Source organism: Streptomyces sp. RLA123, from assembly GCF_056270165.1.
Window position 1 is genome coordinate 2,411,077 of sequence record NZ_JBWDOR010000003.1, and the last position, 57,671, is coordinate 2,468,747.

Consider the following 57,671-nt stretch of genomic DNA (forward strand, 5'->3'; position numbering starts at 1 on the left):
GAAGGCGGAGAACGACAGCGCCCGCTCCCGCTCCGGCTCGCTCAGCAGCCGGGCGCTGTGCACCCAGTCGACCATCGGCTCGCCCGTGTCCGCCACCCGCCGAAGCAGTGCCAGCACCGCCTCGGCGTCCGCGGGGATCAGTTCCTCCTCGACGCGTCGGCTGAACACCGTCGCCGTGTCGCCCTCCTCCGGCACCTGGCCCAGTTGGTGCAGGGCGAGATTGAGGCGGGTTGTCGTCAGATCCATGCTGTGGATCGCCAGCCCCACCCGCTGCTGCCGGAAGAGGGCCCTGACCAGTGCCTCGTCCTCCTGGCGGCGGACGGCGAGCGCCAGGGGCGTGATGTTCACGACGAGTCCCCCGCCGCCGGGCGCCGTCATGGACTGCGACTCCAGGCACACCATGACCGTCGTGCCGTCCCTGCGGCGCAGCTCCAGATCGCCGTGCGACCCCGTCAGGGGCCACAAGCCGGCGTCGACGAGCAGGTCCGCGACCGGGCGGCCGCACAATTTCTCGGGCGTCAGGCCGAGGAGTTCGCGCACCGCCTCGCTGCACATGACGACGTTGCCGTGCGCGTCGACCACGAACACGGCGCCGCCGTCATGCGGCGCGTCGAGATTGCGGAGGTCGGTGTGGTGCGTGCTCACCCATGCGCCCGCTTTCCTGGACTTCCCTCCCATTCAAACCCCCGCATGCCGCCGGGCGCATTGCCACCGGGCGGCAGGGGGGCTCGAGCGGCGGTCCGGTCGGTCGGGGCCGGCGTCGCACCGGCAAGTGCGACAGAGCCGGCCAGCGGGGTCGCCGGCCGTCGCGACCCGTCTGCGCTCCGGGGCGGCGCGCCGGGCGAGCAGGGCGGTGTCCCCCGCGAGAGCCTGCGGACGGAAGGTGACCCGCAGCCGGTCGTCGGGCGGCCCCGGCGCGGCGTCGAGGCTCTCCAGGGCGACGAGGACCGCTTCGGAGCGGTGACGGAGGGCGACAGCCGATGGTTCCGCGAGAGGCGTGGCCGGCGCGGCACGGGGACGGGGAGCCGCGGGGACTGCCCGTGCATCCCGTCGGCGAGGCGGCGGCAGAGGTCGCCGGTGCACCCAGCCGCACACTTCCGGCGCGTTCGCCGGAGGGTGTGACCGGCAGTGCGCCGGCGCCTGTACGGCCCTCGATGCGTCCGCTCCCCGCCCGGTGAGGGAACCCGTGAGGTGTCCGCGGCCCGGTGGATCGCGTGGCCGCAGCCGGGAAAGACCGGCCCGCCCCGAGCCAGGCAACCAGTCCCCGGAGCCAGGCTTGCCGCCGGTGTATCCGCCGTCGCCGCTCCTCTCCCCGCGATTTCCGGGGCACATTGACCACGCGGTTCGTACGGAACGTCAACCTCCGGCACCTGGTGTCCCGCGCCAGGGGGCGCGTGGTCGCACGGCAGGGTGCTCCAAGGGCGCAGCCGTATGCAGAGAGCGCACGGAGGCCTACTGTGCGCACATGCCAGCAACCCCGCTAGAGCGCGCCGAGTACTTCGTGTGGCTGACCGCACGGGTGCTCGAGCAGCGCAGGTTCGCGTACCACTTCAGGAACGGGCCGGCGGACGCGGTGGAGTCCGCGCTGACCGCGTACCGCAACGACGACGAGGGATTTGGCCACGCTCTGGAGCCGGATCTGCGCGGTCCGGTGAGCCAGCCGCTGCACGTCGCCCGTGCCCTGCGCGTGCTCGACGAGATCGGCAGGTGCGGCAGTCAGCGCGCCGAGCGGATCTGCCGCTACCTGACCGCCGCCTCCACCCCCGAGGGCGCACTGCCGGCCGTGCATCCCTCCGTGCGCGGTTATCCCGCCGCCCCCTGGCTGCCGGTGGCGGACGATCCGCCGGGCGACCTGCTGACCACGGCGCCGGTGGTCGGGACGCTGCACCGCAACGGGGTGTGGCACGCCTGGCTGTTCAGGGCGACGGACTTCTGCTGGGAGGCGATCGACGCGCTGGACAAGACGCATCCGTACGAGGTCGTCGCGGCCCTGGCGTTCCTCGACCACGCGCCGGACCGGATGCGGGCCCGCGAGGCCGCCGCGCGGCTGGGGCGCCTGGTGCGCGAGCAGCGCCTCGTCGCGCTCGACCCGCGGCGCGTGGGGGAGGTGCCCGTCCCGTCCGGCTACGCGCCGGGCGAGCACCACTTCGCGTACGACTACGCGGCCGGCCCGGACTCCCTCGCCCGTCAGTGGTTCTCCGACGCCGAGACGGACGCGGCACTGGACTTCCTCGCGGCGCAGCAGCAGGAGGACGGCGGCTGGCCGATCCGGTGGCAGGAATGGGCGCCCGGGACCGCGCTGGAGTGGCGGCCGGTCGTCACCGTCGACGCGCTGCGCACGCTGCGGGCCTACGGGCGGTCCCTCGACGGCTGAAGGGCACGCGGCCCCCTCAGCCCGCCGCGGCGGCGTCGCGCAGCAGGAGCGCGGCCAGCGCCAGGGCCGTGCCGTGGGGCGTGGCGAGGTCCAGGCCCGTCAGTTCGGTGATGCGGGCCAGCCGGTTGTCGACGGTGTTGGGGTGCAGGCCCAGCTGCCGGGCCGTGCTCCGGCGCTCCTGCCGGCTGCCCAGATACGTGCGCAGGGTCTCCACCAGGTCCGGGCGCCCGGTGATCGGGTCGAGCAGCGCGGCGATCCGTTCGCCGCTGCCGTCGCGGTGCGCCAGGTGGTACTCGAGCAGCACGTCGTCGAGCCGGTGCAGTCCCGCGGCGAGTCCGCCCGCCCGGGCCACCCGCAGGATCTCCGAGGCCGTGCGGGCCGCCCCGGCGATCGCGCCCGGATCCGCGGCGGGCACGGCGGCCACCCGTATCTCCGGGGAGCAGGCGTGTCTCAGCCGCGCCACCAGGTCCTCGTCGGTGCCGTGCGGCACCGCGTGGCCGGGCACGACCGCGTGACCGCCGCTGGTGTCCAGCACGGCGGGCACGTCTGTGCCGTAGGTGCGGTCGAGCGCGGCCTGCACACGGCGCAGTTCCCGCCGCACCGCCAAAGGGGCGCGGACCGGGCCGTCACCTGGCGGCAGCCGCAACGCCAGCACCAGGGCGCCGTCCGCCAGCCCCAGCCGGGCCGCCGGGAAGCGGTCGGCGGGCAGCGAGCCGTCGAGCAGCGCCCGCACCAGGAAGCGGTCGCGTTCGCGCTCCTCGGCGGCCAGGGCGGCGCGTTCGTCGACGTAGGTCTCGGACACCGCCCCGACCAGATACTCCTGGGCGGCGAGGAGGAAGCCCGCCAGCTCGATCAGCGCCTCCTCTTCACCGGGGCGCGCGGCGGCACGCAGCGACCGCCACAGGGCGTGCGTGCCGTGCAGTTGGCCGCGGAGCAGGAGGTGCAACGGCAGCCCGTCGTCGGCGTGCTGGGCGGCACGTTCCCGCAGCAGGCGCGTGTCGCCGCGGTCGCCCCGCACCGCGCGCCGGATCAGCCAGCGCAGCCCGTGCCGCGCGGCCGCCGCGATGCGGGGGTCCTTCGCCTCCGGCGTGAGGTCCGCGGGCGCGGGAGGTCCGGTCAGGGCGGCTTCGGTGATCCGGCGGGCGAGATCGCCCGCCTTGGACTCGCAGCGCGCGGCGAGAGCGCGGGCCGCATCGGAGAGGACCGGCAGGGCGTCGGCCGCCATCGTCCCCACCCCCACTTCGGCAACGGTTTTGACGGGTCACCCTAACCCGTCACCCCGTGACGGCCCGCAGCGATCCCGTCACCACGACCGCCACCGCCACGACCACGAGGAAGGGCGCGCGGAGCAGCAACGCCAACGCGGCCGCCGCCAGTCCGGCGCCCCGCGCGTCCAGCACCAGGGCGCGTCCGTCGCCGAAGGTCTGCAGTGCCGTCAGCGCCGCCAGCAACGCGATGGGCAGCAGCGCGGCCAGCCGCCGCACCAGGGGGCGTTCCAGGAAGCCGGCCGGGATGGACAGGCCGAGCAGTTTCATGGCGTAGCAGCCGAAAGCGGTGGCCGCGACGGCGATCCAGGTACTCAACGGTCTTTCCCCTTGCGGCGGGTGGCGGCCAGGACGAGGGGCGCGGCAACCGCCGCGACCAGGACCGGCACCCCGGCGGGCAGCAACGGCAGGCAGACCAGGGCGAGAAGAACGGCGACGGCCGCCGTGGCCCGCTCGCGGCGTCCCCGCAGCATGGGCGCGAGCAGTGCCAGGAAGACCGCGGGACCAGCCGCGTCCAGGCCCCAGTCGGCCGGGTCCCCGAGCGCCGCGGCGCCCAAGGCGCCGCCGAGGGTGGTCAGGTTCCACAACGCGTACAGACTGGCGCCGGTGACGGTGAATCCGATGCGGGCGCTCGCCCGGTCGGGCTGCGCGAGCGCCACGGCCGAGGTCTCGTCGATCACCCACTGCGCCGCGAAGGGACGCAGTGCGCGCGGGAGCCCGAGCAGTCCGGACAGGCGCAGCCCGTAGAAGGCGTTGCGTATGCCGAGGAAGAGCGCCCCTCCCGCGGCCGCGTAGGCGCCGCTGCCGGCGCCCAGGGCCCCGACCAGCGCGAACTGCGACGCACCGGTGAAGACCAGCAGGCTGAGCGCGCACGTCTCCAGCAGGCTCAGTCCGGCTCCCGCCGAGGTCACGCCGAAGGCGAATCCGGAGAGCCCCACCGCGACGCCCACGCCCAGTGCGTCGCGCACCACGGCCGAACGCGGCCGTGCAGGACGCGCTCGCTCACCGGCGTCCCCGGTCCTTCCGGTCTCCCCTGTGCTCGGGGCGCTCCGGGGGAGCTCTGCGTTCTCTGCGTTCTCTGCGTTCTCGGCGTTCTCGGCGTCCATGGGTGCTGCGGTCACCCGTCCGACGTTAGGCGGCACCCTGGGGGCCGTCTTGTACGTTATTGCGCTCCCGCCGGTAGGCGCCGGGCGGTACGCCGACGATGCGGGTGAAGTGCCGGTTCAGGTGCGGCTGGTCGGTGAAGCCGACGGCCACGGCCGCCTCCGCCGGCGCCGCCCCGGCATCCAGGAGACGGCGTGCCCGGCGCACCCGTGCGTCGGTCAGCCAGGCGTGCGGCGGCATCCCGTACAGCTCGCGGAAGGCGCGCAGCAGGGAGAAGGGGCTCGTGTCCAGGACCGCCGCGAGCTCCGCCAGAGGCGGCGGATCGGCCATCCGCCCCTCCAGGAGGTCCCGGGCACGCCGGGCATTGCGCGCCCCGGCCGTCAGCGGCGCCCGCGCCGCCATCGTGCCCCCGTGGTCGCGCAGCAGGCGCGCGATCACCAGCCGCATCAGGGTGTCGGCGGCGAGGGCGTTGTGGACCTCGGCCGCGCGAAGCACTTCCGTGACCAGGCGCACCGCCTGTGGGTCGTCCGCCACCGCCGTCGCGAAGCGGGCCGTTCCCCGGATCGCCGTCGTCTCGGCGGCCACGGCGGCCACCACGTCCGCCCCGGGATAGATCACGCTGTACGACCAGCCCTCCGGCACGCCCGCGTGGCCCGTGTGCACCTCGCCCGGGTTGATCAGCGCCATCGCCCCGGGGCCGGCCCGCTCGACCGTGCCGAGGTGGTGGAAGGCCTCGACGCCTCCGGTGATGCCCGCGAGCACGAACGCCTCGTGCGTGTGCCGCACGAACGTCTTGCGCACGTACCGCGCCCGCAGCAGATCGACGTCCGGCAATCCCGGATGCCGCCAGTGCCGCGCCCGCTCCTCCCCTGCCATGCGCCCATTCTGCGCCGCCCGGGTCCCTCCCGGCCGCCGTCGCCCCCGGCGGCCCCGCACCCCGGACCGGGCCCGCCCGCCCGTCACCACAGCCATGTGCGCCACCTGCGTCGCATGCATCACATCCGTCACATCCGTCACGGACGCCGTCCGTACGGAACCTGCCCTGCGGGCCCGGGTTCGGGCGGACGGGGGCGCGTTGTCAGTGGTGCGAGGCAGGATGGAAGGCATGTCGCGACGGAACAGCGGGGGCGCACCGGAGGAGGCGGACACGGCCGGGGCGCTCGACGGATTCTCACCGGCCACGCGGGCGTGGTTCACGGGGGCCTTCCACGCGCCCACGACCGCCCAGGCGGGGGCGTGGCGGGCGATCTCCGGCGGCTCCGACGTCCTCGTGGTGGCCCCGACGGGCTCCGGGAAGACCCTCGCGGCGTTCCTGGCGGCGCTCGACGGGCTGGCGTCGACACCGCCGCCCGCCGACCCCAAGCGCCGTTGCCGCGTGCTGTACGTCTCGCCGCTGAAGGCCCTCGCCGTCGATGTCGAGCGCAATCTGCGCAGCCCGCTGACGGGACTGCGGCACGAGGCGGTGCGCCTGGGGCTGCCGGAGCCCGAGGTGCGGGTCGGCATCCGGTCGGGCGACACCCCGGCCGCCGAGCGGCGGGCGCTGGCGACACGGCCGCCGGACATCCTCATCACGACGCCCGAGTCGCTGTTCCTCATGGTGACCTCCTCGACGCGGGACGCGCTGCGCGGCGTGGAGACCGTGATCCTCGACGAGGTGCACGCCGTGGCGGGCACGAAGCGCGGCGCGCATCTGGCGCTGTCCCTGGAGCGGCTGGACGAGCTTCTGGAGCGCCCCGCCCGCCGCATCGGCCTGTCCGCGACCGTGCGCCCGGTGGACGAGGTGGCGCGGTTCCTGTCGCCGCAGCGCAAGGTGACGGTCGTACAGCCGCCCTCCCAGAAGGAGTTCGACCTGTCCGTGGTCGTGCCGGTCGAGGACCTGGGCGAGCTGGGCGGTTCCCCCGCATCGGAGACCGACGACCCTCGGCCGTCGATCTGGCCCCATGTGGAGGAGCGGATCGCCGACCTGGTGCAGAGCCACCGGTCCACCATCGTCTTCGCCAACTCCCGGCGCCTGGCGGAACGTCTGTGCAACCGCCTGAACGAGATCGCGTACGAGCGCGCCATGGGCGAACCGCTGCCCGAGGGCGCGCCGCCGGCGGAGATCATGGCGCAGTCGGGTGCCGCGCACGGGGCGCCGCCGGTGCTGGCGCGGGCCCACCACGGTTCGGTCTCCAAGGAGCAGCGCGCCCTCGTCGAGGAGGACCTCAAGGCGGGCCGGCTGCCGGCCGTCGTGGCGACCTCCAGCCTGGAGCTGGGCATCGACATGGGCGCGGTCGACCTGGTCGTCCAGGTGGAGTCGCCGCCCTCGGTGGCCTCCGGGCTCCAGCGGGTCGGCCGTGCCGGGCACCAGGTGGGCGCAGTCTCCACGGGCGTGGTGTTCCCCAAGTACCGCGGTGACCTGGTGCAGTCGGCCGTCGTCACCGAGCGCATGCAGGAAGGTGCGATCGAGGCCCTGCGCATCCCCGCCAATCCCCTGGACGTCCTGGCGCAGCAGCTGGTCGCGATGACGGCGCTGGACACCTGGGACGTGGACGAGCTGCTGGCGGTGGTGCGCCGGGCCGCGCCCTTCGCCGCGCTCCCGCACTCGGCGTACACCGCCGTGCTGGACATGCTGGCGGGTCGCTACCCCTCGGACGCCTTCGCCGAGCTGCGGCCGCGGCTGGTGTGGGACCGGGTGGCCAACACGGTGACCGGACGACCTGGTGCGCAGCGGCTGGCGGTGACCTCAGGCGGCACCATCCCGGACCGCGGCCTGTTCGGGGTGTTCCTGGCGGGCGCCGACCCGAAGAAGGGCGGTGGCCGGGTCGGCGAGCTCGACGAGGAGATGGTCTACGAGTCCCGGGTCGGGGACGTCTTCACGCTGGGCACGACCTCCTGGCGCATCGAGGACATCACCCGCGACCGGGTGCTGGTCTCGCCCGCGCCCGGCGTGCCCGGGCGGCTGCCGTTCTGGAAGGGCGACCAGCTCGGCCGCCCGCTGGAACTGGGCCGGGCGGTGGGCGCGTTCCTCCGCGAGGTCGGCCGGCTCGACCCCGCCAAGGGACGCGAGCGGCTGTCCGCCGCGGGCCTGGACCCGTGGGCCGTCGACAATGTGCTGGCCTACCTGGACGAGCAGCGCCGCGCCTGCGGCCATGTGCCGGACGACCGCACGATCGTGGTCGAGCGCTTCCGCGACGAGCTCGGCGACTGGCGGGTCGTGATCCACTCGCCGTTCGGCGCACAGGTGCACGCGCCCTGGGCGCTGGCCCTGGGCGCCCGCCTGGGCGAGCGGTACGGCTTCGACGCACAGGTGATGCACGCCGACGACGGCATCGTGCTGCGGCTGCCCGACGCGGACCTGATGGGCCTCGACCTGCTCGACGTGGACCCGGCCCGCCAGGGCGCCGAGTTCGACACCGAGCAGTCCCCGGTGGGCGCCGCCGACGTGGCGTTCGACAAGGGCGAGGTCGAGCAGTTGGTGACCGACCAGGTGGGCGGCTCCGCGCTGTTCGCCTCCCGCTTCCGCGAGTGCGCCGCGCGCGCACTGCTCCTGCCGCGCCGGGACCCGGGCAAGCGCACCCCCTTGTGGCAGCAGCGGCAGCGAGCCGCGCAGCTGCTGCAGGTCGCCTCGGAGTTCGGCTCGTTCCCGATCGTCCTGGAGGCGGTCCGCGAGTGCCTCCAGGATGTCTTCGACGTCCCCGGCCTCGTCGAGCTGATGGGCGACATCGAGTCGCGCAAGGTCAGGCTGGTCGAGGTCACCACCCCGGAGCCGTCGCCCTTCGCCAAGTCACTGCTCTTCGGCTACGTCGCGCAGTTCCTGTACGAGGGGGACTCCCCGCTCGCCGAGCGACGCGCCGCGGCGCTGTCCCTGGACTCCCACCTGCTCGCGGAACTGCTGGGCCAGGCCGAGCTGCGCGAACTGCTCGACGCCGGCGTGATGGCCGAGCTGGAGCAGGAGTTGCAGTGGCTGACCGAGGAGCGCAGGGTCAAGGACGCCGAGGGCGTCGCCGACCTCCTGCGCGTGCTCGGGCCGCTCGAGGACGCCGAGCTGGCGGCCCGCGGCGCCGAACCGGGCTGGGCGGCCGACCTGGAGACCGCGCGCCGCGCGATCCGCGTACGCATCGCGGGCACGGACCGCTGGGCGGCCGTGGAGGACGCCGGGCGCCTGAGGGACGCGCTGGGCACCGCGCTCCCGGTCGGCGTGCCGGAGGCCTTCACCGAGCCCGTCAAGGACCCGCTGGCGGATCTGCTGGCCCGTCACGCCCGCACCCACGGCCCCTTCACCTCCGCGGAGGCGGCCCACCGCTTCGGCCTGGGCACGGCTGTCGCGGACGGCACACTGCACCGTCTGGCCGCTTCCGGGCGCGTGGTGCAGGGCGAGTTCCGCCCCGGTGGCGCCGGGCACGAGTGGTGCGACGCGGGCGTGCTGCGTCGGCTGCGCCGCCGGTCCCTGGCCGCGCTGCGCCATGAGCTGGAGCCGGTGCCGCCGGCCACTTTGGCGTCCTTCCTGCCGCAGTGGCAGCACGTGGGCACCCACGGCCTGCGCGGACCGGACGGGCTGGTCCGGGCGGTGGAGCAGCTCCAGGGCGCGGCCGTACCCGCCTCGGCCCTGGAGAAGCTGGTGCTCCCGGCCCGTGTCACCGGCTACACCCCGGCGATGCTGGACGAGCTGACCTCGGCCGGCGAGGTGGTGTGGTCGGGGGCCGGCGCCCTGCCGGGCAAGGACGGCTGGGTGGCGCTGTATCTCGCCGAGACCGCGCCCCTGTTGCTGCCCGAGCCGCAGCCCCTGGAACTCTCCCCGCTCCACCTTGCCGTCCTGGACGCGCTGTCGGCCGGCTACGGACTGTTCTTCCGGCAGATCGCCGAACAGGTTCGGGCGGCCGGGCACGAGCCGAGCGACCCCGAACTGGCCGAGGTGGTCTGGGAGCTGGCCTGGTCGGGCCGGCTCACCAACGACACCCTCTCGCCGTTGCGCGCGCTGCTCGGTTCGGGCCGCACCGCGGGCTCGACCGCCCACCGGGCGCCCCGCGCGGTCCCGCGAGGCCGCTACGGGAGCCTCACCGCACGCACGGGCGGCGTGCCACGCGCCACGGCGTCCCGCGGCGGCCCGCCGACCACGGCCGGCCGCTGGTCCCTCGTACCGGCCCTGGAGACCGACCCCACGCACCGGGCGCACGCCCTCACCCACACCCTGCTGGACCGGCACGGCGTCGTCACCCGCGGCGCGGTGGCCGCCGAGGGCGTCGAGGGCGGCTTCTCCGCCGCCTACCGGGTGCTGGCTGCCTTCGAGGAGACCGGGCAGGCCCGCCGCGGTTACGTCGTGGAGGGCCTGGGCGCGGCCCAGTTCGCGATGGACGGAGCCGTGGACCGGCTGCGTGCCCTCAGCAACGCCCGCGACCGCGAGGAGGGCCGCCCCGAGAAGGCCCGTACGGTCGTCCTTGCCGCCGCCGACCCCGCCAACGCCTATGGCGCCGCCCTGCCGTGGCCCGAGCAGCCCCCCGGCGTGACCCACCGGCCGGGCCGTAAAGCGGGCGCACTCGTCGTGCTGGCCGACGGCGAACTCCTGCTCTATGTGGAGCGCGGCGGGAAGACCCTGCTGGCGTGGGCCGAGGACGAGGAGCGCCTCCAGGCCGCCGCCGACGCCCTGGCGCTGGCGGTACGGGACGGGGCGCTGGGCCGTCTGACGGTGGAGCGCACCAATGGCGAGCCGGCCCTTACCTCCACGCTGGGCAGCGCCTTGGAGGCGGCCGGTTTCCACGCCACACCCCGCGGCCTGCGGCTGCGGGCCTGACGGGGGGGGCGCCGTGCCCGAGGGAGACACGATCTGGTTCGCCGCGCACCGTCTGCACCGTGCGCTGGCCGGAAGGGTGCTGCTCCGCGGCGACTTGAGGGTGCCGCGCCTGGCGACCGCCGATCTGACCGGACGGCAGGTCGAGGAGGTGGTCGCGCGCGGCAAGCATCTGCTCACCCGGGTCGAGGGCGGCCTGACCCTCCACTCGCACCTGCGCATGGACGGCTCCTGGCAGGTGTACGGGCCGGACGAGCGCTGGCGGGGCGGTCCCGACCACCAGGTCCGGGCCGTACTGGCCAATGCCGAACAGGTGGCCGTGGGTTACCGGTTGCCGGTGCTGGAGCTGCTGCGGACCACCGAGGAGAGCAAGGCGGTCGGCCATCTCGGCCCCGATCTGCTCGGCCCTGACTGGGATCCCGTCGAGGCCGCGTTCCGGCTGGGGACACCCCCCGGCCGCCCGCTGGGCGAGGCGCTGCTGGACCAGCGCAACCTCGCGGGCCTCGGCAATGTCTACAAATGCGAGTTGTGCTTCCTGCGCGGTGTCACACCGTGGACGCCGGTCGGTGACGTCGCGGCGCCGGAACGGATCGTGGACCTGGCACAGCGGCTGCTGGAGGCCAACAAGGCCCGGCACGGCCACATCACCACCGGGGACACCCGCCGCGGCCGCACCCACTGGGTCTACGGCCGGGCCCGTCAGCCATGCCTGCGCTGCGGCACCACCATCCGCGTCGCCGACCAAGGCCCGCGCGGTCAGGCGCGGGTGACCTACTGGTGCCCCCGCTGCCAGCGCGGCCCGGCTCCGCAGGCGGAGTCCCGTTCCGGCTCCCGCGTTCATTGACGCAGCGTCAACCATCCGTGAGCCGACGGCCTGAGGGCGCGATCCTGCCGACAGGACCAAGCCCGGGGACACGCCGTCCCGATGACCCTTCGCCCGCGTGCGGCCCGGGAGGGAGCGCGCACCACGCCCCCGGGCCGCGTGGGCGGCCCGAGGGCGTGGTGCACACCGTGCTCCTCCCGGATTTCGCCGGTTCCCCGACCCGTGATGCCTCAGCCATCACGACGGGCCAGATTCACCCGCCTGACGGCGGAGTCATCGTGCCCTGGCAGGGAGTGGCTACGCGGCCCCGGCACTCTCCCCCATGGCCATCTGCTCATGGGGGCGCCGTCCTCACGAACGGGCACCACCGCGCCGTCCGGTCCCCGTGACCACCTGGCCGAGTGCATCGGGATGATGCTCAGGCCCCAGCCGCCGGCTGCGACGAGACCTTCGAGGGGACCTGCCTGAGCGGGCTGGACGGTGAGCCGGACCATGGCCCACCACCACATGGCGCCCGCGACGAAAGCGATGACCCAGCGGACGGGCCGCCGGGCCCACAGCTCCTGAAACAGCCGAATGACGCACATGGCCGCCTCCTTCGGAGCCCCGAGGTTGCGGCGGGAATCACCAGGGACCAGGTCCCGGGCTTTCCCCGTACAGAGGTGCGATCCCCGCCCCTCAAGATCCCTAGACCTCTGCCGTCGCACCTCGCACGACGTTCACTCCACTGGCGTACACAAACGGCTACTGCCTGCGACGATCCCGGGGCCCAGGTCAACAGTGGGCGACCGTCACCGAGCGCGAGTCTCAGGCGTTCTCGGCCTGGAACATCCAGTGGTGCTTCTCGAGCTCGGCGGCCAGGCCGATCAGGATGTCCTGGCTGACGGGGTCGGCCTTCCCGGTCGACTCGATGCCGTCCCGGACCCGCCGGATCACCGCGTCCAGGGCCGCGATCATGACGTTCACGACCTCGGCGTCCTGGATCCAGCCCTCAGGCACTTCCTGGATGAGACTGCTCTTGGCCACCGTTGCGGCGCGGCCGTCCGGCGGCACGCCGATCGCGGCGGACCGCTCCGCCACGGTGTCCGCATAGGTCCTGGCGGTGGTCACCACGTCGTCGAGCTGGAGGTGGACGGAGCGGAACCGGGGACCGTAGACGTTCCAGTGCACCTGCTTGGCGACCAGCGACAGGTCGATCAGATCCGCCACGGTGTGCCGCAGTGCGTCGCCCACGGTCGCCTGGGCCTCATCGGACAGGGTGCTCTTCACCACGACGCTCGTCATGCGTCCTCCTAGGTCGATCGGGTCGCACACAGAAGATCGCCTCTGCGGCGACATCCGTACGCCTTCCCCGGCCGCGCGGGCCCACGCACCCGGCCAGGAGGACGTGGGACGGCGGGAGCACGGGACCGCGCCAGGGGACTGCAACACCCGCTCGGCCGGAGGCAGTCCACCGCGCGCGGACGCAAGAGCAAGGCCCCGGCCGGTGATCCACCGGCCGGGGCCTCGTCCCGGAACTGCTTGTGTCGCTCCTCAGGCCGCGACGACGTCCACGGCCTCGGCGGGCGCCTTCGGCGCCTTGATGGTGACCCGCTCGTCCGGACGACCGGACGGTACGGACGGAACCGCGCCCAGCAGCGGCCGCATAGGCGCGGCTGCCGATCCGACAGCAGCCGACTCGGAAAGCTCGGCAAGCGCCAAATCGTCGCTGACCTCCCGCATCACCTCGGACATCGGGACGTCCAAGGCGTCACAGATCGCGGAGAGCAGTTCGGAGGAAGCCTCCTTCTGCCCCCTCTCGACCTCCGACAGGTAGCCCAGGGAGACCCGGGCGGATGAGGAGACCTCACGCAGGGTGCGGCCCTGGCGCTGGCGCTGCCGACGCAGCACGTCACCGAGCAGGCGACGGAGCAGAATCATCGGTGGCTCCCTCCTCGGACCGCGAATTCGCAACCTTCTTGCCCCACCGTACCGCCTCCGGCCTCGGCCGTGCGGGGAGCGATGACGTGTTCACTCAGGGCTGTAAACATCCCTTCCCCCCGCTCTCTTCCCCACCCTTGGCCGCCACGGATTCGCCGGGCGTTGTCCCGCTCGTCACCAGGCTCTGGTGCAACAAGGTGAGTACGGCGTCCACGGTGGAGATACGGATGGCGGTGCGGTCCCCGTTCAGCTGCAGTTTCTCGCTGATCGTCCGCCCGGGTCCGGCGACCGCGACGTAGACCGTGCCGACCGCCTGGCCGTCCTGCGGATCGGGGCCGGCGACCCCGGTCGTCGCCACCCCCCAGTCGGCGCGCAGCACGCGCCGCACGCCCTCCGCCATGCCTCGCGCGACCCCCACGTCGACCGCGCCGCGCTCGGCCAGCAGCGTCCCGTCCACGCCCAGCACGTCTCGCTTGAGCTCCGTGGCGTACGCGGTGACCGAGCCCCGGAAACTCCGGGAGGCGCCCGGCACCGAGGTCAGCTCGGCGGCGACCAGCCCGCCGGTGAGCGATTCGGCGACCGCCAGGGTCGCGGAGCGGCGCACCAGCAGCTCCAGGACCTCGGCGGCGACGTTCACGCGTCCTGCCCCGGCTCCCCCGCGGACTCGGCGGGCCCCGGTTCCCGGACCGCCACCGCTGCCACGGCCGCCCGGGCGACCGCCTCCCGCTGCTTCGCCAGCCCGGCCCTGCGCATCACCACGGCCTGCCGCACGTAGTCGAGGCCGGTGACGACGGTGAGGAGCACCGCGGCGGCCATGATCACCGCCCGGATCGTCGCCAGCGGACCGGTCAGCACCAGGATGTACATGCCCACGGCGACACCCTGGGTGAGCGTCTTGAGCTTGCCGCCACGGCTGGCCGGGATGACGCCCCAGCGGATGACCCAGAAGCGCATGAGCGTGATGCCGAGCTCGCGGAAGAGGATCACCACGGTGACCCACCACGGCAGGTCCCCCAGCGCCGACAGCCCGACCAGCGCGGCGCCCATGATCGCCTTGTCGGCGATCGGGTCGGCGATCTTGCCGAAGTCGGTGACCAGGCCGTACCGGCGGGCCAGCTCCCCGTCGAAGAGGTCCGTGATCATGGCGACGGCGAACGCGGCCCACGCGAAGGAGCGCCAGGCCGGGTCGTGACCGTCGCCGTGCAGGAGCAGCACGACGAAGCCGGGCACCAGCACGAGCCGCACCATCGTCAGGACGTTGGCGATGTTCCAGAGGCTGGGCTTGGCCGCGACGGCCGCCGCGGTCGGGGCGGGGGCAGGGGGACGGTGGTTTCCCGCGGCGGACGCCGGTACTCCGGTCATCTGCCCGCCTCCTCCGTGCACAGCGGCTCGGCGATCAGGTCGACGCCCTCGGTGTCCACCACCTTCGCCGCGACGAACGAACCGGCCACCAGTCCCTCCGGCGAGGTCAGGATGATCTGCCCGTCGGTCTCCGGCGCCTGGTGCGCGGCGCGGCCCACGGCGCCGTCCTCCTCGTCGACGGACTCGACCAGCACGTTCACGGTCGAGCCCAGGCGTTCCTCGGCGCGCTGCGCGGTCAGCTCCTCGGCCAGCCGGGAGACCCGCGCCAGCCGTTCGGCGACGATGTCCTCGGGCAGCTTGTCCTCGTAGCCGGCCGCCTCGGTGCCCTCCTCGTCGGAGTAGCCGAACACGCCGATGGCGTCGAGTCGCGCGCCGCTCAGGAAGCGCTCCAGCTCCTCCAGGTCCGCTTCGGTCTCACCAGGGAAGCCGACGATGAAGTTCGAGCGGACACCGGCTTCCGGGGCCTTGGAGCGGATGGTGTCCAGCAGCTCCAGGAAGCGGTCGGTGTCGCCGAAGCGGCGCATGGCCCGCAGCACCTTGGGAGCCGAGTGCTGGAAGGACAGGTCGAAGTAGGGCGCCACCTTGGGCGTGGAGGTGAGTACGTCGATCAGGCCGGGCCGCATCTCGGCGGGCTGGAGGTAGCTGACCCTGACCCGCTCGATGCCCTCGACGTCCGCCAGCTCCGGCAGCAGCGTCTCCAGCAGCCGGATGTCGCCGAGGTCCTTGCCGTACGAGGTGTTGTTCTCGCTGACCAGCATGATCTCCTTGACGCCCTGCCCGGCGAGCCACCGCGTCTCGCCCAGCACGTCCGAGGGCCGGCGCGAGACGAAAGAGCCCCGGAAGGACGGGATCGCGCAGAACGAGCACCGGCGGTCGCAGCCGGAGGCCAGCTTCACCGAGGCGACCGGGCTGGTGTCCAGACGGCGGCGCAGCGGGGCCCGCGGTCCGGAGGCGGGCGCCAGGCCGTCGGGGAGGTCCGCGGGGGCGGAGGCGGCCGCCTCGGCGTCCTCGGCGACCTGGGAGTGCCCCGGCAACGCGACGCCGGTGGCCGACTGCCGCTCGGCCGGGCTGATCGGGAGCAGCTTGCGGCGGTCCCGGGGGGTGTGCGAGGCGTGCACGCCGCCGGAGAGGATGGTCTGCAGGCGGTCGGAGATGTTGCTGTAGTCGTCGAAGCCGAGCACGCCGTCGGCCTCGGGCAGCGCGTCGGCGAGTTCCTTGCCGTACCGCTCGGCCATGCAGCCGACCGCGACGACGGCCTGCGTGCGTCCGTGGGCCTTGAGGTCGTTCGCCTCCAGCAGGGCGTCGACGGAGTCCTTCTTGGCGGCCTCGACGAAGCCGCAGGTGTTCACAACGGCGACATCGGCTTCGGCGGCGTCCTCGACGAGCTGCCAGCCGTCCGCCGCCAGCCGGCCGGCGAGTTCCTCGGAATCCACCTCGTTGCGGGCGCAGCCGAGCGTGACAAGGGCGACGGTACGGGGTTCGGACATAGGCTCAGCCTACTTTGTCCCTGACGGGGCTCTGACGCGCTGCGGCGCCCGGCCCGGGGTCAGGTGCCCCGGGCCGGGCGCCGCGGTGTGCTCGCGCGCCCGTGGTGGCGGACGTCACCCGGCTTCCGGGTCGCCGGGGGTGAAGGTCAGCCGCTGGACCTGACCGGGGTCGCCCGCGGGCCCCAGGTCCTTGCCGTTGACGAAGAGGTCGACGGCACCGGCGTTGCCGATGATGAGGTTGACCTTCTTCTTGTCGGTGAAGGTCTTGGCGTCGCCCTGCTCCAGGCTGCCCTGGTACAGCTGCTTGCCGTTGCTGTCGACGGCCTGGATCCAGCTCTTGCCGTTGTCGGCGGTGAGCTTGACCGTGACCTTGTCACCGGGGGCGGCGGCGATGGCGCTGTCGGTCGCCTCCGGTGTGGGGCTGCTCTGGTGGCTCGCGGAGGGCTTGGCGGCGGGACTCTGCGCGGACGGCTTGCCGGCGACGGGCTGCTTGCCGCTGTCGTCGCCGCCGTTGAACAGAGTGAAGCCGACAAATCCCACGACCGCGACGATGGCCGCCACCATGGCGGCGGTCCAGTTGGGGCGGCGCGGCTCGGACCGCATCCGCTCCGCCTCGTACAGCGGTGCCACGGGGGTGGGGGACGGAGTGCTGCCGTGCTCGGCGGAGAACTGCTCCACCAGGGCCTCGGGATCGAGGCCCACGGCGCGCGCCAGTGTCCGGATGTGGCCGCGGGCGTAGACGTCACCGCCGCAGCGGGAGAAGTCGTCCTGCTCGATCGCATGGACAATGGGCGGCCGCACACGAGTGGTGGAACTGACCTCGTCGACGGTGAGCCCGGCGTCGAGACGGGCTCGGGCGAGGGCACGACCGACCGAGGGACGGTCGTCTGGGGGCGGGTTGCCGATGGACACGGGTGCGCCTTTCAAGCGTGTAGCCACCTGCTGGAGACTCAGTCTAGGGGGGGTTGCAAAAGGTCGGGCAAGCGGGCGGGCGTTGTTTGTCCGCCATCAGGATTGCCGCCGTGACCGGCGCCGATGACAGTCGGCCATACGCCTTCCCCTTGCACTAACTTGACGTACGGGCAGGAGAAACGGTTGCTCCCCGCCCACTTACGAGTGAGCTACGGATGGGCTACGAACCGGCTACGCACCGGTCCCGCCACGCAGAACCGCAAGCACCCCGTCCATCTCGTCCGGTTTGACCAGCACGTCACGGGCCTTCGATCCCTCGCTGGGACCGACGATCCCGCGGGATTCCATCAGGTCCATGAGCCTGCCCGCTTTCGCGAAGCCGACACGCAGTTTGCGCTGGAGCATCGACGTCGAGCCGAACTGGGTGGAGACCACGAGCTCCGCCGCCTGGCAGAGCAGGTCGAGGTCGTCGCCGATCTCCTCGTCGATCTCCTTCTTCGGGCCGGCGCCGACCACGACGTCCTCCCGGTAGGAGGGCGTCAACTGCGCCTTGCAGTGCTCGACGACGCCGTGGATCTCCTGCTCGGTGACGAAGGCGCCCTGCATGCGGATCGGCTTGTTCGCGCCCATCGGCAGGAACAGCCCGTCACCCTTTCCGATGAGCTTCTCTGCGCCGGCCTGGTCCAGGATGACCCGGCTGTCGGCGAGCGAGGAGGTCGCGAACGCCAGCCGCGAGGGCACGTTGGCCTTGATGAGACCGGTCACCACGTCGACGGACGGCCGCTGGGTGGCCAGCACGAGGTGGATGCCTGCCGCGCGGGCGAGCTGCGTGATGCGGACGATCGCGTCCTCCACGTCCCGCGGCGCGACCATCATCAGGTCGGCGAGCTCGTCCACGATCACCAGCAGATACGGGTACGGGGACAGCTCGCGCTCGCTGCCCGCCGGCGGCTTCGCCTTGCCGCTGCGCACCGCCGCGTTGAAGTCGTCGATGTGCCGGAAGCCGTAGGCGGCCAGGTCGTCGTAGCGCAGGTCCATCTCGCGCACGACCCACTGGAGTGCCTCGGCGGCCCGCTTGGGGTTGGTGATGATCGGTGTGACGAGGTGCGGGACGCCCTCGTACGCGGTGAGTTCCACGCGCTTGGGATCGACCAGCACCATGCGCACCTCGTCGGGGGTGGACCGGGCCAGCACCGAGGTGATGAGGCAGTTGATGCAGGAGGACTTGCCGGAGCCGGTGGCGCCGGCGACGAGGATGTGCGGCATCTTCGCGAGATTGGCCATCACATAGCCGCCCTCCACGTCCTTGCCGAGGGCCACCGTCATCGGATGCTCCTCGCCGGCGGCGTCCGCCGAACGGAGCACGTCGCCGAGGTTGACCATCTCCCGGTCGCTGTTGGGGATCTCGATGCCCACCGCGGACTTGCCGGGGATCGGGCTGATGATCCGCACGTCGGGGCTGGCGACGGCGTACGCGATGTTCTTGGCGAGCGCGGTGATCCGCTCGACCTTGACGGCCTGTCCGAGTTCGACCTCGTACCGGGTGACCGTCGGTCCGCGGGTGAAGCCGGTGACGGCCGCGTCGACCTTGAACTGCGAGAAGACACTCTTCAGCGACTCCACCACGACGTCGTTGGCGGCGCTGCGGGTGCGGCCGGGGCCGCCGCGCTCCAGCAGGTCCAGCGAGGGCAGGGAGTACGTGATGTCGCCCGACAGCTGCAACTGCTCGGCGCGCGGCGGCAGCGGCTGCCCGGCGCCCGGCGCCGCCTTCTTGGTGAGGTCCGGCACGGAGGGGGCCGCGTTGTCGTCGGGGTTCTCGGTGGTCATGTCGTCCCGGGCCTGAGGCACCGACTGGTGCACCAGGTCCGCCACGACCGAGGAGCCGGGGACGCCGTAGGTCAGCGCGCCGTCGAGGTCGGCGGCGACCCCGTAGGCCAGGTCGACGGTGCCCAGACCGCCGGGCGTCAGGTCGGGCAGCGGGTGCTGCTCCGGCCGGCGCCGGCCGCGGCGGCGCGGCGTGGCCCCCTCGGTCCCGGGACCGGCTGCGGGCTCGTCCTCGAACAGGTCGCCGAACGGGACCGCGTCCTCGTCGGCCTCCTCCTCCGGCTGCACCTCGACCAGGCCGAGCCGCATACCGGCCTCCCGCAGGCGGCGCGGGATCGCGTTGACCGGGGTCGCGGTGGTGACCAGCAGCCCGAAGAAGGTCAGCAGCGCCAGCAGGGCGACCGCCAGCGGGGCCCCCACGGTGTAGCGCAGCGGCGCGGACGCCGCCCAGCCGATGAGTCCCCCGGCGTCCCGGATCGCGTCGGCGCCCTGGCCCCGGCCGGGCGAGCCGCAGCCGATGTGCACCAGGCCGAGCACACCCACGGCGAGCGTGGACAGGCCGATCACGATCCGCCCGTTGGCGTCCGCCTGCTGGGGGTGGCGCATCAGGCGCCATACGACGGCACCGAGGAGAACGGGCACCAGCAGGTCCAGCCGGCCGAACAGCCCGGTGATCAGTATCTCGACCAGGTCGCCGACCGGGCCGTGCAGATCGGACCAGGTGCCGGTGGCGACGACCAGGGCGAGGCCGAACAGCAGCAGCGCCAGCCCGTCCTTGCGGTGCGCCGGGTCGAGACCGCGCGCGCCCCGGCCCACGCCCCGGAAGAGCGCGCCGACGGTGTGCGCGAGGCCGAGCCACAGCGCCCTCGTGAGCCGGTAGACGGCCCCGGTCGGTGAGGGCGCCGGCTTGGGCGCGGGCTTGGCGGAGGCCGCCGCCTTCTTGGCCGGAGCCTTCTTCGCGGGTGCCTTCTTCGCCGCCGGCTGCTTGGTGGCGGCCTTCTTCGCCGCGGGCCTGGCCGCAGGTTTGGCGGCAGCCTTCTTCGCGGTGCCGGACGTACGTGGGGCCATGGTGCGAGGTTACCGTTCCGTCCCGTTCGCGACACCCGTGGCCACACATACGCCCGTTCGTGTCGCGCCCCGGACGCACCAAGGGTGACGAGCCGTCAAAGAGCAGACGCTGGTCACTCCTGAGAGGGGATCTTCTTGTCGCCGGATCCGGTGCCCGGCTCCAGCGCGTCCAGCGCGCGGCGCAGTCCGGTCAGCTTGCGCTCCAGATGGGCCGCGGTCGCCACCGCCGCCGCGTCCGCCGACTCGTCCAGCTGCTTGGAGAGCGCTTCCGCCTGCTCCTCCACCGCCGCCAGCCGCGCGGACAGCTCGGCGAGCAGACCCACCGGCTCCTTGGTGCCGTTGGCACCCTGCCGGGAGCCCTGCTCCAGTTGCAGGCGCAGCAGGGCGGCCTGCTCGCGCAGTTGGCAGTTCTTCATGTAGAGCTCGACGAAGACCGAGACCTTGGCCCGCAGCACCCACGGGTCGAAGGGCTTGGAGATGTAGTCGACCGCGCCGGCCGCGTAACCGCGGAAGGTGTGGTGCGGACCGTGGTTGATCGCCGTGAGGAAGATGATCGGGATGTCCCGGGTGCGCTCCCGGCGCTTGATGTGTGCCGCGGTCTCGAACCCGTCCATGCCCGGCATCTGGACATCGAGCAGGATCACCGCGAAGTCGTCGGTGAGCAGCGCCTTGAGTGCTTCCTCCCCGGACGATGCCCGCACCAGTGTCTGATCGAGCGCGGAGAGGATGGCCTCCAGCGCCAGCAGATTCTCCGGCCGGTCATCGACCAGGAGGATCTTGGCCTTCTGCACCATGGCCCGTCCTCCTCGTCCCGGCACTGCACCGGGTGCCGCCCCCATGGACGGCTCCTGACCGCCGTCCGTCCTTGTGCCGGTCATGGTAGCCGCACCCCGCTGTCCGCCACACCCTGTCACCGCCATGTCACTGTGCACGTAGCAGAAACGCAAGCGGGGACCAGAAGGTTCCCTGTTTCCCGCACCCTCACACCTCCGCGAACACTCCGTGTCAGGGGCACTGCCGCTCGCCCCGGCGCGGCGACCGCCGCAGGGGCGGTCACCGCGTCCTTCATCCGACGCCCCGTCACCGTGCGTGCATCCACTGCTCCATCACCGCGAGAAGGTGGTCGGTGTCCACCGGCTTGGCGACATAGTCGGAGGCACCGGACTCGATGCTCTTCTCCCGGTCGCCCTTCATCGCCTTCGCCGTGAGGGCGATGATCGGCAGCCCCGCGAACTGCGGCATCCTGCGGATCGCCGCCGTCGTGGCGTACCCGTCCATCTCCGGCATCATGATGTCCATCAGGACGACCGCGACGTCGTCGTGCTGCTCCAGCACCTCGATGCCCTCCCGGCCGTTCTCGGCGTACAGCACGGTGAGCCCGTGCTGTTCCAGCACGCTGGTGAGGGCGAAGACGTTGCGGATGTCGTCGTCCACGATGAGCACCTTCTCACCGCTGAAGCCGCCCGCGAAGCCGGTGTAGGCGTCGCTGTGCGCCCCGTCCACCCACAACTCGGGCGGCGGCGGCTGCCGGTCCGGCTGCCCCGGGGCCGCCATGGGCCGCTCGGTGAGGGCCGAGCGGCGGCGCAGCCGCGCCAGGCTGCTGCCTGCGCCGCCGCGGCGCCCCCCGGTGTGCGTGGGGGCGGTGCCGCGCAGCTGCTCGGCGTACCCGTCCGGCTCGGCGAAGACCTCGCCGGGCGGGAGTTGGGCGTAGCCGTGCGCCGGCAGTTCACCGCTGTTCAGCGGCAGATAGAGGGTGAACGTCGACCCTCGGCCGGGCTGGCTGTCGGCGTGGATCTCGCCGCCGAGCAGCCGCGCGATCTCCCGGCTGATGGACAGGCCCAGGCCCGTACCGCCGTACTTGCGGCTGGTGGTGCCGTCGGCCTGCTTGAACGCCTCGAAGATGACCCGCATCTTGCTGGCGGCGATGCCGATGCCGGTGTCGGTGACCGAGAAGGCGATCAGCGGCTCGTCCGGGGCGCGCAGCGAACCGGACTCCAGCAGTTGCTCCCGGATCGCCTGCGGCGCCTCCGGGCCCGCCGGGCGGATCACCAGCTCCACCGAACCGCTGTCGGTGAACTTCACCGCGTTGGACAGCAGGTTGCGCAGCACCTGGAGCAGCCGCTGCTCGTCGGTGTGGAGCGTCGCGGGCAGTTCCGGGGAGACCCGGACCGAGAAGTCCAGGCCCTTCTCGGCGGTCAGCGGCCGGAAGGTCGCCTCGACGTAGTCCACGAGCTGCACGAGCGCGATCCGGGTCGGGCTGACGTCCATCTTGCCCGCCTCGACCTTGGACAGGTCCAGGATGTCGTTGATCAGCTGGAGCAGGTCGGAGCCCGCGCCGTGGATCGTCTCCGCGAACTCGACCTGCTTCGGCGACAGGTTGCCCTCGGCGTTGTCCGCGAGCAACTTCGCCAGGATGAGGAGCGAGTTGAGCGGGGTGCGCAACTCGTGCGACATGTTGGCGAGGAACTCGGACTTGTAGCGCATGGAGACCGCGAGCTGTTCCGCGCGCTCCTCCAGCACCTGTCGGGCGTCCTCGATCTCGGTGTTCTTCACCTCGATGTCGCGGTTCTGACGGGCCAGCAGCTCGGCCTTCTCCTCCAGCTCGGTGTTGGAGATCTGGAGCTGCTTCTGCCGGTTCTCCAGCTCCGCGGAGCGCTCCCGCAGCTGTTCGGTCAGCTCCTGGGACTGCTTGAGCAGGTACTCGGTCTTGGTGTTGACGCTGATGGTGTTGACGCTCACCGCGATCATGTCGGTGATCTGGCCGAGGAAGTCCTTCTGGATCTGCGTGAACGGCTGGAACGAGGCCAGCTCGATCACCCCGAGCACCCGGTCCTCGAACAGCACCGGCAGCACGATGACGTGCGCCGGCGGCGCTTCGCCGAGCCCGGAGGAGATCCGCAGATAGCCCGGCGGCACGTTCTCCACCAGGATGCTGCGCTTCTCGACCGCGGCCGTGCCGATCAGTCCCTCACCGGGCAGGAAGACGGTGGGCATCGTCCGCGGCGAGAAGCCGTAGCTGCCGATCAGGCGCAGCTCGTACTCCTCGGCGATGTCCTCGGTGGCCGGTTCCTCCGCGAGGAAGAAGGCGCCGTGCTGGGCCGAGACGACCGGCGTCAGCTCGCTCATGATGAGGCCGCCGACGTCGTTGAGGTCGCGGCGGCCCTGCATCAGACCGGAGATACGGGCCAGGTTGCCCTTCAGCCAGTCCTGCTCCTTGTTGGCGAGGGTGGTCTCGCGGAGCCGGACGATCATGGTGTTGATGTAGTCCTGGAGCTCCAGGATCTCGCCGGCCGCGTCCACGTCCGTGCGGATGTTGAGGTCGCCGCGGGTCACCGCGGTGGCCACCTGGGCGATGTTGCGCACCTGGCGGGTCAGGTTGTTCGCCATCAGGTTCACGGACTCGGTGAGGTCCTTCCAGATGCCCGAGACACCCGGCACGCGCGCCTGACCGCCGAGGCGGCCCTCGGTGCCCACCTCGCGGGCGACGCGGGTGACCTCGTCACCGAAGGCGGAGAGCTGGTCGACCATCGTGTTGATGGTGGTCTTCAGCTCCAGGATCTCGCCGTGCGCGTCGACGTCGATCTTCTTGGACAGGTCACCGCGGGCCACGGCCGTGGTGACCATCGCGATGTTGCGGACCTGGCCGGTCAGGTTGGACGCCATGTTGTTCACCGACTCGGTGAGGTCCTTCCACGAACCGGAGACTCCCGGCACGCGCGCCTGACCGCCGAGGATGCCGTCGGTGCCCACCTCGCGGGCCACCCGCGTCACCTCGTCACCGAAGGCCGACAGGGTGTCGACCATGGTGTTGATCGTCTCGGCGAGCTGGGCGACCTCGCCGCGCGCCTCGACGGTGATCTTCTTGGTGAGATCGCCGTTGGCGACCGCCGTGGCGACGGAGGAGATCGAACGCACCTGGCCGGTCAGGTTGTTGGCCATCAGGTTGACGTTGTCGGTGAGGTCCTTCCAGATGCCCGAGACGTCCCTCACCCGGGCCTGGCCGCCGAGGATGCCGTCGGTGCCCACCTCGCGGGCCACCCGCGTCACCTCGTCGGCGAAGGCGGACAGCGTGTCGACCATGGTGTTGACGGTCGTCACCAGGGCGAGGATCTCGCCCTTGGCGTCGACGGTGATCTTCTTCGACAGGTCGCCCTGCGCGACCGCCGTGGTGACCTCGGCGATGTTGCGCACCTGCATGGTCAGGTTGTTGGCCATGAAGTTGACGGACTGGGTCAGGTCCTTCCACGTACCCGACACGCCCTTGACCTCGGCCTGGCCGCCCAGGATGCCGTCGGTGCCCACCTCACGGGCCACTCGCGTCACCTGGTCGGCGAACGCCGACAGCTGGTCGACCATCGTGTTGAGGACGTTCTTGAGTTCCAGGATCTCGCCGCGCGCGTCGACGTCGATCTTCTGCGACAGGTCACCGCGGGCCACCGCGGTGGCGACCTGGGCGATGTTGCGCACCTGGGCGGTGAGGTTGCCGGCCATGCCGTTCACCGAATCCGTCAGGTCGCGCCACACTCCGGCCACACCGGGCACCTGCGCCTGCCCGCCGAGCCGGCCCTCGGTACCCACCTCGCGGGCCACCCGGGTCACCTGCTCGGCGAACGCCGACAGCTGGTCGACCATCGTGTTGATGGTGTTCTTCAGCTCCAGGATCTCGCCGCGCGCGTCGACGTCGACCTTCTGCGACAGGTCACCACGGGCCACGGCCGTGGTCACCTGGGCGATCTGGCGGACCTGCGAGGTCAGGTTGCCCGCCATGAAGTTGACGGAGTCCGTCAGTTCCTTCCACACACCGCTCACGCCGTCGACGCGCGCCTGGCCGCCGAGCCGGCCCTCGGTGCCCACGTCGCGCGCCATGCGCGTGACCTGGTTGGCGAAGGAGGACAGCTGGTCGACCATCCGGTTCACGGTGTTCTTCAGCTCCAGCATCTCGCCGGAGACGTCCACCGTGACCTTCTGCGACAGATCGCCGTTGGCGACCGCCGTGGTCACCTGGGCGATGTTGCGCACCTGGCCGGTCAGATTGCGGAACGCGGTGTTCACCGAATCCGTCAGGTCCTTCCACAGACCCGCCGCGCCCGGCACCTGCGCCTGCCCGCCCAGCTCACCCTCGACACCGACCTCCCGGGCCACCCGGGTCACCTCGGCGCCGAACGCCGACAGCTGGTCGACCATGGTGTTGACGGTGTTCTTCAGCTCCAGCATCTCGCCGGAGACGACCACGGTGACCTTCTGCGACAGATCGCCGTTGGCGACCGCCGTGGTCACCTGGGCGATGTCGCGCACCTGGCCGGTCAGGTTGCGGAAGGCCATGTTCACCGAGTCGGTGAGGTCCTTCCAGATGCCCGCCGCGCCCGGCACCTGCGCCTGACCGCCGAGGCGGCCCTGCGCACCGACCTCGCCGGCCACGCGGGTCACCTCGTCGGCGAAGGTCCGCAGGGTCTCGGTCATCGCGTTCACGGTCTCGGCGAGCTGCGCGACCTCGCCGCGCGCGCCGATGGTGATCTTCTGCGACAGGTCGCCGTTGGCGACCGCCGTCGTGACCTGAGCGATGTCGCGCACCTGGGCCGTCAGATTGCCCGCCATCAGGTTGACGGAGTCGGTCAGGTCCTTCCACACGCCGTCGACGCCGGCCACCTTCGCCTGGCCGCCCAGCTGGCCCTCGGTGCCCACCTCGCGGGCCACCCGGGTCACCTCGGACGCGAAGGAGGACAGCTGGTCCACCATCGTGTTGACGGTGTTCTTCAGCTCCAGCATCTCGCCGGCCACGTGGACGGTGACCTTGCGCGACAGGTCGCCCTTGGCGACCGCCGTGGTCACCAGCGCGATGTCGCGCACCTGGGCCGTCAGCCGGGAGGCCATGGTGTTGACCGAGTCGGTGAGGTCCTTCCATGAGCCGGCCATGCCGCGCACCCGGGCCTGCCCGCCGAGCTTGCCCTCGGTGCCGACCTCGCTGGCCACCCGGGTCACCTCGTCGGTGAACGTGGACAGCTGGTCGACCAGCCCGTTGACCGTGCGGCCGACCTTGAGGAACTCGCCGCGCAGCGGGTGCGCGGCACCGTCGGGCCCCTGCGAGCGCAGCTCCATGCGCTGCTCCAGGTCGCCCTCGGCGACCGCCGACAGCACGCGGCCGACCTCGGACATGGGCCGTACGAGATCGTCCACCAGCGCGTTGGAGGCGTCGATGGCGGCCGCCCACGATCCCTCGCACGCCCCTGTCTCCAGGCGCTCCGCGAGCTTGCCCTCGCGGCCGACCACCCGGCGGACCCGGGCGAGCTCACCGGTCAGGTGCTGGTTGCGATCGGCGACCTCGTTGAACACGGCGGCGATCTCCGCCATGACGCCGTCGCCCGTGACCGTGAGTCGCTTGCGGAAGTTGCCGTCCCGCATCGACTCGAGTGCGGACAGCAATCTGTGCAGTGCGGCCGAGTCCACCTCGACGGTCCCATTGGTGCGCGAGCGCGCATGCTTCACCCGCGCGGAACCACCCCGCTTTGCCGCGGGTGCCGCGCCGCCTCGCGCCGATGCGCCAGACTCCACCGTGTCCCTCCCGGAGGGTCGACCGAACTGCATGTGCCTCGTTCAGGCATGCCCAGTGTTTCACCATGCCCGCACCCGGCCATAACAGTTCGGCAGCATCGCATATGACCGTCGCCACGATCGGGGCAGGAACACCCCCAACCGGCACACGCGTGGTCGCCAGGGGTAAGTAACCTGGCATGCGGTTGCCCACCTTGGGCCGGGCGTACACCTCGAAGTGGGGGCCGGTGGTGACAGTACAGCGGATGGCCAATAGTGACGTCCCCGGACAAACAAGGAGATCTGTGATCACGGCGCGCGCAGCGGCCACCTTCGAGCCGGTGGGACGCTCGGTCGCCACCGCACGCGCTTTCGTCCGCGACACCCTTCAGGGCTGGGGCTTCGCCGAGGTCGTCGACGACGCCGTCGTCCTCACCAGCGAACTGGTCACGAACGCCGTGGTCCACGCGGGAACCGCCGCCGACGTCCAGTGCCTTCGCTACGAATCCGCCGTGCGCATCGAGGTCGCCGACCGCTACCCCGAGCGCGAGCTCCCCCTGCACGACGCCAAGAGGCAGATCCACCCGGACCACGAGGGCGGCCGCGGCCTGCTCCTGTGCTCGGCGCTGGCCACCCGCTGGGGCGTGGAGTACACGCCGGCCAACAAACACGTCTGGTTCCATCTGGACCTGCCCCAGCGCCCCGCGGGGACGCGCTCCGCCGGACCGGCCCTGCCCGCTGCCGCGCTGCCGCTGGCCGACGAGCAGGTCCGCGTCGCCGTCGTCCAGGTCGACCGCAGCGGCATCATCACGCGCTGGAACCAGGACGCCGCCGAACTCTTCGGCCACCCCGACGAGCAGATCGTGGGCAAGCCGCTCGGGGATCTCGCCGCCTGGCCGCAGACCCCCGGCACCGGCCACGGCATCGCTGAAGCCCTGCGGCTCTCCCGCTGGGAGGGCAGCTACGGCGTCCGTGGCGCCGACGGCCGCATCATGCCGGTGTACGGCACCCACTTGCGGGTACGCGACACCTCAGGCGAACCCTCCACCGTCTGCCTGCTGGTGCGCGAGGACGCTCGGGCCGTGCTGCAGAATCCCGGGCGCGGCGTCGTCTCCGCCGACGGCGGCATGGACCGCGGCAAGGCCGTCGACCCCTTCGAGTCGTTCATCGGCTCCCCCGCGCCCGACGACCTCGACGGCCTACTCCAGCGCACCGTGGAACGCGCCCGCGACATGCTCGACGGCGACGCCGCCTATCTGCTGCTCGCCACGGACGACGAGACCGAGTTGGAGGTGCGCGCCTCCACCGGCCTCCCCTCGGCCCGCCAGCGCTTCGCCCGCGTCCCCGTCGAGGCCGGCACCGGCCGCTACGGCAGCGCCCGCATGCCGGCCGTCCACGAGGACCTGACGGCCGTTCCGGGCGCCGTCCCGCTCCTCGCCGGCACCGGCATGCGGTCCGTCGTCACCGTGCCCCTCAAGGTCGAGGGACGCCTCACCGGGTCGCTCGGCGTCGCCGCCGAGATCCCCGGGCGCTACAGCAACGAGGAGGCGCTGCGCCTCCAGTTCGCCGCCGACCGCATCGCCCTCGCCGTCGAGAGCGCCCGGCTCACGGAGCTGGAACGCCTGCGCCGCGGCTCGCTGTCCTTCCTCGTCGAGGCCTCCGACCTGCTGGCCGGCACCCTGGACCGCGACCAGACCCTCGCGCTCATGGCCCAGATGACGGTGCCCACGCTGGCCAGTTGGTGCGCCGTCTACACCATCGCCGACCAGTCCACCGAGCCCGAACTCGCCTTCGTCCTGCACGAGGACGAGGACCGGATCGACGGCATCAAGGCGCTGCTCTCCCGCGTCGCCCCGCCCCAGCCCGACCCCACCCCGGGCGCCCGCGTCTGGACGGCGCCGGGGGACGCGGCCCACTCCACGGCCCTGCGCGCCTCCCTGCGCAGCCTCGGGCTCGGCGAGGCGGGGCGCCCCTCCACCGGCCCGGGCGCGGCCCTGGCGACCGCCGCGGCGGTCGGCGGCGAGACCGTCGTGCTGCCCCTGGTGGCCCGCAACCGCGTCATCGGGATGCTCACCCTCGGCAAGGCCGCCGACGAACGCTTCCGTCAGGAGATCCTCGAGCTCGCCGAGGACCTGTCCCGCCGGGCCGCCCTCGCCCTGGACAACGCCCGCCTCTACAGCGAGCGCACCGCCATCAGCCAGTCCCTCCAGCGCAGCCTGCTGCCGCCCGGCCTGCCCGTGATCCCCGGTGTCGAGGTCGAGGTGGTCTACCGCGCGGCGGGCGAGGGCAATGAGGTCGGCGGCGACTTCTACGACGTCTTCCCGATCCGCGAGGGCTGTTGGGGCTTCGCCATCGGCGACGTGTGCGGCACCGGTCCCGAGGCCGCGGCCGTCACCGGCCTCGCCCGGCACGCGCTGCGCCTGCTCGCCCGCGAGGGCTTCAGCGGCCCGTCCGTCCTGGAACGCCTCAACGCGGCCATCCTCGACGAGGGCTCCCGCAGCCGCTTCCTGACCCTCCTGTACGGCGAGTTGTGGCCCCAAGCCGACGGCAGCGCCGAGCTGAAGGTCGTCTGCGCCGGCCACCCCCTGCCGCTCCGCCTGCGCCAGACCGGCGCCGTCGAGTCCGCGGCGGAGCCCCAGCCCCTGCTCGGCGTGATCGAGGACCTCGAACTCGTCGAGCAGAACGTCACCCTCGCCCCCGGGGACGTCCTGCTCTGCGTCACCGACGGCGTCACCGAGCGCCGCGAGGGCACCCGCATGCTCGGTGACGACGGTCTCGCCGATGTCCTGGCCACCTGCACCGGTCTCACCGCCGGCGCCGTCGCCGCCCGTATCCAGCGCGCCGTGGAGCGCTTCGCCTCCGACGCGCCCTCCGACGACATGGCCATTCTCGCCATGCGCGTTCCGGAGCTGCCCGCGTAGCACGCGCCTGCGCACGACAGCCAGAAGAGGCCATGAGAGGCCACGAGTGGCCGACGACGGCCAACGAAAAAGGCCCCCGCCGAATGGCGGGGGCCTTCTTTCTCTGAGCCCCAATACGGAATCGAACCGTAGACCTTCTCCTTACCATGGAGACGCTCTACCGACTGAGCTATTGGGGCGCGTCGACGTGAAGGATCTTAACCCATGAGGCGCCGGGTTCGGAAATCCGCACGACGTACGCTCAGAGCAGTCCGCCGAGGGTGTTGCACGCCTCGGCCATCCGCTTCAACTCCTTCTCCGTGAGCCCGGGGTGGACCGGCAGAGACAGCGTCTCGCCCGACGCCGCCTCCGTTCGCGGCAGGAAGGACTGCGACCGGTACTTCGGCAGCCGGTGCAAAGGGGTCGGGATGCTCACGTCCGCCCGCACGCCACGGGACGCCAGGGCCATCGCGAACGCGTCCCGGTCGGGACGGCCGTTGCCGGGTATGCGCACCGTGTAGCGGTGGTAGACGTGGTGCGCGCCCGGCTCGACGTACGGCACCAGCACGCCCGTCAGGGCGGAGTCCAGATACCGGCAGTGGGCCCGCTGCCGCGCGACCGAACCGTCCAGCTTGCGCAGCCCGGCACGGCCCATGGCGGCCCTGTTGTCGGCGAGCCGCGCCGCCGCGTGGGCACCGTCCCTCAAGCGCTTGACGCAGGTGGCGAGTTCGGGGTGCTCCGTGGTCACCATGGCGCCTTCCGCCAGCGCGAAGACGCTCAGCGCGCCGTAGGTGCCGACCCGGCGGCCCGCCAGTGTCGCGGCCTGTGCCTGGGTGGCGTCCTCGACGATCGCCAGGCCGTGCCGCGCCGCGAGGTCCGCGAGCTGGTCGACCGCCGCGGGATGACCGAACAGGTGCACCGGCAGTATCGCCACGGTCAGCGGCGTGATCGCCGCGGCGACCGCCTCCGGGTCCAGACAGAACGTCAGCGGATCGATGTCCGCGAACACCGGCACCGCACCGACCAGCCGCACGGCGTCCGCGGTCTCCACCGGGGCGAACGACGGGAGGATCACTTCCTCGCCGGCACCGATACCCAGCGACAGCAGCGCGAGCTGAAGGGCGGCGGTCGCGGAATCGACCGCGACAGCATGGCGATCATCCACCGCCGAGGAGAACTCGTCCTCCAGCGCTGCGACTTCAGCACCCTGTTCCAGGAACTGCTGCATCAGGCCCACCTCCACTTGCCCGTCATCGTCAGGATTACGGTGACCGGTGAGTAGCTGCTGAGCTGAACATGAACAACGGGTGTTGCTCAAACAAATAGCCGTGCCCCCGGACAGAAGTCCGGGGGCACGGCTGAAAAATTGTTCGGCGGCGTCCTACTCTCCCACAGGGTCCCCCCTGCAGTACCATCGGCGCTGAAAGGCTTAGCTTCCGGGTTCGAAATGTAACCGGGCGTTTCCCTAACGCTATGACCACCGAAACACTATGAAACTGTCGAACCGGCACCGGCACAAAAAAGCCGGGGTTCGTTGTTTCAGAACTACACAGTGGACGCGAGCAACCTACGGACAAGCCCTCGGCTTATTAGTACCGGTCAGCTCCACCCATTACTGGGCTTCCACATCCGGCCTATCAACCCAGTCGTCTACTGGGAGCCTTAACCCCTCAAGGGGGTGGGAGTCCTCATCTCGAAGCAGGCTTCCCGCTTAGATGCTTTCAGCGGTTATCCCTCCCGAACGTAGCCAACCAGCCATGCCCTTGGCAGGACAACTGGCACACCAGAGGTTCGTCCGTCCCGGTCCTCTCGTACTAGGGACAGCCCTTCTCAAGACTCCTACGCGCACAGCGGATAGGGACCGAACTGTCTCACGACGTTCTAAACCCAGCTCGCGTACCGCTTTAATGGGCGAACAGCCCAACCCTTGGGACCGACTCCAGCCCCAGGATGCGACGAGCCGACATCGAGGTGCCAAACCATCCCGTCGATATGGACTCTTGGGGAAGATCAGCCTGTTATCCCCGGGGTACCTTTTATCCGTTGAGCGACGGCGCTTCCACAAGCCACCGCCGGATCACTAGTCCCTACTTTCGTACCTGCTCGACCCGTCAGTCTCACAGTCAAGCTCCCTTGTGCACTTACACTCAACACCTGATTGCCAACCAGGCTGAGGGAACCTTTGGGCGCCTCCGTTACACTTTAGGAGGCAACCGCCCCAGTTAAACTACCCACCAGACACTGTCCCTGATCCGGATCACGGACCGAGGTTAGACATCCAGCACGACCAGAGTGGTATTTCAACGTTGACTCCCCCCAAGCTGGCGCTTGGAGTTCACAGTCTCCCACCTATCCTACACAAGCCGAACCGAACACCAATATCAAGCTATAGTAAAGGTCCCGGGGTCTTTCCGTCCTGCTGCGCGAAACGAGCATCTTTACTCGTAGTGCAATTTCACCGGGCCTGTGGTTGAGACAGTCGAGAAGTCGTTACGCCATTCGTGCAGGTCGGAACTTACCCGACAAGGAATTTCGCTACCTTAGGATGGTTATAGTTACCACCGCCGTTTACTGGCGCTTAAGTTCTCAGCTTCGCCCCGACGAATCAGAGCTAACCGGTCCCCTTAACGTTCCAGCACCGGGCAGGCGTCAGTCCGTATACATCGCCTTACGGCTTCGCACGGACCTGTGTTTTTAGTAAACAGTCGCTTCTCGCTGGTCTCTGCGGCCACCACCAGCTCGGGAAGCAAGTCCCCTCACCAGCAATGGCCCCCCTTCTCCCGAAGTTACGGGGGCATTTTGCCGAGTTCCTTAACCACAGTTCACCCGAACGCCTCGGTATTCTCTACCTGACCACCTGAGTCGGTTTAGGGTACGGGCCGCCATGAAACTCGCTAGAGGCTTTTCTCGACAGCATAGGATCATCCACTTCACCACAATCGGCTCGGCATCAGGTCTCAGCCTTAATGAGTGGCGGATTTGCCTACCACTCGGCCTACACCCTTACCCCGGGACAACCACCGCCCGGGCTGGACTACCTTCCTGCGTCACCCCATCGCTCACCTACTACCACCTTGGGTCACCGGCTCCACCACTCCGACATCATCCGAAGAATCAGCCGGCGGCTTCACGGGCTTAGCATCAGAGGGTTCGACGTTGGCGCTTCAAAGCGGGTACCGGAATATCAACCGGTTGTCCATCGACTACGCCTGTCGGCCTCGCCTTAGGTCCCGACTTACCCTGGGCAGATCAGCTTGACCCAGGAACCCTTAGTCAATCGGCGCAAGAGTTTCCCACTCTTGTATCGCTACTCATGCCTGCATTCTCACTCGTGAACCGTCCACGACTCCCTTACAGGGCCGCTTCACCCGGCACACGACGCTCCCCTACCCATCACAGCCTCCGTTGGGAGTATTGCTGCAATGACACGACTTCGGCGGTACGCTTGAGCCCCGCTACATTGTCGGCGCGGAATCACTTGACCAGTGAGCTATTACGCACTCTTTCAAGGGTGGCTGCTTCTAAGCCAACCTCCTGGTTGTCTGTGCGACTCCACATCCTTTCCCACTTAGCGTACGCTTAGGGGCCTTAGTCGATGCTCTGGGCTGTTTCCCTCTCGACCACGGAGCTTATCCCCCGCAGTCTCACTGCCGCGCTCTCACTTACCGGCATTCGGAGTTTGGCTAAGGTCAGTAACCCGGTAGGGCCCATCGCCTATCCAGTGCTCTACCTCCGGCAAGAAACACGCGACGCTGCACCTAAATGCATTTCGGGGAGAACCAGCTATCACGGAGTTTGATTGGCCTTTCACCCCTAACCACAGGTCATCCCCCAGGTTTTCAACCCTGGTGGGTTCGGTCCTCCACGCGGTCTTACCCACGCTTCAACCTGCCCATGGCTAGATCACTCCGCTTCGGGTCTTGGGCGTGCGACTAAAGTCGCCCTATTCGGACTCGCTTTCGCTACGGCTACCCCACACGGGTTAACCTCGCCACACACCGCAAACTCGCAGGCTCATTCTTCAAAAGGCACGCAGTCACGACATACAAGCAAGCTTGCATGCGACGCTCCCACGGCTTGTAGGCACACGGTTTCAGGTACTATTTCACTCCGCTCCCGCGGTACTTTTCACCATTCCCTCACGGTACTATCCGCTATCGGTCACCAGGGAATATTTAGGCTTAGCGGGTGGTCCCGCCAGATTCACACGGGATTTCTCGGGCCCCGTGCTACTTGGGAGTTGTACAAGCAAGCCGTTGATGTTTCAGCTACGGGGGTCTTACCCTCTACGCCGGACCTTTCGCATGTCCTTCGCCTACATCAACGGTTTCTGACTCGCCCAGCCGCTAAGCAGACGACTGAAGTACAATCCCACAACCCCGCATGCGCAACCCCTGCCGGGTATCACACACATACGGTTTGGCCTCATCCGGTTTCGCTCGCCACTACTCCCGGAATCACGGTTGTTTTCTCTTCCTGCGGGTACTGAGATGTTTCACTTCCCCGCGTTCCCTCCACATACCCTATGTGTTCAGGTATGGGTGACAGCCCATGACGACTGCCGGGTTTCCCCATTCGGACACCCCCGGATCAAAGCTTGGTTGACAGCTCCCCGGGGCCTATCGTGGCCTCCCACGTCCTTCATCGGTTCCTGGTGCCAAGGCATCCACCGTGCGCCCTTAAAAACTTGGCCATAGATGCTCGCGTCCACTATGCAGTTCTCAAACAACGACCCGTCACCCAGATCCCCCCACAAACGCGAGGCTCTCCGAGTCCGGTCCACAACCGAGAACACTTCCGTGCCCTCAGGACCCAACAGCGCGCCCGACCCGGCCCCATCAGATTCACATTCCACGCCGAAGCAGTACTAGTGAACCCTCAAGACCGTGCCGAATAGTCAACGTTCCACCCATGAGCTGACCACCGCCGAACATTTGCCGGCGTAGTGGCTCTGGACCCCCGAAAGGGTCTAGATGCTCCTTAGAAAGGAGGTGATCCAGCCGCACCTTCCGGTACGGCTACCTTGTTACGACTTCGTCCCAATCGCCAGTCCCACCTTCGACGACTCCCTCCCTTACGGGTTGGGCCACCGGCTTCGGGTGTTACCGACTTTCGTGACGTGACGGGCGGTGTGTACAAGGCCCGGGAACGTATTCACCGCAGCACTGCTGATCTGCGATTACTAGCGACTCCGACTTCATGGGGTCGAGTTGCAGACCCCAATCCGAACTGAGACCGGCTTTTTGAGATTCGCTCCACCTCGCGGTATCGCAGCTCATTGTACCGGCCATTGTAGCACGTGTGCAGCCCAAGACATAAGGGGCATGATGACTTGACGTCGTCCCCACCTTCCTCCGAGTTGACCCCGGCGGTCTCCTGTGAGTCCCCGGCATAATCCGCTGGCAACACAGGACAGGGGTTGCGCTCGTTGCGGGACTTAACCCAACATCTCACGACACGAGCTGACGACAGCCATGCACCACCTGTACACCGACCACAAGGGGGCACCCATCTCTGAGTGTTTCCGGTGTATGTCAAGCCTTGGTAAGGTTCTTCGCGTTGCGTCGAATTAAGCCACATGCTCCGCCGCTTGTGCGGGCCCCCGTCAATTCCTTTGAGTTTTAGCCTTGCGGCCGTACTCCCCAGGCGGGGAACTTAATGCGTTAGCTGCGGCGCGGACGACGTGGAATGTCGCCCACACCTAGTTCCCAACGTTTACGGCGTGGACTACCAGGGTATCTAATCCTGTTCGCTCCCCACGCTTTCGCTCCTCAGCGTCAGTATCGGCCCAGAGATCCGCCTTCGCCACCGGTGTTCCTCCTGATATCTGCGCATTTCACCGCTACACCAGGAATTCCGATCTCCCCTACCGAACTCTAGCCTGCCCGTATCGACTGCAGACCCGGGGTTGAGCCCCGGGCTTTCACAATCGACGCAACAAGCCGCCTACGAGCTCTTTACGCCCAATAATTCCGGACAACGCTCGCACCCTACGTATTACCGCGGCTGCTGGCACGTAGTTAGCCGGTGCTTCTTCTGCAGGTACCGTCACTTTCGCTTCTTCCCTGCTGAAAGAGGTTTACAACCCGAAGGCCGTCATCCCTCACGCGGCGTCGCTGCATCAGGCTTTCGCCCATTGTGCAATATTCCCCACTGCTGCCTCCCGTAGGAGTCTGGGCCGTGTCTCAGTCCCAGTGTGGCCGGTCGCCCTCTCAGGCCAGCTACCCGTCGTCGCCTTGGTAGGCCATTACCCCACCAACAAGCTGATAGGCCGCGGGCTCATCCTGCACCGCCGGAGCTTTCCACCAACCCCCATGCAGGGGAAGGTAATATCCGGTATTAGACCCCGTTTCCAGGGCTTGTCCCAGAGTGCAGGGCAGATTGCCCACGTGTTACTCACCCGTTCGCCACTGATCCACCCCGAAGGGCTTCACCGTTCGACTTGCATGTGTTAAGCACGCCGCCAGCGTTCGTCCTGAGCCAGGATCAAACTCTCCGTGAATGTCTTCACGAGAGCGGCACCATCGGGAGGAATAATCCCGACGTGCCCAGCGTCCTCGCTGTGTTTTTCTTCAAAGGAACCTCGCCCCAGACCGTACGGTCTGAAGACGGGGTATCAACATATTTGGCGTTGACTTTTGGCACGCTGTTGAGTTCTCAAGGAACGGAAGCTTCCTTCGAGACCGTTTCACCGGCCCCTCCGGGCTTTCCCTTCGTTGTCACCAGCTTATCAGACTCTTTCGGGCCTGATTCCCGCCGGCGGGGATTCTTGCTTTCCTGCTTTTGCGTTCCGGCCTTTCGGCTTTCCCGCTTCACCGACTTTAGCAGATGCTTTCCGTCGGATTTACCACCGGATTTCGAGGACACACGTTTCCGCGATGTTTCGTCCCGGGGGTTGTGACAACGTACTGGAGCGGGCCGCCCCGATGCAAATCGGGGCGGCCCGCTCCTGGTGGATCGTCAGACCTCCACGACCACAGGGAGGATCATCGGCCGCCGGCGGTAGGTGTCGGAGACCCACTTCCCGACGGAGCGGCGGATGAGCTGCTGCAGTTGACGCACCTCGGCGACGCCGTCGGATGCCGCGCGGGCGAAGGACTCCTCGACCTTGGGGAGTACCGCGGCGAAGGCCTCGTCGTCGATACCCGAGCCGCGGGCCTGGATGAACGGGCCGCCGACGAGCTTGCCGGTGCTCGCATCCACGACGACGAAGACCGAGATGATGCCTTCCTCACCAAGGATGCGGCGATCCTTGAGCGAGCTCTCGGTGACGTCGCCGACGGAGAGCCCGTCGACGTACACGTACCCCGCCTGGACCTTGCCGACGACCTTGGCGACGCCGTCCACGAGGTCGACGACGACACCGTCCTCGGCGATGACGCAGCGCTCCTTAGGAATGCCGGTCGCCGCACCGAGGTCGGCGTTGGCCCGCAGATGGCGCCATTCACCGTGGACCGGCATGAGATTGCGCGGCTTGCAGATGTTGTAGAAGTACAACAGCTCGCCCGCGGAGGCGTGGCCGGAGACGTGCACCTTGGCGTTGCCCTTGTGCACCACGTGGGCGCCCCAGCGGGTCAGGCCGTTGATCACGCGGTACACCGCGGTCTCGTTGCCGGGGATGAGCGAGGACGCCAGGACCACGGTGTCGCCCTCGACGATGCGGATCTGGTGGTCCCGGTTGGCCATGCGCGAGAGCGCCGCCATGGGTTCGCCCTGCGAGCCGGTGCAGACCAGCACGACCCGCTCGTCGGGGATGTCGTCGAGCGCCTTGACGTCGACGACCAGGCCGTGCGGGACACGGAGGTAGCCGAGGTCGCGGGCGATGCCCATGTTGCGGACCATGGAGCGTCCGATGAAGGCGACCTTGCGGCCGCGTTCGTGGGCCGCGTCCAGGACCTGCTGGATGCGGTGCACGTGGCTGGCGAAGCTGGCCACGATGATGCGCTTCTCGGCCTTGGCGAAAACCTGCCGGAGCACCGGCAGGATGTCCCGCTCGTGCGGGATGAAGCCGGGGACCTCGGCGTTGGTGGAGTCCGACAGCAGCAGGTCGATGCCCTCCTGCGACAGCCGCGCGAACGCGTGCAGGTCGGTGAGACGGCCGTCGAGCGGCAGCTGGTCCATCTTGAAGTCGCCGGTGTGCACGACCATGCCGGCCGGGGTCCGGATGGCGACGGCCAGTGCGTCGGGGATGGAGTGGTTGACGGCGACGAACTCGCAGTCGAAGGGGCCGATGCGCTCGCTCTGCCCCTCGGCGACCTCGAGGGTGTACGGCCGGATCCGGTGCTCTGCGAGCTTGGCCTCGATCAGGGCGAGGGTCAGCTTGGAACCGATCAGCGGGATGTCGTCCTTCTCCCGCAGGAGGAAGGGGACGGCGCCGATGTGGTCCTCGTGGCCGTGCGTCAGGACGATGCCGACGATGTCGTCCAGGCGGTCCCTGATCGACGTGAAGTCCGGAAGGATCAGGTCGACTCCGGGCTGCTCCTCCTCCGGGAAGAGCACCCCGCAGTCCACGATCAGCAGGCGTCCCGCGTACTCGAAGACCGTCATGTTCCGGCCGATCTCGCCGAGACCGCCGAGTGGGGTGATCCGCAGGCCGCCCGTGGGCAGCGCGGGGGGCGGGCCGAGCTCAGGGTGCGGATGGCTCAAAGTCTCTCCTCACCACACACGCCGCATCCCCCGGGGGAATCCCCCGGGGGCACGGGACGCGTGTGACATCGTGCTTTCTTCTGTCGGGTACTTCTCATGGTCGATATTCAGTTTTTAAGTCTGTGGTTACAGCTGTACCCCGCCGGCGGCCAGATCGTTCTTCAGCTGCGCCGTCGCCGCCTCGCCGAGCGCGTCGAGGCCGACCAGCGGCAGTCGCAGCGGTCCGGCCGGAAGTCCCCGCCAGGCCAGTGCGGCCTTGGTGGTGATCACGCCCTGGGCGCGGAACATCCCGGTGAAGACGGGGAGCAGCTTCTGGTGGATCTCGGTCGCCTTGTGGACGTCACCGGAGAGATACGCCTCCAGGAGGGCGCAGAGCTCAGGGGTGACCAGATGTCCCACGACGGAGACGAAGCCGACGGCACCGACGGACAGCAGCGGCAGGTTCAGCATGTCGTCGCCGGAGTACCAGGCGAGACCGCTGCGGCTGATCGTCCAGCTCGCGGCGCCGAGGTCGCCCTTGGCGTCCTTGTTGGCCACGATGCGGGGGTGCCCGGCGAGCCGGACGAGGGTCTCGGTCTCGATGGGCACGCCGCTGCGGCCGGGAATGTCGTAGAGCATGACCGGCAGGCCGGTGGCGTCCGCGACGGTGGTGAAGTGCCGGTACAGGCCCTCCTGCGGGGGCTTGTTGTAGTACGGCGTGACCGCGAGCAGGCCGTGCGCGCCGGCCCGCTCGGCCTGGCGGGCCAGTTCGACGGTGTGGTGGGTGTCGTTGGTACCGACGCCGGCCACCACGAAGGCGCGGTCCCCGACCGCTTCCAGGACGGCCCGGACGAGCTGCTCTTTCTCCACGTCACTGGTGGTCGGGGACTCACCGGTGGTGCCGTTGACGACCAGGCCGTCATTGCCTGCGTCGACCAGGTGCGCGGCGAGCCGCTGCGCGCCGTCGAGGTCGAGAGCACCGTCCGCGGTGAACGGCGTGACCATTGCGGTCAGGACCCGCCCGAAGGGGGTCTGCGGAGTGGAGGTCGGAGCCATGAGTACAACGCTACTCGGTGCAGGTGTCCGGAGGACCCCTCGGGACCTGCGAGGAGGACTCCGGCGCTGCCTGCTCGGGGGTTCAAGCAGCACCGGAATCCGTTTCTGCAGACTAGACGAACTGCAGGAAACCCGGCAATCGGAACATTCCGGATGAGTGGCGCAGCGCTACGGTGCGATCCGGCCGTTCGCGTTGAAGGCACTGTGCGTGAGCGGCATGAGCTTCGCCCATTCGGCTTCCATCCGCTCCCCGACCATCTCGATCTCCCGCTGCGGGAAGGACGGCACCTTGGCCAGCTCGTGCTGGGTGCGCAGGCCCAGGAAGTGCATCAGGGAGCGGGCGTTGCACGTGGCGTACATCGAGGAGAACAGGCCGACGGGAAGCGTCGCCCGGGCCACCTCGCGGGCCACGCCGGCGGCCAGCATGTTCTGGTAGGCCTCGTACGACTGGCGGTAGGAGGCCTCCATGGCCTCGCTGACGGCCTTGTGCTGCTCGTGGGAGCCGTGCACGAACTCGTACTTCCCCGGCCGCCCCTGCTGCACCAGCTTGCGGTCCTCGCCGGGTACGTAGAACACCGGCTGCAACTCACGGTAGCGGCCTGACTCCTCGTTGTAGGAGTTGTGCACGACGATGCCGTCGGCGAGGAAGTTGTGCCACGGGCCCTCGACCGACAGGTCGTAGGTCATCTCCTCGGCGTCCTGCGTGACGGAGACGATGCGGTCGGGCAGGGCCGTACCGGTCATCGCTGCGCCCCGGGCGAGCGCCTGCTCCTCGCCGCTCCTGCGGGTGTGGCACTCCTCGCAGACGGGAGCCAGATTGCTCTCGTCCAGGGCGAGGGCGAGGTCCGCGGCGACGGGGACGCGGTGGTTCAGTGCCAGTTCCTCGCGGGGGAAGGAGCGGGCGCACAGGTGGCAGGTACCGGTCGCGCCGATCAGGCGTTCGCGCTGCCGGGAGGTCCACACCCCGATACCGCGCGCCAGGGCCGGGGGCACCGTCGGCCGCGAGGGCTCACGCTCGGGGCCCGCGCCGAGCACGGCGTCGCCCACGGCCAGCTCGCCGGCCTTCGCCCAGCCCTCGGGCGTCAGGACGGCGTGGTCCACGGAGCAGCGCAGGACGCGGCCCGAAGCCGTGGTGATCTTGAGGAGTTGCTTGACGCCCGACTCCATCACGTCGGTGATCCGGGCCCGCTGCGGCAGCAGGGTCTCCTCGTCGTAGCAGCGCACCTGGTTGCGGCGGACCGACTCCAGCGTGCGCAGCCGGGTGCCGGGGTCCTGCTCGCGGAACTCGACCACCGCGCTGTCGGCGGCCTCCCGGCTCTCGTACAGGCCGAGGTAGTGGCTCTCGTCACCCCGACGGACCTCCGCCCGCCACCGGCCCGCCGCGGGATGCCAGGTCACGCCGCCGGCGGAGGCCGGCAGCCGGTCCTCGACGCCCAGGTGCCACAAGCGGTGCAGTTCGCTGATGCTCCTGCGCCGGAGGGTGCCCGCCTCGCTCTCCAGCGTGATCTCGGTGTCGCCGGCGAGGCACCAGCCGACCCGGTGGCGCATGAACTCGCGGAAGACGAAGATCGGGGCGCTCACGAAGAAGGTCATCGAGTTGTGCTCGAAGGGGCTGCCGTGGCGGTCCCGCATGAGGTAGTTGAGCAGACCCTTGGACCGCTCGGGGTCCTTGGTGAGCTCCGCGAGGGACTGCTCGCCCGCGGTGGACACGCGAGCGGCCCACAGGACGTCGGAGTCCGAGGCACTGTGCTTGACGAGTTCGACGGTCACGTCATCACGGAACTGCACGGAATCGGCGGAATCGTCGGCGGGGGTGTCGGTCACCGGGCGTCCTTCCTCTGGCGCTGTGGACGGCGACCAGCCTATTGGCCGGCGCCGACAGCGCCCGACAGCACCGACATCGCCGACAACACCCGCACGCGCCGCAAAGCGGCGCAAAGGCCGACGGTGGCCGACCAGCGGTGGCCCGGTCCGACAGTCCCCTATAGCCTCACCGTGTGTCTCTGCCCTTCCTCGCCGCGGAAAGCGGCCATGACGAGCACCTCGCTGACGCCGACGCCGCACTCCCCTATCGGTCCGTGGACCGGTGGACGCGTCCGTACCGGCCGGGCCCCTGGCGGGTCGCGGTGGCGGCGCTGCTGCTGGTGCTCGCCTCGTACATGCTTTTCGCCGCCGTGGTCATGGGCCTCGCCGGAAGCGGGTCCGGTGTGACGTGGACGGCCGGCGGCGCGGTGCTGGTGATCGTCGCCGTGCTGCGCATGCTGCACGTGGGGTTCTGGGTGAGCGCCCGGGGTGTGCGGCAGGTCAGGCTGTTCCACACGGTGACGCTGCCGTGGGAGCGGGTGGACTCGGTCCGTACGGTGCAGCAGCCGGTGAAGTGGCTCGCGATGCCGCGGACGGTGCAGGGCCAGGCGCTGGTGGTCACCCGCGCCGGCGGTGAGCGGCTGCGCCCGCTGCTGACCGACCACAACGCGGACTTCCTGGGCCGCGCGGAAGCCTTCGACCAGGCCGCCGACGCCATAGAGGCCTGGGCCGCCGGGCCGCGCTAGGACGTCGTCGCCGTTGCCATTGCAGGGCCTCGCGGACCGCGGGCCCTGCAACCGCGTTTCCCGCCCTGGGTACGCTGGTTGAGCGAGCGAGAGGCTCAGCTCCCGGCCGCCGGCAGGGGGGAACCCCGGTCCCGGCGCCGCCAGGAGACCTCGGGGATCGTGGAGCGGGCGGGCAACCGGGGCCGGGTGAACCTCCTGGCCTCCGGGCGGCCCTCGCGGCGGGGAGCTTCTTGCAAGGAAAGCCCCGACTCCGGGGCTTGGGCTGCTCGGGTCCGTGTCGCGCTTGTCCTCTCGGGGACGATGACGTCCCCACCACCTCGATGCCGCGGCCGGCCCGGGCGGCGGAGCGCGTGGTCGCGGCGGCCTCCTCGAAACGGGCCTCGGCCGCGGTGGCCTGGGGCGCCTCCAGGTCGGCCCCGAGGGACCCGGCGGGTTCCGGGCGGCACTGGCCCGGTCAGGGGGACCCGGCCGATGGTGACGGCGACGCTGGGGGCCGCCTCGGGGGCCTTGTCCTCGCTCTCGTCCCGCGCACGAGGAGTCCGGGCCGCAGGGCCGCCCGCTTCTCGCCGAAGGCGAGGGCGATCCGCTTGCCGAAGCCGACGCCGCGGCGGCGGTGTGACATGCACGACACGTCCCGCCGGGGCCGGACCGACAGCCGGCCGTCATCGGACGTTTCCCTGAGCCTGTTATGTTCCGGCCCGGCCCGCCCGACGCCCCGGCGACGGCGCCCGGACGAGCCGACCCCGACGAGGACCTGGAGCGACTGGTGCACGGACCGTCCGGCCCCCATTCCGACGCGTTCCCCCGCGACGACCGTCCGGCCCGTCCGTGACCGCCCTCCTCACCTCCGCCCCGCCGGTTCCCGCGCTGGAACTCCTGCGCGGACGCACGGTGGTGGTCAAGTACGGGGGTCACGCCATGACGGACGACGCACTGCTCGCCGCCTTCGCCGACGACGTCGTCCGGCTGCGGCACGCCGGGGTGCGACCGGTGGTCGTGCACGGCGGCGGCCCGCAGATCAGCGCGCATCTGGAGCGGATGGGCGTACAGGCCCGTTTCCTGGCAGGCCTGCGGGTCACCACGCCGGAGACCCTGGACGTCGTGCGGATGGTGCTGGCGGGCAAGGTGCAGCGCGAACTCGTCGGTCTGCTCAACCGGCACGGCCCGTACGCGGTCGGGCTCACCGGTGAGGACGCGCACACCCTCACCGCGGTGCGCCGCTATGCCGAAGTCGACGGCGAACTCGTCGACATCGGGCTGGTCGGCGACGTGGCCGAGGTCAACACCGGCGCGGTCGACGTCCTCCTGGACCACGGTCACATCCCCGTGGTCTCCCCCATCGGCCGCGGCACCGACGGCCAGGCCTACAACGTCAACGCCGACACGGCCGCGGGCGCCATCGCGGCCGCCCTCGGCGCCGACTCGCTGGTCGTCCTGACCGACGTGCCGGGGCTGTACGCGGACTGGCCGTGCCGCGAGCGGGTGGTGGACCGGCTCACCGCCGACGAGCTGGAGACGATGCTGCCCTCGCTGGGCGGCGGCATGGGCCCGAAGATGCGCGGCTGCCTGCTGGCGGTCCGGGCGGGGGTCCGTTCCGCCCGGATCCTGGACGGCCGTGCCCCGCACGCGCTGCTGCACGCCCTGGCCGGGGGCCCCGCAGGTGGCGGCACGACGGTGCTGCCGGGCTGAGGAGCCTGAAGCCCTCAGTGCCTCGTCACGCTCGTCACGTCTGCGGTGCCCTGCCGCGCAGGGCGATCGCGCGCTGCATCGCCTTGCGGGCCCGCGGGGTGTCACGGGCGTCGTGGTAGGCGACGGCGAGCCGGAACCAGGCACGCCAGTCCTCGGGCGCGGCCTCCGTCTCGGCCTTGCGCCGGGCGAACACCGCGTCCGCCGAGGAGCGGTCGATCCGCCCGCTGGGGGTGCGCACCAACTCGTCCTCGGGCAGTCCGCCCTCGGCCTCCAGCTCCCGGGCCAGCCGGCCCGCATCGCGCGCGAACTGAGTCGTCCGGAGCAGGAACCAGACACCGATCACCGGCAGGACGAGAACCGCCAGGCCGAGGACGACCGTGACCGGGCGGCCGTCCTGGATCAGCCACACGCCGCGGGCGCCGACCAGGGCGAAGTAGACGACGAGGACGGCGGCGGTGACGAAGTAGGTGATCTTTGCGCGCATGATGGGCGATCCGGCTCTCGGTCTCTGACTCTCGGTGACGGACGCTCAGTCCAGGTCCATGAAGTGCTCCAGGCCGAAGGTGAGCCCCGGCGTGGAGACGATCCGCCGCACGCCGAGCAGGACGCCCGGCATGAAGGAGGCGCGGTTCATGGAGTCGTGGCGGATGGTGAGGACCTCGCCGGCGTCGCCGAAGAGGACCTCCTGGTGGGCGACGAGCCCGCGCAGCCGCACCGAGTGCACCGGCACCCCGTCCACGTCGGCGCCGCGCGCCCCGTCCAGGGCGGTTGCGGTGGCGTCCGGCTGCGCGCCGAGGCCCGCCTCGCGGCGGGCGTCGGCGATCAGCTGGGCGGTGCGCGCGGCCGTGCCGCTCGGGGCGTCGACCTTGTCGGGGTGGTGCAGTTCGACGATCTCCGCGGACTCGAAGAAGCGGGCGGCCTGACGTGCGAAGCGCATCGTCAGCACCGCGCCGATACCGAAGTTGGGGGCGATGAGCACGCCCGTCCCCGGGGCGGCGCCCAGCCAGCCGCGCAGGGTGTCCAGGCGCTCGTCGGTCCAGCCCGTGGTACCGACGACGGCGTGGATGCCGTGCCGCAGGCAGAAGTCGAGGTTGCCCATGACCGAACCGGGTGCGGTCAGCTCGACGGCGACCTGGGCGCCGTTCTCGGCCAGCGCCTCCAGCTTGTCCTCGCGGCCGATGGCGGCGACCAGCTCCATGTCACCGGCGGCCTCGATAGCCTTGACCGCCTCCGTGCCCATACGGCCACGGGCACCGATCACACCCACGCGGATTGTGCTCATCGTTCCTGTCCTTCGGTCGGTAGGGCTTGGGGCTGGACAGCGCCGGCCACGGCCGGCCGGGACTCGGTGCTCAGACCAGGCAATCGTGCAGGCGGGCCACCTGCTTGTCCTTGAGCGGGCCTATGACGGCCAGCGAGGGCCGCTGCCCGAGCACGTCCCGGGCGACCGCGCGGACCTCCTCGGGGGTCACCGCGGCGATCCTCTCCAAGGTGGCGTCCACCGACATCTGCTCGCCCCAGCACAACTCACTCTTGCCGATGCGGTTCATCAGGGCGCCGGTGTCCTCCAGGCTGAGCACGGTCGAGCCGGAGAACTGGCCGACGGCGCGCCGCAGTTCCTCGTCGTCGAGGCCGTGCTCGGCGACCTGCTGGAGCTCCTCGCGGCAGATCTTCAGCACCTCCGGCACCCGGCGCGGCTGGCAGCCCGCGTACACCCCGAACAGCCCGCTGTCGGCGAAGGACGAGGTGTAGGAGTACACGCTGTAGGCGAGCCCGCGCTTCTCCCGGACCTCCTGGAACAGCCGAGAGCTCATCCCGCCGCCGAGCGCCGTGTTGAGCACGCCCAGCGCCCAGCGCCGGTCGTCGTGCCGGGACAGGCCGGGCATGCCGAGCACCACGTGGGCCTGCTCGGTGCGCCGTTCCAGCACCTCCACGCGGCCATGGCTGCGCAGGGTCCGGCTGCCGCCGCGCGGCGGCCGGGGAACGGCCTCGGGGTCGCGGAGCGCGCCCGCGTCCTCGAAGGCACGGCGTACCTGCCGGACGACGGCGTCGTGGTCGATGTTGCCGGCCGCGGCGACGACGAGCCGGGTGGGGTCGTAGTGCTTCCGGTAGAAGCGGTGGACCTGGTCCCGGGTGAGGGCGTTGATCGTCTCGACGGTGCCGAGCACGGGGCGGCCCAGCGGGGAGTCGCCCAGCAGCGCGGTGGCGAACAGATCGTGCACCTGGTCGCCGGGGTCGTCCTCGGTCATCGCGATCTCCTCCAGGACGACGCCGCGTTCGGCGTCGATGTCCTCCTGGCGGATGAGAGAGCCGGTCAGCATGTCGCAGACCACGTCGATGGCGAGCGGCAGATCGGTGTCGAGCACCCGTGCGTAGTAGCACGTGTACTCCTTGGCGGTGAAGGCGTTCATCTCGCCGCCGACCGCGTCGATCGCGGAGGAGATCTCCAGCGCGCTGCGCCGTGCCGTGCCCTTGAAGAGCAAGTGCTCCAGATAGTGCGTGGCGCCGTTCAGGGCCGGGGTCTCGTCGCGGGAGCCCACAGAGGCCCAGATACCGAAGGTCGCCGAACGCACGGTGGGCAGCGTCTCGGTGACAACGCGCAGCCCCCCGGGCAGGACGCTGCGACGCACGGTGCCGATGCCGTCGAGGCCGGGGAGCAGGGTCTGCGTGCGGACGGCCCGCCCCTTGGTGGAGGGGCGGGCCGTCACACGAGTGGAGCGGTCGGTCACTGCTCGGACGCGTCCTCGGACGCGTCGTCGCCGTCGCCGTCAGCGCCGGACTCGTTCTCTTCCCCTTCGACGACGGGGATCAGCGAGAGCTTGCCGCGCTGGTCGATCTCCGCGATCTCGACCTGGACCTTGGCGCCCACGGCGAGGACGTCCTCGACGTTCTCCACGCGCTTGCCGCCGGCCAGCTTGCGGATCTGCGAGATGTGCAGCAGGCCGTCCTTGCCCGGGAGCAGGGAGACGAAGGCACCGAAGGTGGTGGTCTTCACGACCGTGCCCAGGTAGCGCTCGCCGACCTCGGGCATCGTCGGGTTGGCGATGCCGTTGATCACGGTGCGGGCGGCCTCGGCGGACGGACCGTCGGCGGCACCGATGTAGATGGTGCCGTCGTCCTCGATCGTGATCTCGGCGCCGGTGTCCTCCTGGATCTGGTTGATCATCTTGCCCTTGGGGCCGATGACCTCACCGATCTTGTCCACCGGGATCTTGACGGTGATGATGCGCGGGGCGTTCGGCGACATCTCGTCCGGAGTGTCGATCGCCTCCATCATCACGTCGAGGATGTGCAGACGGGCGTCGCGGGCCTGCTTGAGGGCCGCGGCCAGGACCGACGCCGGGATGCCGTCGAGCTTGGTGTCCAGCTGCAGCGCCGTGACGAACTGCTTGGTGCCGGCGACCTTGAAGTCCATGTCGCCGAACGCGTCCTCCGCACCGAGGATGTCGGTGAGGGTGACGTAGTGGGTCTCGCCCTCGATCTCCTGCGAGATCAGGCCCATGGCGATACCGGCGACGGGGGCCTTCAGCGGCACACCGGCGTTCAGCAGCGACATGGTGGAGGCGCAGACCGAGCCCATCGACGTGGAGCCGTTGGAGCCCAGCGCCTCGGAGACCTGGCGGATGGCGTACGGGAAGTCCTCGCGGGACGGCAGGACCGGGAGGATCGCCCGCTCGGCGAGCGCGCCGTGGCCGATCTCACGGCGCTTGGGGGAGCCCACGCGGCCGGTCTCGCCGACGGAGTACGGCGGGAAGTTGTAGTTGTGCATGTAGCGCTTGCGCGTCTCGGGCGCCAGCGTGTCCAGCTGCTGCTCCATGCGCAGCATGTTCAGCGTGGTGACACCCAGGATCTGGGTCTCGCCGCGCTCGAACAGCGCCGAGCCGTGCACCCGCGGGATCGCCTCGACCTCGGCGGCCAGGGTGCGGATGTCGGTGACACCGCGGCCGTCGATGCGGACCTTGTCCTTGATGACGCGCGAGCGGACCAGCTTCTTGGTCAGCGAGCGGTACGCGGCGGAGATCTCCTTCTCGCGCCCCTCGAACTGCGGCAGCAGCTTCTCGGCGGCGAGCGCCTTCACACGGTCCAGCTCGGCCTCGCGGGCCTGCTTGCCGGCGATGGTCAGCGCCTGCTTGAGCTCGTCGGCGACGGAGGACTCGAGCGCCTCGAACACGTCGTCCTGGTAGTCCAGGAAGATCGGGAACTCGGCGGTCTCCTTGGCGGCCTTGGCGGCCAGGTCGGCCTGCGCCTTGCACAGCACCTTGATGAAGGGCTTGGACGCGTCCAGGCCCGCCGCGACGATCTCCTCGGTCGGTGCCTCGGCACCGCCCTCGACCAGCGCGATCGTCCGGGTGGTGGCCTCGGCCTCCACCATCATGATCGCGACATCGCCGTCCTCGAGCGTGCGGCCGGCGACGACCATGTCGAAGACGGCGTCCTCCAGCTCGCTGTGCGTCGGGAAGGCGACCCACTGGCCGCGGATCAGCGCGACGCGGACGCCGCCGACCGGGCCGGAGAACGGCAGGCCGGCCAGCTGCGTGGAGCAGGAGGCGGCGTTGATGGCGACCACGTCGTAGAGGTGGTCGGGGTTGAGCGCCATGATCGTCGCCACGACCTGGATCTCGTTGCGCAGGCCCTTCTTGAAGGACGGGCGCAGCGGGCGGTCGATCAGGCGGCAGGTGAGGATCGCGTCCTCGGAGGGGCGGCCCTCACGACGGAAGAAGGAACCGGGGATCCGCCCGGCCGCGTACATGCGCTCCTCGACGTCCACCGTCAGCGGGAAGAAGTCGAGCTGGTCCTTCGGGTGCTTCGAGGCGGTGGTGGCCGACAGCACCATGGTGTCGTCGTCCAGGTAGGCCACGGCCGAGCCGGCGGCCTGACGGGCCAGACGGCCCGTCTCGAAGCGGATCGTACGGGTGCCGAAGCTGCCGTTGTCGATCACGGCTTCGGCGTAGTGGGTCTCGTTCTCCACTATGGGAATTCTCCTCTTTCGTGCCGCCGGGCGTCTTCCCGGTGGCCGTCGGTGGAGGGGCGTCCCGCCGGGCCGGTCTTCGATCGAAGCCACCGGGACGTACCTGCTGCCCGGGGGCCACTACCGAGGACCGGCTCTGGTGGCTCTTAGGAGGACGCTCCCTCCGCATGCTCTATGGCGTTGTGTGTGGGACCAGCCTACAAAGCTTCGGCCCCGGTCTCGCGTCCAGCGCGGTTCCCCACGTACGCCAAGGGAGCGGCTCCCGGACGGGAACCGCTCCCTCTACGGCGTCTCAGCGGGCGCCGGCCGCGCCGCGGCGGATGCCGAGGCGGTCGACGAGCGCACGGAAGCGCTGGATGTCCTTCTTGGCCAGGTACTGCAGCAGGCGGCGGCGCTGGCCGACCAGGATCAACAGACCACGACGGGAGTGGTGGTCGTGCTTGTGGGTCTTGAGGTGCTCGGTCAGGTCCGAGATGCGGCGCGAGAGCAGCGCAACCTGGACCTCGGGGGAGCCCGTGTCGCCCTCCTTGGTGCCGAACTCGCCGATGATCTGCTTCTTCGTCGCGACGTCGAGCGACATACGGTCTCCTTGTGTTTCGGTGCCTTCGAGCGCCCCTGGTCTGTGTCACAGGGGAATCTGCGATGACTCGGAAGGCGGGACGCGCCGCACGGGGGCAGACGCATCGGTTACACAGAGTACCACCCCGGGCCCGGTGCGATGTCCGGATCCGGGGTGGCGGGCACCACGTTCGAGCAGGCGGCCTCAGCCGCTCGTCATCCCGCGGGCCTTGGCGTACAGATCGAGCACGGCGAGGCAGATCGGGATCAGCGAGAGCAGCACCGCGGCCTCGGCCAGATCCAGCATCCGGCCCCAGAAGGGGGTGACGCCCTTGTTCGGGACGACCAGGGCGATCGCGACCAGGAGGGCGGCGCCCAGGGCCACCGCGGCCGACAGCCACACGGTGCGGACGTCGAGCGAGGAGTGGTTGCCGCGCAGCAGGTCGGTGAGGATGTCCGCCGGCAGGTTGAGCGCGAGCCCGATGACCAGCAGGCCGATCGTGACGACGCCCGCGACCATCAGCGTCACGACCTGCGAGGTGTAGCGGAACAGCCGGGCGCGCGTCAGCGTGGCGAGACCCATGACCAGCGCGAGCAGCTGTGCCCAGGCACTGTCGGAGAAGCCCAGCACGACGCCGGCGGAACCGACGATCGCGGCGGCGCAGCCGGCGACCAGGCCGAGCAGCAGCTCGTGGCCGCGACGGGCCTGGTTGGTGATCAGCTCGAAGTCGACCGGCTCCTCCTCACCCTGCCGCTCGGCGTCCCCGCGGTGACGGGAGGCGACCTGGTCGGGCGAGCGGAAGCCGATCGGCAGCCGCGCGAAGCGGGCCGACCAGCCGGGCAGGAATCCGACGACGGCGATCATGACGACCGCGGTGACGGCGGCGGCCTCGCGCGGCGCGGCCTCGGTGAGGATCGCCACGAAGGTGGCGAGGGTGCCGACGCCGGCGGTGAAGGACGCCGCCACGAACGGGGCGTCGCCCTGCGGCAGCAGCAGCACGAGCAGCACCGACGCGGTCAGCACCACGACGCAGCCGATGAGGAAGTGCAGCCGGCCCGGGCCCTCGCCCTTGTCGACACCCATCACGCCGGAGCCGGCGACCAGCAGCAGCGGCAGCGAGGACAGGCCGAGGGCGACGGCGGAGTACCGGTCGTCGTAGACCCGCGCGCGCACGCCCGCCAGGGCGACCAGCACCAGGCCGGCGGCGCCGGCGAGGACGCCGGGCAGCCCGTGCATGTCGTGCCTGACCGGCTCGGAGAACCACAGCACGAACGCCATGAGGGCGAGCAGGACGACGCCGGCGGTGAGGCCGACGCCACGCATCAGGGCGTCGTTCCAGCTGCGCCGGTCGCTCTGGACGGCGGCGGCGACCGCGTCGACCACGTCGTCGAAGACGGCGGGCGGCAGCGAGTCGGCGAAGGGACGCAGGAGGAGCAACTCACCGTCGTACACGCGCTGTTCGGTCAGGGAAAGGGTGTCGTCGAGCACCCTTCCGTCCCTGCGGACCAAGTTGTACCCGGTGGGTGCGGCTTCCTCCGGGGTCTGGCCCGACAGGCGCAGGATCTCCGGATAGATGTCGGAGAGCGGCACGTCCTCCGGGAGTGCCACGTCGATCCGGCTGTTGGGCGCCGCCACCGTGACTCTGCAGAATCCGGTTGCTGAGACCGTGCTCACCTGAAGTTGTCCCCCTCGTCCGACGGTGGGTGGTTTGGGGTGGCATCGACGCGGCCGTCCAGGGTCGGACCCCCGTCCGCGCCTCGCGATCCGTCACCCTACCCCTTGCCCCAACTCCCTTGTCCCCCACCTGTCCCACTGCCCCGCGCCTGTCATGCCCAGTAGGATCACCACCTGCCTGTGGTCCAATGCCCGGCCCCCGAGGGGCCGGTGCGAGACCGGACGTGCCATACGGGGGACCGTCGCCACGGGGGCGGCCCGAAACTGCGATTCGCGTGAAGGACTGGTGCATCGGTGAGCGTGGTCGTCATCAAACGCCCGCCGCGGGTATACCCGCCGGAGGTGCCGAATGAGGAGGTACGGCTCGTAGCCCCGCCCGAACTACCGCGCGGCGAGGACCAGGGCCTGCTGATGAACCTGCTGCCCATGCTCGGCATGGGTTCGTCCGCGGCCTTCTTCTTCCTGCCCACGGGGAGCGGGGGCTCCGGCGGGTTCATGAAAATCATGGGCGTACTGATGATGGGTTCCACCCTCGCGATGGTGGTGGCCCAGATCGTCCGCTCGCGCAAGGGCCCTTCCGGCCAGATGGCCGAGGCCCGTCGCGACTACCTCAAGTATCTGGCGCAGGTGCGGCGGGGGGTCCGCAAGACCGCCCGCAAGCAGCGTGACGCGCAGTACTACCTGCACCCCGCTCCCGAGCAGCTGTGGGCGCTGGTCGCCGAGCGCTCGCGGGTGTGGGAACGCCGTTCCTCCGACGCCGACTTCGCGCAGGTGCGGGTCGGGCTCGGACCCCAGCAGCTGTCCACTCCGATCGTGGCGCCGGAGACCGCTCCGGTGGACGAACTGGAGCCGCTGACCGCGCACTCGATGCAGCAGTTCATCGCCGCGCACGGCTCGCTGGACAACCTGCCGCTGGCGGTGGGGCTGCGCTCCTTCTACCACGTGACGATCTCCGGCGACCCGGACACCGTGTACGGCCAGACCCGTTCCGTCATCGGCCAGTTGTGCTCCCTGCACTCGCCCGAGGACCTGGTCGTCGCCGTGGTCGCGGCGCCGGGCGCGCAGTCGGAGTGGGAGTGGACGAAGTGGCTGCCGCACGCGCAGCACAAGGAGCAGGACGGCGCCGGTTTGCGCCGGCTGGTCTGCGGCGATCTCGGCGAGGTCGAGGACCTGCTCGCGGACGAGCTGGACGGCCGCCCGCGCTTCAACCGCGACGGCCAGACGGTCCTCGACCAGCCGCACCTGGTGATCGTGCTCGACGGCGGCGGCGTCCCCGCGGACTCGGTGATCGCCTCGGCCGAAGGTCTGCAGGGCGTGACGATCCTGGAAGTCGTCCCCGGCGAACTCGACGAGATGCGCGGCTCGCTGTCGATCCAGGTGTGGCGGGACCAGCTCTACCTGGAGGCCGGTGCGGGCACCTTCGTCGGCACTCCTGACGTGCTGTCCGCGGTGCAGGCCGAGTCGCTGGCCCGGCAGCTGGCGCCGCTGCGCCTGGGCGCGGCCGACGCGGACGAGCCGCTCCTGGCGAACCTGGACTTCACCGATCTGATGGGGATCGGCGACGCGTCCTCGGTGGATGTCGCGCGGACCTGGCGGCCGCGGACCCTGCACGAGCGGCTGCGCGTGCCGATCGGCCTGGGCGAGAGCGGCGAAGCGGTCATGCTGGACGTCAAGGAGGCCTCGCAGGAGGGCATGGGCCCGCACGGCCTCTGTGTCGGTGCCACCGGCTCCGGCAAATCGGAGCTGCTGCGCACGCTGGTGCTGGGCCTGGCGGTCACCCACTCCTCGGAGACGCTGAACTTCGTCCTCGCGGACTTCAAGGGCGGCGCGACCTTCACCGGCATGGGCACCATGCCGCACGTGTCGGCGGTCATCACCAACCTCGCCGACGAGCTGACCCTGGTGGACCGCATGCGCGACTCCATCACCGGTGAGCTGACCCGGCGCCAGGAGCTGCTGCGGCAGTCCGGCAACTACGCCAACATCACCGACTACGAGAAGGCCCGCGCGGCCGGGGCGGCCCTGGACCCGCTGCCCTCGCTCGTCCTGATCATCGACGAGTTCTCCGAACTGCTGGCCGCCAAGCCCGACTTCATCGAGATGTTCATCCAGATAGGCCGCATCGGCCGGTCGCTGGGCGTGCACATGCTGCTTGCCTCGCAGCGCCTGGAGGAGGGCAAGCTGCGCGGCCTGGACACCTTCTTGTCCTACCGCATCGGTCTGCGCACCTTCTCCGCGGCCGAGTCCCGCACCGCGATCGGCGTGCCGGACGCGTACCACCTGCCCAATGTGCCGGGAGCGGGCATCCTGAAGTACGGCACCGACACCATGGTGCAGTTCAAGGCCGCGTACGTCTCCGGCACCTACCGCGCGCCGGGCACGCGCACGGCGAACGGGGCCCGCATCGACCGCTCCCCCGTGCTGTTCACCGCGGCGCCGGTGCCGGTGCGCATCCTCACCGAACCGGAGCCGCAGGCACGCTCCGGCCAGGTGGACGACGCGCTGGCCGACACCGTCCTGGACGTGATCGTGGGCCGCCTCGAGGGCCAGGGCCCGCCCGCCCACCAGGTGTGGCTGCCGCCGCTGGACGAGCCGTTCAGCGTCGACCAGGTGCTGCCACCACTGACGGTGAGCACCGAGCGCGGTCTGCACGCCGACGGCTACACCGCCACCGGCAAACTCACGGTGCCCGTCGGCCTGGTCGACAAGCCCTTCGAGCAGCGCCGCGACGTGATGTACGCGGACATGTCGAGCTCCGGCGGCCACGCACTGGTCGTCGGCGGCCCGCAGTCGGGCAAGTCCACCCTGGTGCGCTCGCTCATCGCGTCCTTCGCGCTGACCCACACCCCGAAGGAGGTCCAGTTCTACGCGCTGGACTTCGGCGGCGGCGGCATGCTGGCCCTGGACGGGCTGGCGCACGTCGGCGGGGTCGCCTCGCGGCTGGACGCGGAGAAGGTCCGCCGCACGGTGGCCGAGGTGCACGGCATCCTGGGCGCCCGCGAGGAGTTCTTCCGCAGCAACGTCATCGACTCGATGAACACCTTCCGCTCCCGACGGGCGGCGGGTCACTTCCCGGACCAGCCGTGGGGCGACGTGTTCCTGGTCATCGACGGCTGGGGCACATTCAAGACCGACTACGAGATACTCGACCCGGTCATCAACGACATCGCCGCCCGCGGCCTCGGCTTCGGCATCCACCTGGTCATCACCGCCACCCGGTACACCGAGATCCGGCCCGCGCTGCGCGACCAGATCCTCAGCCGGCTGGAGCTGCGGCTCGGCGACCCGATGGAGTCCGAGTTCGACCGCCGGCGCGCGGAGAACGTGCCGGTCGGCAAGCCCGGCCGCGGCTTGTCCCCGGAGAAGCTGGACTACCTGGCGGCGCTGCCGCGGATCGACGCCTCCTCGGGGGTGGAGGACCTGTCCGAGGGCATGGCGCAGCTCGTCGCCCAGGTCAACGCGGGCTGGCCGGGCCCGGTCGCGCCGAAGGTGCGGATGCTGCCGACGATGCTGCCGTCGACCGACCTGCCCAAGGGCGGCGACTTCTCCGACCGCGGCATCGCGATCGGCGTGGACGAGCTCACGCTCTCGCCGGTGTTCGTGGACTTCGAGACCGACCCGCTGATGGTGATCTACGGCGAGAGCGAGTCCGGCAAGTCCTCGCTTCTGCGGCTCATCGCCAAGCAGGTCAGCGAGCGCTACGAGTCCGGCAAGGCGCTGTTCGTGGTCTCCGACTTCCGCCGGGCGCTGCTGGGCCAGGTACCGGAGAGCCACATGTACAAGTACTGCGCCTCCGGCCCGCAGTTGCAGGAGGTCATGGAGTCGCTGGCCGGCTCGATGAGCCGGCGGATGCCCGGCCAGGACGTGACGCCCGAGCAGCTGCGCAACCGCAGCTGGTACACCGAGCCCGACGCGTGGGTCTTTGTCGACGACTACGACCTGGTCGCGACCTCGATGGGCAACCCCATGCAGGTGCTGATGGAGTACCTGCCCTTCGCCCGCGACCTGGGCCTGCGCATCATCTTGTCGCGCAGTACCTCGGGGGCCTCGCGGTCCTCCTTCGAGCCGTTCCTCACCCGGACCAAGGAGCTCGGCGCGACCGGCATCATCCTGTCCGGCGACCCGGGCGAGGGGCCCGTCTTCGGCAACACCAAGGCGGCCAAGCTGCCGCCGGGGCGGGCGCAGTTCCTCACCCGGCGGCGCGGCAACCAGCTGATCCAGACCGGTTTCCTGCCGGAGAGCTGACGGCGGGCGGTGCCGTGCGCGGCACGGGCGGGGCGGGGGCGGACCGGGGGTCCGTCCCCGCCCCGTTGCCGTACCGGGCTGGGCTGGGCTGGGCTGGGCTGGGCTGGGCGGCCTACTGCGGCTGAGGGCGCGGCGGCTCAGCCGCGCCGGGTGGGCGGACGGTAGGCGGGCGGGACGTCGCGCGGGTCGGCGGCGCCTGCGGCACCGGTGCCGCGCGCTCCGGGCCCGTCTGGCCCGTTCCGGTCGTCCTGCGCGCCCAGCTGGTCCTGCTGGTCCTGCTGCTCGAACCACCGGGCGGCGCGCTCACGCGCCTCGGCACGCTCCTGCGGCGTCATCTGCTCGTCGATCCGACGCAGTTCGGCCATACGGTCACCGACCGCCCCGCGCCAGACGCCGGAGTCCAGGGCCTCGCGCATGCCGAGGCGGCCGTTCAGGACCTCACGCGCCATGTCCTTCAGCGGGCCGGTCACGTTGGGGTTGTCAGCCAGCGTCCTGAGCGCCTTGTGCAGGCGGCGGGCCTGCTCCGGGTCGGCGGCGACGTCCATCAGCTCGGTGTCGCTGATCTCCTTGCTCATCGGCTCGGTGCCCCCGGTCGTGTACGTCGTGAGAAGGGTGTGCGGGCCATCGTGCCACTCCCCGGCCATGGGCGGGAGGGGTGAACTCACCGCCGGCCACCGCGTCATGGGACGACGTCGTTCCGGCGGCCGCCTGCTTCAGGAGGCGCCGGACGACGGCTCGAAGGAGGTGTCGATGACGCAGAAGCGGTTGCCCTCTGTGTCGGCGAGCACGACGAAGTCGGGGTCCGGCGGGTACAGGTCCCAGTCGACGCGCTCGGCCCCGAGGGCGACCAGCCGCTCCACCTGTGCCACCTGATCGGCGGCGTCGTCGGCGTACAGATCGAGGTGCACCCGCGGGTGCTCCTGGACGGGGGTCGCGGTCCGGTCCACGGCGATGCCGGGGCCTGCGCCGCCGTCGGCGGGGACCAGCACCGCCCAGTCGTCCCCGACGTCCCCGTCACGCGGCGCATACCCGAGTGCGGCACCCCAGAAGGCCGCGGCCCGACGCACGTCCGCTGCGCCCAGCACGATCGTCCCGATGGTCAGCATGGCTCGATGATGACAGCGGCCACCGACAGTGCCCCGGCCGCCCGGACGGCTGCGAGGATGGGGACACGACTTCTCCGCCACCCAGTGGAACGCACGGCATCCGCGTCGTCATGGCCCACACCGCCGGCCTGGACAGCGCCGTCCTGGACGCGGCGCACGCCCTGCTCGTCGAGGCCTTCGACGGCGGCCTGGACGACGCGGACGGGGAGCACTCCCTTGGCGGCATGCACGCGCTGGTGTGGGAGGGCGCCGACCTGTTCGGGCACGCCGCCCTCGTCCAGCGCCGCGTGCTGCACTCCGAACGTGCCCTGCGGACCGGTTACGTCGAGATCCAGGACGTGCGCGCGGACCGCCGCGGGCGCGGCCACGGCGCCGCCATGATGGACACGCCCCAGGCGCGCCGGCCGCCGCCGACGGATCCGCCGACTTCTGCGCGGCCCACGGCCGTGGCGGGGGCCGACCTTCGTGCGCACGCCGGAGGACGGCGACTGCGTGTACGTGCTGCCGGTGGACGCGCCACTCGACCTCGCCGGTGACCTCGTGTGCGACTGGCGGGACGGCGACGCCTGGTAGACCTCGACCCGGCCGTCACCGTATGTCCTTCGGTCAGTCGATCCGCCGGTCCGTCAGCCGGCTGCCGTGAGCTCCAGCCGCCAGTCGTTGCAGCGGATGGGGTTGCCCGCGGGGTACTCGAAGTCGCACTCCTCCACGAGCGTGAAGCCGAGTCTGCGGCAGATCGCGTTCGACGCCGGGTTGTCGACCTTGGGGTACGCGTGCAGGGAACGCGGCCCGCGCCCGGCCGCCGCCCTCGCCAGCACGATGATCTCCCGCCCGGCCGCCACGGCGATGCCGCGGCCCTGGTGCTCCGGCAGGACGCTCCAGCCCGTCTCGTACACCGTCTCGCCCCGCCAGGTCCGCTCCCAGTACCCGATGGTGCCCGCCGACTCGCCCGTGGCCGCCAGCACGATGCGGAACATCCCCCCGCCGCCCTCGTCGTCCCGCACCAGATACCGCAGGTGCCGTGCCCGCAGCTGCTCCTCGGTCTCCGGGCCGCCCAAGTGCTCCATCATCCCGGGCGCGTTCGTGCGCCGCAGCAGGGCGAGATCCTCCTGCCCCCACGGCTCGATCCGTACCTCGACCGTCATGCCCGGCTCCCCTCGTCGCTCCTGCCGATCACATCACGAGGGTCGGACATCGGGGGACGACGCGACCGATGAGTCCGGGCGCCGGCGCCGGTCTGCCCCCTCGTGACAAGGAGTGCGCCGCGCGCTCTCCGCCGCCGTGTCCGAGGAAGGCAGACCGCCATGAACGACATCACCATCACCCGGGTCTTCGACGCGCCGCTCGCCAAGGTCTGGAAGGTGTGGACCGGGCGCGAGTACTTCGCCCAGTGGTTCGGCGCGCCGCTGCCGACCGTCGTCAGCGACGTCCGCACCGGCGGCGCGTGGAGCGCCACCGTCACCACCCCGCAGGGCGAGATGCCGCTGGGCGGCACCTATCGCGAGGTCGTACGGCACGAGCGACTGGTGTGGACGATGGGCGGCCCCGACGGCGTCGAGGTCGTCATGGACGCCGCGTTCACCGACCACGGCGACAAGACCGAGGTCGTCTACCATCAGCCCGGTGTTCCCGCCGAGCACTGCGCCCAGACCGAGGCCGGCGTCCACCACATCCTCGACAGCTTCGCCTCCGTCCTGGCGCAGGCGTGACGCCGGAAAGGAGCTCGCGACCGTGACGACCACCACCACGACCTATGTGCTGATCCCCGGGGCGGGTGGCAACAGCGACTGGTACTGGCAGCTCGTGGTGCCGGAGTTGCGCCGCCGCGGCCACGAGGCCCTTGCGGTGGAGCTTCCCGCGGACGA

The 57,671-nt window shown here is 70.5% G+C and carries 36 protein-coding genes, 1 tRNA gene, 3 rRNA genes and 3 pseudogenes (2 of these 43 only partly in view); 10 read left to right on the forward strand and 33 right to left on the reverse strand.

The window, feature by feature from the left end; all coding sequences use genetic code 11:
• Nucleotides 1–645: the 5' end (the start) of a SpoIIE family protein phosphatase gene (locus RV983_RS10795; RefSeq protein WP_475985578.1), read on the reverse strand. It extends 1,776 nt beyond the left edge of the window; only the first 645 of its 2,421 coding nucleotides appear in the window; the start codon lies at nucleotides 643–645; the stop codon falls past the left edge of the window.
• A gap of 820 nt (nucleotides 646–1,465) precedes the next feature.
• On the opposite strand from RV983_RS10795, the gene RV983_RS10800 reads away from it, so the two are divergent.
• Nucleotides 1,466–2,374 carry a hypothetical protein gene (locus tag RV983_RS10800; protein ID WP_475985579.1) on the forward strand — a complete coding sequence of 303 codons (909 nt, stop codon included), beginning with the start codon at nucleotides 1,466–1,468 and terminating at the stop codon, nucleotides 2,372–2,374.
• Nucleotides 2,375–2,390: 16 nt separating this feature from the next.
• Here the strand turns inward: RV983_RS10800 and RV983_RS10805 are convergent, their stop codons facing one another.
• From RV983_RS10805 to RV983_RS10820, 4 genes are read right to left on the reverse strand one after another with little or no spacing between them, the layout of a single operon-like run.
• On the reverse strand, nucleotides 2,391–3,599 hold the full coding sequence (locus RV983_RS10805; RefSeq protein WP_475985580.1) for a PucR family transcriptional regulator: 1,209 nt from the start codon (nucleotides 3,597–3,599) through the stop codon (nucleotides 2,391–2,393).
• Between the two features lie 49 nt (nucleotides 3,600–3,648).
• Nucleotides 3,649–3,957 (reverse strand): AzlD domain-containing protein, encoded by a 309-nt coding sequence (locus tag RV983_RS10810; RefSeq protein ID WP_475985581.1) that lies wholly within the window; start codon nucleotides 3,955–3,957, stop codon nucleotides 3,649–3,651.
• Nucleotides 3,954–4,745, reverse strand: coding sequence for an AzlC family ABC transporter permease (locus tag RV983_RS10815; RefSeq protein WP_475990284.1), 792 nt, complete (start codon nucleotides 4,743–4,745; stop codon nucleotides 3,954–3,956). The genes RV983_RS10810 and RV983_RS10815 overlap by 4 nt, the downstream gene beginning before the upstream one ends.
• 25 nt (nucleotides 4,746–4,770) lie before the next feature.
• Complete coding sequence (locus RV983_RS10820; RefSeq protein ID WP_475985582.1) at nucleotides 4,771–5,619, reverse strand: AraC family transcriptional regulator; 849 nt, start codon at nucleotides 5,617–5,619, stop codon at nucleotides 4,771–4,773.
• 229 nt (nucleotides 5,620–5,848) lie between these two features.
• On the opposite strand from RV983_RS10820, the gene RV983_RS10825 reads away from it, so the two are divergent.
• Both RV983_RS10825 and RV983_RS10830 read left to right on the forward strand, forming a co-directional pair.
• Nucleotides 5,849–10,513: an ATP-dependent helicase gene (locus RV983_RS10825; protein ID WP_475985583.1), complete on the forward strand. Its 4,665-nt coding sequence runs from the start codon at nucleotides 5,849–5,851 to the stop codon at nucleotides 10,511–10,513.
• A gap of 13 nt (nucleotides 10,514–10,526) precedes the next feature.
• Complete coding sequence (locus RV983_RS10830; protein ID WP_475985584.1) at nucleotides 10,527–11,354, forward strand: DNA-formamidopyrimidine glycosylase family protein; 828 nt, start codon at nucleotides 10,527–10,529, stop codon at nucleotides 11,352–11,354.
• A gap of 786 nt (nucleotides 11,355–12,140) precedes the next feature.
• On the opposite strand, the gene RV983_RS10835 is transcribed toward RV983_RS10830, so the two are convergent.
• The 9 genes from RV983_RS10835 to RV983_RS10875 form a co-directional block, all read right to left on the reverse strand.
• A complete protein-coding gene (locus RV983_RS10835; RefSeq protein WP_475985585.1) occupies nucleotides 12,141–12,617 on the reverse strand; it encodes a Dps family protein in 477 nt (158 codons plus the stop codon).
• Nucleotides 12,618–12,866: 249 nt separating this feature from the next.
• Entirely contained in the window at nucleotides 12,867–13,253 is a 387-nt protein-coding gene (locus RV983_RS10840) for a helix-turn-helix domain-containing protein (protein ID WP_389245877.1), read from the reverse strand.
• A gap of 94 nt (nucleotides 13,254–13,347) precedes the next feature.
• The gene (locus RV983_RS10845; RefSeq protein ID WP_475985586.1) at nucleotides 13,348–13,890 is read right to left on the reverse strand and encodes a CinA family protein; all 543 of its coding nucleotides are present in this window, start codon (nucleotides 13,888–13,890) and stop codon (nucleotides 13,348–13,350) included.
• Complete coding sequence (gene pgsA, locus RV983_RS10850) at nucleotides 13,887–14,615, reverse strand: CDP-diacylglycerol--glycerol-3-phosphate 3-phosphatidyltransferase (protein ID WP_475985587.1); 729 nt, start codon at nucleotides 14,613–14,615, stop codon at nucleotides 13,887–13,889. Before pgsA ends, RV983_RS10845 begins: the two co-directional genes overlap by 4 nt.
• Nucleotides 14,612–16,102 carry a 30S ribosomal protein S12 methylthiotransferase RimO gene (rimO, locus tag RV983_RS10855; protein WP_475985588.1) on the reverse strand — a complete coding sequence of 497 codons (1,491 nt, stop codon included), beginning with the start codon at nucleotides 16,100–16,102 and terminating at the stop codon, nucleotides 14,612–14,614. Before rimO ends, pgsA begins: the two co-directional genes overlap by 4 nt.
• A 114-nt stretch (nucleotides 16,103–16,216) precedes the next feature.
• Nucleotides 16,217–17,014 carry a helix-turn-helix domain-containing protein gene (locus RV983_RS10860; RefSeq protein WP_475985589.1) on the reverse strand — a complete coding sequence of 266 codons (798 nt, stop codon included), beginning with the start codon at nucleotides 17,012–17,014 and terminating at the stop codon, nucleotides 16,217–16,219.
• Nucleotides 17,015–17,245: 231 nt separating this feature from the next.
• Nucleotides 17,246–19,906, reverse strand: a complete 2,661-nt coding sequence (locus RV983_RS10865; RefSeq protein ID WP_475985590.1) for a DNA translocase FtsK — start codon at nucleotides 19,904–19,906, stop codon at nucleotides 17,246–17,248.
• Nucleotides 19,907–20,019: 113 nt separating this feature from the next.
• Nucleotides 20,020–20,700, reverse strand: a complete 681-nt coding sequence (locus RV983_RS10870; protein ID WP_475985591.1) for a response regulator — start codon at nucleotides 20,698–20,700, stop codon at nucleotides 20,020–20,022.
• 286 nt (nucleotides 20,701–20,986) lie between these two features.
• On the reverse strand, nucleotides 20,987–26,455 hold the full coding sequence (locus RV983_RS10875; RefSeq protein WP_475985592.1) for a HAMP domain-containing protein: 5,469 nt from the start codon (nucleotides 26,453–26,455) through the stop codon (nucleotides 20,987–20,989).
• 284 nt (nucleotides 26,456–26,739) lie between these two features.
• Between RV983_RS10875 and RV983_RS10880 the strand changes: the two genes are divergently transcribed.
• Complete coding sequence (locus RV983_RS10880; RefSeq protein ID WP_475985593.1) at nucleotides 26,740–29,355, forward strand: SpoIIE family protein phosphatase; 2,616 nt, start codon at nucleotides 26,740–26,742, stop codon at nucleotides 29,353–29,355.
• Nucleotides 29,356–29,461: 106 nt separating this feature from the next.
• Here the strand turns inward: RV983_RS10880 and RV983_RS10885 are convergent.
• The 10 genes and pseudogenes from RV983_RS10885 to RV983_RS10930 all read right to left on the reverse strand — a co-directional run.
• Nucleotides 29,462–29,534: transfer RNA gene (locus RV983_RS10885), tRNA-Thr, on the reverse strand.
• A 62-nt stretch (nucleotides 29,535–29,596) separates the two neighbouring features.
• On the reverse strand, nucleotides 29,597–30,577 hold the full coding sequence (locus RV983_RS10890; RefSeq protein ID WP_475985594.1) for a DegT/DnrJ/EryC1/StrS family aminotransferase: 981 nt from the start codon (nucleotides 30,575–30,577) through the stop codon (nucleotides 29,597–29,599).
• Nucleotides 30,578–30,702: 125 nt separating this feature from the next.
• Nucleotides 30,703–30,819: ribosomal RNA gene (gene rrf, locus RV983_RS10895) — 5S ribosomal RNA — on the reverse strand.
• A gap of 84 nt (nucleotides 30,820–30,903) precedes the next feature.
• Nucleotides 30,904–34,027: ribosomal RNA gene (locus RV983_RS10900) — 23S ribosomal RNA — on the reverse strand.
• A gap of 291 nt (nucleotides 34,028–34,318) precedes the next feature.
• Nucleotides 34,319–35,836 (reverse strand): 16S ribosomal RNA (locus RV983_RS10905).
• The 16S, 23S and 5S rRNA genes sit together here, the layout of an rRNA operon.
• 458 nt (nucleotides 35,837–36,294) lie before the next feature.
• A complete protein-coding gene (locus tag RV983_RS10910; RefSeq protein ID WP_475985595.1) occupies nucleotides 36,295–37,980 on the reverse strand; it encodes a ribonuclease J in 1,686 nt (561 codons plus the stop codon).
• 126 nt (nucleotides 37,981–38,106) lie between these two features.
• Complete coding sequence (gene dapA / locus RV983_RS10915) at nucleotides 38,107–39,015, reverse strand: 4-hydroxy-tetrahydrodipicolinate synthase (protein ID WP_475985596.1); 909 nt, start codon at nucleotides 39,013–39,015, stop codon at nucleotides 38,107–38,109.
• 168 nt (nucleotides 39,016–39,183) lie between these two features.
• Nucleotides 39,184–39,633: pseudogene (gene thyX / locus RV983_RS10920) on the reverse strand (FAD-dependent thymidylate synthase); the annotation flags it as partial.
• A gap of 3 nt (nucleotides 39,634–39,636) precedes the next feature.
• Nucleotides 39,637–40,563, reverse strand: a pseudogene (locus RV983_RS10925) (HNH endonuclease); the annotation flags it as partial.
• Nucleotides 40,543–40,839, reverse strand: a pseudogene (locus tag RV983_RS10930) (FAD-dependent thymidylate synthase); the annotation flags it as partial. The pseudogenes RV983_RS10925 and RV983_RS10930, both read right to left, overlap by 21 nt.
• 173 nt (nucleotides 40,840–41,012) lie before the next feature.
• On the opposite strand from RV983_RS10930, the gene RV983_RS10935 reads away from it, so the two are divergent.
• On the forward strand, nucleotides 41,013–41,564 hold the full coding sequence (locus RV983_RS10935) for a hypothetical protein (RefSeq protein WP_475985597.1): 552 nt from the start codon (nucleotides 41,013–41,015) through the stop codon (nucleotides 41,562–41,564).
• A gap of 828 nt (nucleotides 41,565–42,392) precedes the next feature.
• Complete coding sequence (gene argB, locus RV983_RS10940; RefSeq protein ID WP_475985598.1) at nucleotides 42,393–43,253, forward strand: acetylglutamate kinase; 861 nt, start codon at nucleotides 42,393–42,395, stop codon at nucleotides 43,251–43,253.
• Between the two features lie 34 nt (nucleotides 43,254–43,287).
• Here the strand turns inward: argB and RV983_RS10945 are convergent, their stop codons facing one another.
• From RV983_RS10945 to eccD, 6 genes are all read right to left on the reverse strand, one after another.
• The gene (locus RV983_RS10945; RefSeq protein ID WP_475985599.1) at nucleotides 43,288–43,737 is read right to left on the reverse strand and encodes a tetratricopeptide repeat protein; all 450 of its coding nucleotides are present in this window, start codon (nucleotides 43,735–43,737) and stop codon (nucleotides 43,288–43,290) included.
• A 45-nt stretch (nucleotides 43,738–43,782) separates the two neighbouring features.
• Nucleotides 43,783–44,535, reverse strand: a complete 753-nt coding sequence (gene dapB, locus RV983_RS10950; RefSeq protein WP_475985600.1) for a 4-hydroxy-tetrahydrodipicolinate reductase — start codon at nucleotides 44,533–44,535, stop codon at nucleotides 43,783–43,785.
• 70 nt (nucleotides 44,536–44,605) lie between these two features.
• A complete protein-coding gene (locus RV983_RS10955; RefSeq protein ID WP_475985601.1) occupies nucleotides 44,606–45,982 on the reverse strand; it encodes a M16 family metallopeptidase in 1,377 nt (458 codons plus the stop codon).
• Nucleotides 45,979–48,222 carry a polyribonucleotide nucleotidyltransferase gene (locus RV983_RS10960; protein ID WP_475985602.1) on the reverse strand — a complete coding sequence of 748 codons (2,244 nt, stop codon included), beginning with the start codon at nucleotides 48,220–48,222 and terminating at the stop codon, nucleotides 45,979–45,981. The genes RV983_RS10955 and RV983_RS10960 overlap by 4 nt, the downstream gene beginning before the upstream one ends.
• A 292-nt stretch (nucleotides 48,223–48,514) precedes the next feature.
• Nucleotides 48,515–48,802 (reverse strand): 30S ribosomal protein S15, encoded by a 288-nt coding sequence (gene rpsO, locus RV983_RS10965; RefSeq protein ID WP_475985603.1) that lies wholly within the window; start codon nucleotides 48,800–48,802, stop codon nucleotides 48,515–48,517.
• A 183-nt stretch (nucleotides 48,803–48,985) separates the two neighbouring features.
• Nucleotides 48,986–50,455: a type VII secretion integral membrane protein EccD gene (gene eccD, locus RV983_RS10970; protein ID WP_475985604.1), complete on the reverse strand. Its 1,470-nt coding sequence runs from the start codon at nucleotides 50,453–50,455 to the stop codon at nucleotides 48,986–48,988.
• Between the two features lie 294 nt (nucleotides 50,456–50,749).
• Between eccD and eccCa the strand changes: the two genes are divergently transcribed.
• Nucleotides 50,750–54,700 carry a type VII secretion protein EccCa gene (gene eccCa, locus RV983_RS10975; protein ID WP_475985605.1) on the forward strand — a complete coding sequence of 1,317 codons (3,951 nt, stop codon included), beginning with the start codon at nucleotides 50,750–50,752 and terminating at the stop codon, nucleotides 54,698–54,700.
• Nucleotides 54,701–54,837: 137 nt separating this feature from the next.
• On the opposite strand, the gene RV983_RS10980 is transcribed toward eccCa, so the two are convergent.
• Nucleotides 54,838–55,365 carry a hypothetical protein gene (locus RV983_RS10980; RefSeq protein WP_475985606.1) on the reverse strand — a complete coding sequence of 176 codons (528 nt, stop codon included), beginning with the start codon at nucleotides 55,363–55,365 and terminating at the stop codon, nucleotides 54,838–54,840.
• A 48-nt stretch (nucleotides 55,366–55,413) separates the two neighbouring features.
• A complete protein-coding gene (locus RV983_RS10985; protein ID WP_475985607.1) occupies nucleotides 55,414–55,806 on the reverse strand; it encodes a VOC family protein in 393 nt (130 codons plus the stop codon).
• A 110-nt stretch (nucleotides 55,807–55,916) separates the two neighbouring features.
• Between RV983_RS10985 and RV983_RS10990 the strand changes: the two genes are divergently transcribed.
• The gene (locus RV983_RS10990; protein WP_475985608.1) at nucleotides 55,917–56,342 is read left to right on the forward strand and encodes a GNAT family N-acetyltransferase; all 426 of its coding nucleotides are present in this window, start codon (nucleotides 55,917–55,919) and stop codon (nucleotides 56,340–56,342) included.
• Between the two features lie 90 nt (nucleotides 56,343–56,432).
• Here the strand turns inward: RV983_RS10990 and RV983_RS10995 are convergent, their stop codons facing one another.
• Complete coding sequence (locus RV983_RS10995) at nucleotides 56,433–56,951, reverse strand: GNAT family N-acetyltransferase (protein WP_475985609.1); 519 nt, start codon at nucleotides 56,949–56,951, stop codon at nucleotides 56,433–56,435.
• Between the two features lie 159 nt (nucleotides 56,952–57,110).
• Here RV983_RS10995 and RV983_RS11000 point away from each other — a divergent pair, with 159 nt between their 5' ends.
• Together RV983_RS11000 and RV983_RS11005 are read left to right on the forward strand one after the other, a co-directional pair.
• Nucleotides 57,111–57,515 (forward strand): SRPBCC family protein, encoded by a 405-nt coding sequence (locus RV983_RS11000; RefSeq protein WP_475985610.1) that lies wholly within the window; start codon nucleotides 57,111–57,113, stop codon nucleotides 57,513–57,515.
• A 22-nt stretch (nucleotides 57,516–57,537) separates the two neighbouring features.
• On the forward strand, nucleotides 57,538–57,671 hold the 5' portion of the coding sequence (locus RV983_RS11005; protein WP_475985611.1) for an alpha/beta fold hydrolase. 571 nt of this gene lie beyond the right edge of the window; the window shows 134 of its 705 coding nt (coding positions 1–134); it begins with the start codon at nucleotides 57,538–57,540; the stop codon falls past the right edge of the window.

Bases quoted from the DNA above. Each gene is read 5' to 3' on its own strand.
- RV983_RS10800 (WP_475985579.1), top strand. From the start codon at position 1,466: ATGCCAGCAACCCCGCTAGAGCGCGCCGAGTACTTCGTGTGGCTGACC.
- RV983_RS10805 (WP_475985580.1), bottom strand. From the start codon at position 3,599: ATGGCGGCCGACGCCCTGCCGGTCCTCTCCGATGCGGCCCGCGCTCTC.
- RV983_RS10815 (WP_475990284.1), bottom strand. From the start codon at position 4,745: ATGGACGCCGAGAACGCCGAGAACGCAGAGAACGCAGAGAACGCAGAG.
- RV983_RS10820 (WP_475985582.1), bottom strand. From the start codon at position 5,619: ATGGCAGGGGAGGAGCGGGCGCGGCACTGGCGGCATCCGGGATTGCCG.
- RV983_RS10825 (WP_475985583.1), top strand. From the start codon at position 5,849: ATGTCGCGACGGAACAGCGGGGGCGCACCGGAGGAGGCGGACACGGCC.
- RV983_RS10835 (WP_475985585.1), bottom strand. From the start codon at position 12,617: ATGACGAGCGTCGTGGTGAAGAGCACCCTGTCCGATGAGGCCCAGGCG.
- RV983_RS10840 (WP_389245877.1), bottom strand. From the start codon at position 13,253: ATGATTCTGCTCCGTCGCCTGCTCGGTGACGTGCTGCGTCGGCAGCGC.
- pgsA (WP_475985587.1), bottom strand. From the start codon at position 14,615: ATGACCGGAGTACCGGCGTCCGCCGCGGGAAACCACCGTCCCCCTGCC.
- rimO (WP_475985588.1), bottom strand. From the start codon at position 16,102: ATGTCCGAACCCCGTACCGTCGCCCTTGTCACGCTCGGCTGCGCCCGC.
- RV983_RS10865 (WP_475985590.1), bottom strand. From the start codon at position 19,906: ATGGCCCCACGTACGTCCGGCACCGCGAAGAAGGCTGCCGCCAAACCT.
- RV983_RS10870 (WP_475985591.1), bottom strand. From the start codon at position 20,700: ATGGTGCAGAAGGCCAAGATCCTCCTGGTCGATGACCGGCCGGAGAAT.
- dapA (WP_475985596.1), bottom strand. From the start codon at position 39,015: ATGGCTCCGACCTCCACTCCGCAGACCCCCTTCGGGCGGGTCCTGACC.
- RV983_RS10945 (WP_475985599.1), bottom strand. From the start codon at position 43,737: ATGCGCGCAAAGATCACCTACTTCGTCACCGCCGCCGTCCTCGTCGTC.
- dapB (WP_475985600.1), bottom strand. From the start codon at position 44,535: ATGAGCACAATCCGCGTGGGTGTGATCGGTGCCCGTGGCCGTATGGGC.
- rpsO (WP_475985603.1), bottom strand. From the start codon at position 48,802: ATGTCGCTCGACGTCGCGACGAAGAAGCAGATCATCGGCGAGTTCGGC.
- RV983_RS10985 (WP_475985607.1), bottom strand. From the start codon at position 55,806: ATGCTGACCATCGGGACGATCGTGCTGGGCGCAGCGGACGTGCGTCGG.
- RV983_RS10990 (WP_475985608.1), top strand. From the start codon at position 55,917: ATGGCCCACACCGCCGGCCTGGACAGCGCCGTCCTGGACGCGGCGCAC.
- RV983_RS10995 (WP_475985609.1), bottom strand. From the start codon at position 56,951: ATGACGGTCGAGGTACGGATCGAGCCGTGGGGGCAGGAGGATCTCGCC.
- RV983_RS11000 (WP_475985610.1), top strand. From the start codon at position 57,111: ATGAACGACATCACCATCACCCGGGTCTTCGACGCGCCGCTCGCCAAG.